Annotated in this window: 53 protein-coding genes, 3 pseudogenes and 1 riboswitch (1 of these 57 running past the window's edge); of the genes and pseudogenes, 13 read left to right on the top strand and 43 right to left on the bottom strand. The window is 52.9% G+C overall.

Annotated elements, in window-relative coordinates; translation table 11 throughout:
* The 13 genes from cobI to cobO all read right to left on the bottom strand — a co-directional run.
* Positions 1–182: the start of a precorrin-2 C(20)-methyltransferase gene (gene cobI, locus EDM54_RS18770; RefSeq protein WP_003388108.1), read on the bottom strand. The gene continues 535 nt to the left of window position 1, outside the view; only the first 182 of its 717 coding nucleotides appear in the window; it begins with the start codon at positions 180–182; the stop codon falls past the left edge of the window.
* On the bottom strand, positions 179–1,408 hold the full coding sequence (gene cbiE / locus EDM54_RS18765; protein ID WP_122958624.1) for a precorrin-6y C5,15-methyltransferase (decarboxylating) subunit CbiE: 1,230 nt from the start codon (positions 1,406–1,408) through the stop codon (positions 179–181). Before cbiE ends, cobI begins: the two co-directional genes overlap by 4 nt.
* Positions 1,371–2,507 carry a cobalt-precorrin-5B (C(1))-methyltransferase gene (locus EDM54_RS18760; protein ID WP_024983473.1) on the bottom strand — a complete coding sequence of 379 codons (1,137 nt, stop codon included), beginning with the start codon at positions 2,505–2,507 and terminating at the stop codon, positions 1,371–1,373. Before EDM54_RS18760 ends, cbiE begins: the two co-directional genes overlap by 38 nt.
* Positions 2,508–2,510: 3 nt before the next feature.
* A complete protein-coding gene (locus tag EDM54_RS18755) occupies positions 2,511–3,161 on the bottom strand; it encodes a precorrin-8X methylmutase (RefSeq protein WP_003388111.1) in 651 nt (216 codons plus the stop codon).
* Positions 3,162–3,309: 148 nt separating this feature from the next.
* Positions 3,310–4,092 (bottom strand): precorrin-6A reductase, encoded by a 783-nt coding sequence (gene cobK / locus EDM54_RS18750; protein WP_003388112.1) that lies wholly within the window; start codon positions 4,090–4,092, stop codon positions 3,310–3,312.
* A 13-nt stretch (positions 4,093–4,105) separates the two neighbouring features.
* The gene (locus EDM54_RS18745; RefSeq protein WP_024983474.1) at positions 4,106–5,134 is read right to left on the bottom strand and encodes a sirohydrochlorin chelatase; all 1,029 of its coding nucleotides are present in this window, start codon (positions 5,132–5,134) and stop codon (positions 4,106–4,108) included.
* Positions 5,135–5,237: 103 nt separating this feature from the next.
* Complete coding sequence (gene cobJ / locus EDM54_RS18740; protein WP_039070785.1) at positions 5,238–6,956, bottom strand: precorrin-3B C(17)-methyltransferase; 1,719 nt, start codon at positions 6,954–6,956, stop codon at positions 5,238–5,240.
* A gap of 46 nt (positions 6,957–7,002) precedes the next feature.
* On the bottom strand, positions 7,003–7,959 hold the full coding sequence (gene cbiB, locus EDM54_RS18735) for an adenosylcobinamide-phosphate synthase CbiB (RefSeq protein ID WP_122958623.1): 957 nt from the start codon (positions 7,957–7,959) through the stop codon (positions 7,003–7,005).
* Complete coding sequence (locus tag EDM54_RS18730) at positions 7,960–8,598, bottom strand: histidine phosphatase family protein (RefSeq protein WP_122958622.1); 639 nt, start codon at positions 8,596–8,598, stop codon at positions 7,960–7,962. It abuts the gene before it with no gap.
* Entirely contained in the window at positions 8,595–9,413 is an 819-nt protein-coding gene (locus EDM54_RS18725) for an adenosylcobinamide-GDP ribazoletransferase (RefSeq protein WP_003388119.1), read from the bottom strand. Before EDM54_RS18725 ends, EDM54_RS18730 begins: the two co-directional genes overlap by 4 nt.
* Entirely contained in the window at positions 9,410–9,949 is a 540-nt protein-coding gene (cobU, locus tag EDM54_RS18720; protein ID WP_024983477.1) for a bifunctional adenosylcobinamide kinase/adenosylcobinamide-phosphate guanylyltransferase, read from the bottom strand. Before cobU ends, EDM54_RS18725 begins: the two co-directional genes overlap by 4 nt.
* Positions 9,946–11,052, bottom strand: coding sequence for a threonine-phosphate decarboxylase CobD (gene cobD / locus EDM54_RS18715; protein WP_122958621.1), 1,107 nt, complete (start codon positions 11,050–11,052; stop codon positions 9,946–9,948). The genes cobU and cobD overlap by 4 nt, the downstream gene beginning before the upstream one ends.
* Positions 11,052–11,600, bottom strand: a complete 549-nt coding sequence (cobO, locus tag EDM54_RS18710) for a cob(I)yrinic acid a,c-diamide adenosyltransferase (RefSeq protein WP_003388124.1) — start codon at positions 11,598–11,600, stop codon at positions 11,052–11,054. The genes cobD and cobO overlap by 1 nt, the downstream gene beginning before the upstream one ends.
* Before the next feature lie 224 nt (positions 11,601–11,824).
* A riboswitch (cobalamin riboswitch) is annotated at positions 11,825–12,042 on the bottom strand.
* A 179-nt stretch (positions 12,043–12,221) separates the two neighbouring features.
* Here cobO and EDM54_RS18705 point away from each other — a divergent pair.
* The 7 genes from EDM54_RS18705 to EDM54_RS18675 all read left to right on the top strand — a co-directional run bounded on the left by EDM54_RS18705 (position 12,222) and on the right by EDM54_RS18675 (position 18,910).
* Complete coding sequence (locus tag EDM54_RS18705; protein WP_122958620.1) at positions 12,222–12,929, top strand: M15 family metallopeptidase; 708 nt, start codon at positions 12,222–12,224, stop codon at positions 12,927–12,929.
* Positions 12,930–12,998: 69 nt separating this feature from the next.
* Entirely contained in the window at positions 12,999–14,612 is a 1,614-nt protein-coding gene (locus EDM54_RS18700; protein ID WP_003388126.1) for an ABC transporter substrate-binding protein, read from the top strand.
* A gap of 27 nt (positions 14,613–14,639) precedes the next feature.
* Positions 14,640–15,644, top strand: coding sequence for an ABC transporter permease (locus EDM54_RS18695; RefSeq protein ID WP_003388127.1), 1,005 nt, complete (start codon positions 14,640–14,642; stop codon positions 15,642–15,644).
* Between the two features lie 11 nt (positions 15,645–15,655).
* Complete coding sequence (locus EDM54_RS18690) at positions 15,656–16,537, top strand: ABC transporter permease subunit (protein ID WP_003388128.1); 882 nt, start codon at positions 15,656–15,658, stop codon at positions 16,535–16,537.
* Positions 16,538–16,549: 12 nt separating this feature from the next.
* Positions 16,550–17,524, top strand: a complete 975-nt coding sequence (locus EDM54_RS18685; RefSeq protein WP_031932185.1) for an ABC transporter ATP-binding protein — start codon at positions 16,550–16,552, stop codon at positions 17,522–17,524.
* Between the two features lie 6 nt (positions 17,525–17,530).
* Positions 17,531–18,325, top strand: coding sequence for an ATP-binding cassette domain-containing protein (locus EDM54_RS18680; protein WP_122958619.1), 795 nt, complete (start codon positions 17,531–17,533; stop codon positions 18,323–18,325).
* Positions 18,326–18,379: 54 nt separating this feature from the next.
* Positions 18,380–18,910 (top strand): cupin domain-containing protein, encoded by a 531-nt coding sequence (locus EDM54_RS18675; protein ID WP_003388131.1) that lies wholly within the window; start codon positions 18,380–18,382, stop codon positions 18,908–18,910.
* A 166-nt stretch (positions 18,911–19,076) separates the two neighbouring features.
* Here EDM54_RS18675 and EDM54_RS18670 read toward each other — a convergent pair whose 3' ends face one another.
* The 3 genes from EDM54_RS18670 to EDM54_RS18660 all read right to left on the bottom strand — a co-directional run bounded on the left by EDM54_RS18670 (position 19,077) and on the right by EDM54_RS18660 (position 22,165).
* Complete coding sequence (locus EDM54_RS18670) at positions 19,077–20,615, bottom strand: MDR family MFS transporter (RefSeq protein WP_003388133.1); 1,539 nt, start codon at positions 20,613–20,615, stop codon at positions 19,077–19,079.
* A gap of 178 nt (positions 20,616–20,793) precedes the next feature.
* Positions 20,794–21,477, bottom strand: a complete 684-nt coding sequence (locus EDM54_RS18665; RefSeq protein ID WP_024983481.1) for a hypothetical protein — start codon at positions 21,475–21,477, stop codon at positions 20,794–20,796.
* 118 nt (positions 21,478–21,595) lie between these two features.
* A complete protein-coding gene (locus tag EDM54_RS18660) occupies positions 21,596–22,165 on the bottom strand; it encodes an FAD-dependent oxidoreductase (RefSeq protein WP_003388135.1) in 570 nt (189 codons plus the stop codon).
* Between the two features lie 205 nt (positions 22,166–22,370).
* On the opposite strand from EDM54_RS18660, the gene EDM54_RS18655 reads away from it, so the two are divergent.
* A complete protein-coding gene (locus EDM54_RS18655; protein WP_003388136.1) occupies positions 22,371–22,976 on the top strand; it encodes a TetR/AcrR family transcriptional regulator in 606 nt (201 codons plus the stop codon).
* A gap of 337 nt (positions 22,977–23,313) precedes the next feature.
* Here the strand turns inward: EDM54_RS18655 and cyoD are convergent, their stop codons facing one another.
* From cyoD to vanG, 8 genes and pseudogenes are all read right to left on the bottom strand, one after another.
* Entirely contained in the window at positions 23,314–23,625 is a 312-nt protein-coding gene (gene cyoD / locus EDM54_RS18650) for a cytochrome o ubiquinol oxidase subunit IV (protein ID WP_003388137.1), read from the bottom strand.
* A gap of 1 nt (position 23,626) precedes the next feature.
* Positions 23,627–24,247: a cytochrome o ubiquinol oxidase subunit III gene (gene cyoC, locus EDM54_RS18645; protein ID WP_003388138.1), complete on the bottom strand. Its 621-nt coding sequence runs from the start codon at positions 24,245–24,247 to the stop codon at positions 23,627–23,629.
* On the bottom strand, positions 24,247–26,217 hold the full coding sequence (locus EDM54_RS18640) for a cbb3-type cytochrome c oxidase subunit I (protein WP_024983482.1): 1,971 nt from the start codon (positions 26,215–26,217) through the stop codon (positions 24,247–24,249). The genes cyoC and EDM54_RS18640 overlap by 1 nt, the downstream gene beginning before the upstream one ends.
* Positions 26,218–26,240: 23 nt before the next feature.
* Positions 26,241–27,197 (bottom strand): cytochrome aa3 quinol oxidase subunit II, encoded by a 957-nt coding sequence (gene qoxA / locus EDM54_RS18635; protein WP_024983483.1) that lies wholly within the window; start codon positions 27,195–27,197, stop codon positions 26,241–26,243.
* Positions 27,198–27,563: 366 nt separating this feature from the next.
* The gene (locus EDM54_RS18630) at positions 27,564–27,773 is read right to left on the bottom strand and encodes a hypothetical protein (protein WP_003388141.1); all 210 of its coding nucleotides are present in this window, start codon (positions 27,771–27,773) and stop codon (positions 27,564–27,566) included.
* 217 nt (positions 27,774–27,990) lie between these two features.
* A pseudogene (gene vanT / locus EDM54_RS18625) lies at positions 27,991–30,134 on the bottom strand (serine racemase VanT catalytic subunit).
* The gene (locus tag EDM54_RS18620) at positions 30,131–30,895 is read right to left on the bottom strand and encodes a M15 family metallopeptidase (protein ID WP_024983484.1); all 765 of its coding nucleotides are present in this window, start codon (positions 30,893–30,895) and stop codon (positions 30,131–30,133) included. Before EDM54_RS18620 ends, vanT begins: the two are co-directional and overlap by 4 nt.
* A complete protein-coding gene (gene vanG / locus EDM54_RS18615; RefSeq protein ID WP_024983485.1) occupies positions 30,892–31,941 on the bottom strand; it encodes a D-alanine--D-serine ligase VanG in 1,050 nt (349 codons plus the stop codon). The genes EDM54_RS18620 and vanG overlap by 4 nt, the downstream gene beginning before the upstream one ends.
* A 353-nt stretch (positions 31,942–32,294) precedes the next feature.
* Between vanG and EDM54_RS18610 the strand changes: the two genes are divergently transcribed.
* Positions 32,295–32,699, top strand: a complete 405-nt coding sequence (locus tag EDM54_RS18610; RefSeq protein WP_170208341.1) for a MerR family transcriptional regulator — start codon at positions 32,295–32,297, stop codon at positions 32,697–32,699.
* A gap of 7 nt (positions 32,700–32,706) precedes the next feature.
* Positions 32,707–33,636, top strand: a complete 930-nt coding sequence (locus tag EDM54_RS18605) for a DMT family transporter (RefSeq protein ID WP_039070792.1) — start codon at positions 32,707–32,709, stop codon at positions 33,634–33,636.
* Between the two features lie 62 nt (positions 33,637–33,698).
* On the opposite strand, the gene EDM54_RS18600 is transcribed toward EDM54_RS18605, so the two are convergent.
* From EDM54_RS18600 to EDM54_RS18585, 3 genes and pseudogenes are all read right to left on the bottom strand, one after another.
* Entirely contained in the window at positions 33,699–34,394 is a 696-nt protein-coding gene (locus tag EDM54_RS18600) for a response regulator transcription factor (RefSeq protein ID WP_003388149.1), read from the bottom strand.
* 416 nt (positions 34,395–34,810) lie between these two features.
* Positions 34,811–35,761: pseudogene (locus EDM54_RS18590) on the bottom strand (threonine ammonia-lyase).
* Between the two features lie 14 nt (positions 35,762–35,775).
* Positions 35,776–36,138, bottom strand: a pseudogene (locus tag EDM54_RS18585) (RidA family protein); the annotation flags it as partial.
* A 262-nt stretch (positions 36,139–36,400) separates the two neighbouring features.
* Here EDM54_RS18585 and EDM54_RS18580 point away from each other — a divergent pair.
* Entirely contained in the window at positions 36,401–37,648 is a 1,248-nt protein-coding gene (locus EDM54_RS18580) for an MFS transporter (RefSeq protein ID WP_255320275.1), read from the top strand.
* 125 nt (positions 37,649–37,773) lie between these two features.
* Here the strand turns inward: EDM54_RS18580 and EDM54_RS18575 are convergent, their stop codons facing one another.
* From EDM54_RS18575 to EDM54_RS18520, 12 genes are all read right to left on the bottom strand, one after another.
* The gene (locus tag EDM54_RS18575) at positions 37,774–38,544 is read right to left on the bottom strand and encodes an IclR family transcriptional regulator (protein WP_024983492.1); all 771 of its coding nucleotides are present in this window, start codon (positions 38,542–38,544) and stop codon (positions 37,774–37,776) included.
* A 195-nt stretch (positions 38,545–38,739) separates the two neighbouring features.
* On the bottom strand, positions 38,740–39,378 hold the full coding sequence (locus EDM54_RS18570; protein ID WP_122958617.1) for an aspartate/glutamate racemase family protein: 639 nt from the start codon (positions 39,376–39,378) through the stop codon (positions 38,740–38,742).
* Positions 39,375–40,328: an aminopeptidase gene (locus tag EDM54_RS18565; RefSeq protein WP_122958616.1), complete on the bottom strand. Its 954-nt coding sequence runs from the start codon at positions 40,326–40,328 to the stop codon at positions 39,375–39,377. The genes EDM54_RS18570 and EDM54_RS18565 overlap by 4 nt, the downstream gene beginning before the upstream one ends.
* A gap of 14 nt (positions 40,329–40,342) precedes the next feature.
* The gene (locus tag EDM54_RS18560; protein ID WP_031932178.1) at positions 40,343–41,020 is read right to left on the bottom strand and encodes an AroM family protein; all 678 of its coding nucleotides are present in this window, start codon (positions 41,018–41,020) and stop codon (positions 40,343–40,345) included.
* Positions 41,017–41,973, bottom strand: a complete 957-nt coding sequence (locus EDM54_RS18555; RefSeq protein WP_122958615.1) for a DUF1177 domain-containing protein — start codon at positions 41,971–41,973, stop codon at positions 41,017–41,019. Before EDM54_RS18555 ends, EDM54_RS18560 begins: the two co-directional genes overlap by 4 nt.
* Positions 41,974–41,989: 16 nt before the next feature.
* Positions 41,990–43,051, bottom strand: a complete 1,062-nt coding sequence (locus EDM54_RS18550) for an S-methyl thiohydantoin desulfurase family protein (protein ID WP_122958614.1) — start codon at positions 43,049–43,051, stop codon at positions 41,990–41,992.
* Positions 43,052–43,071: 20 nt separating this feature from the next.
* Complete coding sequence (locus tag EDM54_RS18545) at positions 43,072–44,670, bottom strand: OPT/YSL family transporter (RefSeq protein WP_122958613.1); 1,599 nt, start codon at positions 44,668–44,670, stop codon at positions 43,072–43,074.
* Positions 44,671–44,914: 244 nt separating this feature from the next.
* Complete coding sequence (locus tag EDM54_RS18540; RefSeq protein ID WP_003388162.1) at positions 44,915–45,337, bottom strand: cupredoxin domain-containing protein; 423 nt, start codon at positions 45,335–45,337, stop codon at positions 44,915–44,917.
* 63 nt (positions 45,338–45,400) lie between these two features.
* A complete protein-coding gene (locus EDM54_RS18535; RefSeq protein ID WP_003388163.1) occupies positions 45,401–45,601 on the bottom strand; it encodes a twin-arginine translocase TatA/TatE family subunit in 201 nt (66 codons plus the stop codon).
* Between the two features lie 16 nt (positions 45,602–45,617).
* A complete protein-coding gene (gene tatC / locus EDM54_RS18530; protein WP_024983499.1) occupies positions 45,618–46,358 on the bottom strand; it encodes a twin-arginine translocase subunit TatC in 741 nt (246 codons plus the stop codon).
* A 39-nt stretch (positions 46,359–46,397) separates the two neighbouring features.
* Positions 46,398–48,119: a GMC family oxidoreductase gene (locus EDM54_RS18525; protein WP_024983500.1), complete on the bottom strand. Its 1,722-nt coding sequence runs from the start codon at positions 48,117–48,119 to the stop codon at positions 46,398–46,400.
* Positions 48,120–48,141: 22 nt separating this feature from the next.
* Positions 48,142–48,888 (bottom strand): gluconate 2-dehydrogenase subunit 3 family protein, encoded by a 747-nt coding sequence (locus EDM54_RS18520; RefSeq protein ID WP_024983501.1) that lies wholly within the window; start codon positions 48,886–48,888, stop codon positions 48,142–48,144.
* A 385-nt stretch (positions 48,889–49,273) separates the two neighbouring features.
* Between EDM54_RS18520 and EDM54_RS18515 the strand changes: the two genes are divergently transcribed.
* Entirely contained in the window at positions 49,274–49,693 is a 420-nt protein-coding gene (locus tag EDM54_RS18515) for a MarR family winged helix-turn-helix transcriptional regulator (RefSeq protein WP_003388168.1), read from the top strand.
* Positions 49,694–49,888: 195 nt separating this feature from the next.
* Here the strand turns inward: EDM54_RS18515 and EDM54_RS18510 are convergent, their stop codons facing one another.
* The 3 genes from EDM54_RS18510 to EDM54_RS18500 all read right to left on the bottom strand — a co-directional run bounded on the left by EDM54_RS18510 (position 49,889) and on the right by EDM54_RS18500 (position 54,209).
* Entirely contained in the window at positions 49,889–52,042 is a 2,154-nt protein-coding gene (locus tag EDM54_RS18510; RefSeq protein ID WP_122958612.1) for a M56 family metallopeptidase, read from the bottom strand.
* 45 nt (positions 52,043–52,087) lie between these two features.
* Positions 52,088–52,471: a BlaI/MecI/CopY family transcriptional regulator gene (locus EDM54_RS18505; protein WP_003388170.1), complete on the bottom strand. Its 384-nt coding sequence runs from the start codon at positions 52,469–52,471 to the stop codon at positions 52,088–52,090.
* A gap of 313 nt (positions 52,472–52,784) precedes the next feature.
* Positions 52,785–54,209 carry a SpoVR family protein gene (locus tag EDM54_RS18500; RefSeq protein WP_003388171.1) on the bottom strand — a complete coding sequence of 475 codons (1,425 nt, stop codon included), beginning with the start codon at positions 54,207–54,209 and terminating at the stop codon, positions 52,785–52,787.
* A gap of 248 nt (positions 54,210–54,457) precedes the next feature.
* Here EDM54_RS18500 and EDM54_RS18495 point away from each other — a divergent pair, with 248 nt between their 5' ends.
* Entirely contained in the window at positions 54,458–55,453 is a 996-nt protein-coding gene (locus tag EDM54_RS18495; protein WP_024983510.1) for a hypothetical protein, read from the top strand.
* 312 nt (positions 55,454–55,765) lie between these two features.
* Here the strand turns inward: EDM54_RS18495 and EDM54_RS18490 are convergent, their stop codons facing one another.
* Positions 55,766–56,959, bottom strand: coding sequence for a hypothetical protein (locus EDM54_RS18490; RefSeq protein WP_024983511.1), 1,194 nt, complete (start codon positions 56,957–56,959; stop codon positions 55,766–55,768).
* Positions 56,960–57,671 lie beyond the last annotated feature (712 nt).

Genomic DNA, 57,671 nt, shown 5'->3' with positions numbered 1-57,671 from the left:
TTGTCCGGCGAAGGCTTGACGTACAGCTCCGCGATTTGGTGCGCGTAGCTTTTGCTGCCCATCCGTTTCTTTGGATAGGCGACGACTGGCGATTGCTGCAAAAGGCGAAATGCCTTGACCGTGATCAATTCCGGGTCTCCCGGACCGACTCCGATGCCGTACAGTGTTCCGATGGTGCTCACTGGCTGTCTCCTCCTTGCTTGTCCTCCTGCTTGGCCCAGGCGGTAATGATATAAATCGGGTTCAATCCCTCAAACCTTGTCATTGACAAAATCGGCTTGCTGCGCGAAAGCTGCGCCAGCGTAACCGATGTCTCAAAGCCTTCCGCAGCGAATGCCTGCGTCGCTTCGTACAACGTCTCGATCGTCGCGGCGTTGACCACGATGCGGCCATTTGGCCTGAGCCGGCTGCAGCAAATGCCGAGCAGCTCGCGAAGCTCGCCGCCGCTCCCTCCGATAAACACCGCATCCGGGTCGGGGAACTGGTCGAGTCCTTCCGGAGCCTTGGCGTGCACAACGGTAAAATCGGTGCGGAACTTGGCCATGTTTTCCCGGCAGTTGGCCAGATCGTCCGCATTTTTCTCGACCGCGTACACTTCCCCTTCGCGGGCGATGCGTGCTGCCTCAATTGCCACCGAACCGGTGCAGGTGCCGATGTCCCACACGATGCTTTTGGCGTGGAGCTGCAGCTGCGCGATGCTCAGAATACGCACTTCCTTTTTCGTGATCAGCCCCTTGTCGGGCTTGCGCTGGGAAAATTGCTCATCGGCGATGCCGAGCGGCCATATCGGGCCCTGTCTGCGTTTGCGCAAAATGACCACGTTCAGATCTGCGAAACCCCCGTCCGCCATCTCCTCCAGCGAGTACCAGCCTGTCCGCTCCCCGGCGCTGCCGAGATTTTCCCCGACGAAGGCGTCGTACTCGTTCATGCCAAACGAGAGCAGGTAGCGGGCAATCGCAGCCGGATTGTTTTCCTGATCGGTCAGGAGGGCCACTTTTTCCTTGCCGTCGATCCGCTGGGCCAGACCCTTGATGCTGCGCCCGTGAACGCTGAGAAACGCGGCATCCTGCCACGCCTCTCCCATCCTGGCAAAAGCAAGCTGGATCGAGCTGAGATGCGGATAAATCTCCACCTGCAATTTTTTCGCGAGCAGGCTGCCGATTCCGTAGAACAGCGGGTCCCCGGAGGCAAGGATGACCGTTTTCCGCTTCTCCTCGCGCAATTGCTCGACCATGGCGGTCAGGCCGCCTTTTAAAACCAGCTTTTCCCCCGGATAATCGGGAAAAAAGGAGAGATGCCGTTCTCCCCCCACGAGCAGCTCGCTTTCCTCTATCCACGTCCGGTACAACGGCAGCAGGCTTTGCGTACCGTCATCTCCGATTCCAATCACCTTCATTGCCTGTGTCATGAACCGTCACCTTCCCCAACAGGGTTCCTTTCATCGTGATCAGCATGGTCTCGATCTCCATGCCCCCGCCAACCTCGCGAAGTCCTGCCCGCGAGCAGCTTTCGCACAGCTTTTCAAAAAAGAGGGGGTATTCTGCCATCATGTCCCCTACCTGGGAAGCGGTATTGGCTCCCCGCGCCTCCTCGACCAACGCTTCCGGTGCACCCGCCTCCCGGACGAGCTGGGCCAGAAAGCCGAAGTCGACGGGAGCGCTTTTGGAATGGACCATCATGACGCCCTGCGCCACCTTGGAGAATTTCCCCATCATGCCCACCAGCGTCACCTTTTCGATGCCCTTGAGCTTGCATTGCTTGAGCGCAAAGCCGACAAAATCGCCCATCTCCACGAATGCTTCCTCGGGCAGCTCCGGATACTGCGTCATGCCAAACTGCTCGCTTTTGCCTCCCGTGGAAAGCACGATGTGGCGGCAGCCCATCTTCTGCGCGACGTTGATCGCCTGGGCGACGCTGGCCTTGTAGGCGGACGTGGAAAACGGCACGACGATGCCGCGCGTACCCAGGATGGAGATGCCCCCGATGATGCCAAGCCGGCCGTTCAAGGTCTTTTTGGCGATTTCCTCGCCAGCCGGTACGGAAATGACGATTTTGATCCCCCGCTCGATCCCGTGCTCATCCAGGACGGCCTGCGCGGTCTCCCTGATCATTTTGCGCGGGACCGGATTGATCGCAGCTTCACCGATGGGGACAGGCAGGCCCGGCTTGGTGACGCGGCCCACGCCGATTCCGCCGTCCAGCACGATCCCCGGTTCGTCCAGCCAGCTCACCGTACTGACGATCAAAGCGCCGTGGGTCGCATCGGGGTCATCCCCGCCGTCCTTGATAATTCCTGCTGTCGCGGAAACGGCATCAAACTCGCAGCTTTCCGTCTGGAAGCTGACGTCCTGTCCGATCGGCAGACGGATCGTCGCCTCGCGCTGTTCTTGCTGCGTGATCAGGGCGGTCAGCGCCGCTTTGGTGGCTGCCGTGGCGCATGAACCGGTTGTATAGCCGTGACGCAATGGTTTTGCTTCCTTTTCCTCCGCAGTCGCTTTCCCCGCCATGAATTATCCCTGCCGTTCCGCCATCAGCGAGAGTGCGTTGAGCGCAGCCACCGTAACAGGGCTCCCGCCTTTCCGCCCGATGTTTGTGATGAAAGGCACATCCAGCTTGGCCAGCTCTTCCTTGGACTCTGCCGCCGACACAAAGCCGACTGGCATCCCGATGATCAGGCCCGGCTTCGCCTCTCCCTCTTTGACCAGACGGATCAGCTCCAGAAGCGCTGTCGGCGCATTGCCGATCGCGAAAATGCCGCCCTCCGCTTCTTTGACCGCTTTGCGGATGGAGATGATTGCGCGCGTGGTGTTCAGGCGCTTCGCTTCCTCCATGACATCCTTGTCGGAGATGTACACCTTCACTTCGCCGCCGAATTTTTCGATCCGGTTCTTGCTGATCCCGACCTGAACCATCTGGACGTCGGCCACGACAATCTTGCCGCTTCGGATCGCCTGAATGCCCGCTTTCACCGCATCCGGGTGGAATACGAGACTGCGCCCCAGGTCAAAGTCCGCCGAGGCGTGGATGACGCGCTGCACGACAGGGTACTGCTCTTCGGTGAAAGGATGCTCTCCGAGCTCTTCGGTGATGATTTGAAAGCTCTTTTCCTCGATTTCTTGCGGTTGTACGGTCAAAGGCTTGAATTCCGTGCGAAAATCCATGGTATGCTCCTCCTTTGTATTGGGGTTTGGCTTTGGCTGCAGCAAGCCGTTAGATTTCGGCCAAGCCGAACGATTCGTCCTTGCTTACTTGCTTGTTTCAATTTATCTCGCCAAGCGTTCCGCTCTATTTTCTCTGAAAAACCGCCCGTTACGCTTCTTGCGGCAGGGGCAGCAGCTGCTTCAACTGACCGATCACTCCGGCGAAGTCGGAAAATTTGGTGCCGTAATCGATCTTGGGCCGGGCGATGACAATCGTCTCGATGCCCATTTCCAGCGCTGCTTCCACCTTTTCGTCAAAGGCGCCGACTTTGCCGCTCTCCTTGGTGATCATCAGCGTCACTTTGTAGTGGTCATAGAGGGCCTTGTTCAGCTCCTTGGAAAAAGGGCCCTGCATGGCGACGATATTTTTTTGCTCGATGCCCAGCTCCTCGCATTTTTGCATGTTGTCGGTGCGCGGAAGCATGCGAGCCACCAGCGTCGTATCCGGCAAGCCCAAGAGCCGGTCGGAAAAGATTTTCAACGTTTTGCTGCCGGTCGTCAGCATGATCACACCGCGCTTTTCTGCCGCTATCTCGGCGGCTTGGACGTAGTCCTCGGCGAAGATGATCTTCTCGTGCCCCGGCGACTGGGCGCTTTCGCGTTCGTACCGGATGTAGGGAACTCCCGCCGCCTCTGCTCCGGCCATCGCGTTTTTCGACGCTTCCTCGGCATAAGGGTGGCTGGCGTCCACTACCGCCTGAAAGCCTTTTTCACGGATCAACGCCTCGATGTCGGCGGATGTCAGACGGCCTACCTGCACCGGCAGCCCCGCTTCCTCGATGCTTTTGGCCGCGTTATCGGTAACGACTGTGGCAAGCAGGTCATATCCGGTTTCCTTGATCAAGAGAGCCAGCTCCCGGGCGTCACTGGTTCCCGCCAATACAAGAATCATCGCTCGTCCCTCCTTATTTCTTTACAGGGTGATGCTCATGGGCGTGATTGTCGCTGTGTCCGTGTTTATGTTCATGATCGTGGTCATGGTCGTGATCGTGGCTGTGGCTGTGGCCGTGACCGTGCCCATGATCGTGATCGTGGCTGTGACCGTGGCTATGTGCGTGACCGTGACTGTGTCCATGGTGATGATGGTGATGATGCCCATGGTCGTCGTCGTGATGGTGGTGATGATGGTCGATATGCTCCATCGCCGCCAGACGGTACTGACAAGTATCGCAATTCAGTTTGACTTCGCCGTGCAGCGCCTCTTCCACCCGGTCTTTCAGCACTTCCTTGAGCAGCGGATGGAAGCCGAAGTACTCCGCCAGCGTAAATTCAGCCTCTGGATAGCGAGCGCGGAACTGTTCAAGCTGGTCGGCCATCCGTTTGATCAGCACGCCGGTAAACAGGAAGTACGGCAGGACGACGACGCGGCGGGCCCCCAGCCTGAGGCAGCGCTCGATCCCTTCCTCGTACAGCGGGAAGGTCACGCCCATGAAAGCGGTCTCCACCCACTTTGCCTTCCAGCGTTCCCAGAACAGTCGGGACATTTTGTAGATGTCGCTGTTCGCGTCCGCATCGCTGCTGCCGCGTCCGATGATCAGAACGGCTGTGTCCCCGTGCTCCTCGCCGGATGCAAAGCCGGCTTCCTGCATGCGGGTGGCCAAAATATTCAGGACCTCTTCGTGAATACCTATTGGGCGTCCGTAAATAAATTGCACATGCGGATATTTCGCTTTTGCTTCGTCGATCGCCGCCGGAATGTGAATCTTGGCGTGCCCGGCCGAGAACAGAATGATCGGGATGACGGCTACCCGAGTGGCTCCCCGCTTTACGCAGGCGTCCAATCCCTGAAGCATATCGGGACGTTCAAATTCGAGAAAGCATGTCTCCAGAATCGGAACGTCGATCTCCGGCATCAGCGACGCCACAAACTGCCTTACCTCTTCATTTCCTTCGGGATCCTTGCTCCCGTGTCCGACAAACAGTACCGCGTCCATCCTGATTCCTCCCCGTTATTTTTTCTGCCTGGCCCGTGGTTTGGGGCCTTGCTGCTTTTGCAAAACCAAAACCCCCGGATATGCTGGCGCTTGAATCTAGCGGCTAGTCGCCGCAAACAGCGTTTTCAATTTTGGGAATGGCTGGCTCTCTCCAGACGTATCCCTCGATTTCGCCGACCCTTTGGAAAAATTTGTGGAACCTTTCATTCGGGAATGCTTCCCGCTTGTATCTGTCAATAATCCGCTCGATCAAGGGAACGATGTCCTCCGGCTCGATGCCTTCCGCTACCGGCAAGCCGGAATGTGCCGTTCTCCCCACGGTTTTGGCGCCGAGGAACAGATCGAACTTGCCCTTGCGGAACACGAGACCGATGTCTTCCTGAACCGCCCCGTAGCAGGCCATCCCGCAGCCGTTTACGCCGATCTTCAGCTCTTTTGGCATTTCCTGTCCGCCCAGCTTGCGGTGGATCTCCTCCGCGTACGGAATCGCGTCCTTCTTCTCGCCGTCGCAGAAGTCGCAAGCCTTCACCTGCAGGACGTCCCCGACCGGAGTCAAGATGAGACCGAGGTTGCGGAGCGGCGCAGTTACCTCCTCCGGGTTGCTCGTCGGAACACGCAAAATGATCTGGTGGTGCGGCGTGTACTCCAGCTCCCCTTTTTCTCCGGCTGCCTGGGCAAGCGCCATCATCTGCGCCGGAGTGAACTTTTTGTTGGCTACGCCCGGACTTACCGCGCACTCGAAAATCATTTCCGGGACAAAGACCGGGCGATGGGACTGGCTGGAGGATACGAGCGAAGCATCCGTTTCGATCCCCCTGGATTCGTTTACTGCCTGCAAAGCCTGAGCCGCCCAGTCAAACGGCGTCAATGTGCCGGTCTCCTCTTTTGGCTGGGGAGTGGCCCGCAAGCTCGCTGTGTCCGCTTTTTCAACCTGTGGTTCGACAAGTGAAGAAGTTGCGTCGGGTGCCGCTTGTTCCACAGCGTTTTGCGAAGCCGCCTCCAGCGACCACGGCTCGTTTTCCACGCGAAGCCGCTGATGGGGCTTCAGCGATTGCTCATCTGTCGCAAGCGTATACTTCCGCTGATAGCCGCGCGGGGTAATCATTTTGCCGTCATAGACAAATGTGGACGAGTTCCCGATGATGACCGTCGTCAGCATCCCGATGTCATGGTTCAGCATCTCTGCCAGTGTCGTGATGACGATATGCTCCCGCTCCCGATAGGCGCTCTTGACGATCCCGACCGGCGTGTCCGGGGAACGGTACTGCAGCAGGATGCGCTGTGCCTCGACGATCTGTCTGGTGCGACGCCCGCTGCGCGGGTTGTACAGCGCGATGACAAAATCGGCCATGCCCGCAGCGTCGATCCGCTTGGCGATCAGCTCCCATGGCGTGAGATGGTCGCTCAGGCTGATCGTGCAGGCATCGTGCATGATGGGCGCGCCGAGCAGAGCGCCGCAGGAGTTGATCGCCGATATTCCCGGAACGATTTCCACCTCCACGCCCTCCGCAGATGTCCAGCCTTTTTCCACGAGCACCTCGTAAACGAGTCCGGCCATACCGTACACGCCCGCATCGCCGCTGGAGATCACGGCCACCTTTTTGCCCGCTTCCGCCTGCCGGACGGCTTCGCGCGCACGCGTCACTTCCTCCGTCATCCCGGTGCTGACGATCTCCTGATCGGTCAACAGCCCTCTGATCAGGTCCACATAAGTGGTATATCCGATGATGATGTCACTCTCTTCGATCGCTTCCCGCGCCCGTTTGGTAATATGCTCAAAGCTGCCCGGCCCGAAGCCGATCACAAACAGCTTGCCGCTCATAGAAAGTCCCCCTTTCATTATTTCGCCTCTATTTGAAAAACGCTGTTCATCCATGCAGAACATAAGCAAAAGCGGCCAGACCGACTGTGCACATGATCGAAGTGACTGTCATCAAGCGCACCGTAGCCGCAATATCGCCTGCACACAGCGGCCGAAGCGGATCACCCAGCTTGGCGCGGTGAGAAGCCACGCCCTGATAGTAATTCAGTCCGCCCAGTTGAACGCCCAGCGCACCGGCGACTGCCGCTTCCGGAAGACCGCTGTTGGGGCTGGGATGAAGTCCGGCGTCCCGCCGCATGATGCGGTAGCAGCGGCGCCAGTCCAGCCGTTGCAGCCAGCTCGCCCCGACCAACAGCAGAGCAGTGAGGCGGGCCGGTATGTAATTCAACACGTCGTCAAAGCGGGCGGAGGCCCAGCCGAGATTCACGTATTTCTCGTTTTTGTAGCCGACCATGGAATCAAGCGTGTTCGCCGCCCGATAGGCCATCGCCAGCGGGGCGCCTCCGATCGCAGCGTAAAAGAGCGGAGACACGATGGCATCGACGATGTTTTCCGCCACCGTCTCCACAGCCCCGCGGCTGATCTCGGCCTCATCCAGATGCCCCGTGTCCCGCCCGACCACCATCGAGAGCGAACGGCGGGCCATTGCCAGATCCCCGGCCAGCAGATAGCGGCCTATTTCCAATCCGGCATCCGCCAAGCCTTTGGTCGCGATCGTCGTAGAGATCAGCCAGATTTCCAGCGCGATAGCCAGCCAGGGATGGATCAGCCCCGCGCCGTACACAAGTCCGGCGACGACCGCATAGCTGCCCCCGACGATCAGGAGGGGAAACAGCAAGCCGGCTGCCCTCAAGCCCTTCTCCTGTTTGACAGACAGCCGGATGACGCGCTCCAGGCGGGCAATACACCACCCCATGATCACTACCGGATGCGGCAGACTGCGCGGGTCTCCAACCAGGCGGTCGAGCACGTAAGCCGCCACGATGAGAAAAGCGGTTGTCATCTATGCTTCACTCTCTTCCCTGATGTCGATTGCGTGCGATGCTGGCTTCCACGTCCCCGATACATGCTCCACGATCATCGCCTGACCGTGCCCGAGTCCTTTCATGTGCCAGTACAATCCGGGGTCACCGTGCAGCCAGGCCGCCTGAAACCAGCGGATGACACCACCGTGCGTCACCAATGCGACCGTGTGATCCGGCTCCGTTAAACCGCATGCATCTCTCATTTCTTTCCACATGCCGCTCAACCAGCGGTTCACTCGTTCGCCCAGCTGCGTCAGCGTTTCTCCGCCCGGCGGCGCGATGCCGAACGGATCGTCGTACCAACGGCTTGCCCGCACGCTTTCTCTGACCATCAGTTCTTCGTAGGTGAGCCGCTCCCATTCGCCAAAAGACAGCTCGCGAAGCTCAGGAACCCGGATCGGACTCATCCCCCAGACCGCTGCCAGCCGATCAGCCGTCTGCACGCAGCGGAGCAAATCGCTGGTAAAAAAATGGGCCGGGCGTTCATGCCCGAGCTGTCTGGCGAGAAGCGCCGCCTGCTCCACCCCCGCGTCATTCAGCGGCACATCCGTATGTCCCAGATAGCGCCCTTCGCGATTTTCCTCTGTCTCCCCGTGCCTGATCCAGATCCATCTCACGTCCACCAGCTCCCTGCCGCAACAAGCAGCATCACTGCTTCACTGCTTTCAATGATCGCGCCGTAGCAATCGCCCGTCAGTCCTCCGAGCCTGCGGCAGATGCCGCGTGCGAACCAGAGGCTGAACAAAAGCGACACCGCGACTGCCGCTATCGCCTGAATGCCGGCGATCCACCAGCCAAGTCCGAGGACAGCTGCGTAGGCCGCCACAATATGCCAGAGCCGCAACCCTGCACCGATCCCTTTTCCGACGCCGTTGTCGGAAGAAACGTTGGGGAAGCAGCGTATCGCGAGCAGCACATGAGCGCGGGCAGCAAATGGAATGAGGACAAGCAGGAGAGAGCCGCTATAAAGTGTCAGCCCTTCCGCTCTTGGGCCACCTGCTAACAGACCCGACAAGCTTGCCTGGTTTGGCGGATTTGTCAGCAGACCCGCCAGTTCCGTTATCCCTGCCGTTTTCAAAAAGAGCAGCAGGATCGCAGCCAGGACAGCCATGGCACCCGAGCGGCTGTCCTTCATAATCTCCAGCATGCGTTCTTGCGTACGGCTGCTGCCGAGGCCATCCGCCAGGTCCATCCACCCGTCCAGATGGAGTCCTCCCGTGATGTACACCCAGGCCGTGCACGTCAAAACGGCGGCGATCAGCGGCGGAAAGGCCCATAATGCAGCCTCGTGCACGATCCACAGCACGCATCCGATCACCAGCCCGACAGCCGGATACCAAGCGACGCTGTCACGCCAAGCCTTTTCCGACGGCTTCAGCCACGGCACGGGAATGCGTGTAAAAAAAGTCAGCGCGTGAAAAAATGCGTTCATCCTTTCATCCTCCAGGGGAGCCCGGCGATCACGGCATAGACGGTGTCAGCCTGGCGCGCGGCTTGCTGATTCACATCGCCCAAAATATCGGCAAACCATCGTCCCAGCCTCGACATCGCTACCCCGCCAAGACCCACTTCACTCGTTACTGCAATCACGGTTTGATTCGTTTGGGCGACAGCATCCAGCCACGCCTTTGCTTCTCCCACAATCTCTTTTGTAATGGATTCGTCCCGCCACGCCTGCTCCGGGATGTCCATCAGGCGACCGCTGACCCAGGTGGAGAGACAATCGAGCAAGACGACACTGTACCCTTTGCTCGCGTCCAGCGATTCGGACAGCCGTCCGCCGAGCTCGCACAATCCCCACGTATCAGGGCGGCGCTCCCGATGCAGCTCGATTCGTCTGGCCATCTCATCGTCCCACGCTTTTCCTGTCGCCACGTACAACACGTCCTGCGCGGCATCACGGGCCAATTCCTCGGCAAAACGGCTCTTTCCCGACCGAACGCCCCCTGTGACCAAAATAAGGCTCACAAGACCGCCCCCCTTTTTTCCATCACATCATGAAAGGCAGACAGCAGCCGTTCATTCTCGGCCCGCGAGCGAACGGCGATGCGAAAATCGCGGGCGGTCAGTCCCGGATACATGGCGCAGTTGCGGATCAGAATGCCCCGTTTGCCCATTTCCTCCTGCAGCGCCGTCGCGTCTATCCATTCCGGGGAGCGAACGAGCAAAAAGTTGGCCTCTCCCGGCCATACCTGCCAGCCCAGCCCCGACTGCAGTCCGTCCAGCAAAAAGCGGCGTTCTGCAGCGATGAGGCGCCTCGTCTCTTCTTCATAATCCGCTTCCTGCAAACACAACTCTCCCGCAAGCAAGGCCAAGCCGTTGACGCTCCAGCTCACCTGTTTGCTCCTCATCCTCTCGATCAGTGCGGGGTGACCGATCGCATAACCGAGCCGAAGCCCCGGGATAGCGAACATTTTGGTCATGGAGCGTATCAACAGGACGCGCGGAAAATGTCCTAGCCGATCCGCAAGTGTAAACTGCTTCTCCCGAGCCGCAAAATCGAGAAAAGCTTCATCGACAATCAAATGGGTACCGGTGTCATTTGTCCATTCGGCCATTTGCAAAAGCTCGTCTGGTTCATACAATAGACCGGTCGGATTGTTCGGAGAACCGATGAACACGAGCTGCGTCTCCCGAAAGAGCCGATACAGCTCCCGCGCGTCTGGCTTGAAGCCGTTTTCTTCCCGTCCCGCGCATTCCACGACGCGAGCGCCGAATTGGCGGGAAAGTTGGGCATATTCGGAAAAGCACGGCGTCACCACACCTGCGCTTTCCGGCTGCAGAGCGAGCACGGCCAGCGCCATCGCTTCCGCCGCTCCATTTGCCGGCAAAAGGGCGTCTTCCGGCAGACGCAGCCGGGCAGCCAATGCCCGCTTGAAAGCTCGATGGCCGGGATCAGGATAGCGGATAACGGCGGTAAGCGACCTCCCCAGCGCTTCCAGGACCCTTGCCGGAGGACCGAGCGGATTTATATTGGCGCTGTAATCAAGGAACGCCTCGGCCGATACGCCAAAGCGCTCTGCAGCCGTCACCAGATCCCCGCCGTGGCCGTAGGTCTCCAGCAGCCCCATCAGTACTCAACTCCGAGTACAGCGGGAATGCCTTCGTCATAGTAGTGCTTGACCGGCTTCATCTCCGTCACAAGATCGGCCATCTCGATGATCGCGGGCTGCGCATTGCGGCCGGTAATGACCAGATGGACGTGGCGCGGCCTGTTTTGGACCGTATCCAGCACGTCAGCCAGCGGGAGCACATCGTCAATCGGAAAACGATCAATTGCCAGGGCATTGTTCAATTCGTCCAGGATCACCACATCGTACTCGCCGCCAAGCACCTTTTCGCGGGCAAAGCTCCACGCCTTTTCAAGGGCGCTGCGGTGCTCCTCCGGTGTTTTGGTCCAGGTAAAGCCGACGCCCATCTGCACCATTTCGATTCCGAGACGGTCGAAAATAATCTTCTCGCCATAGGTGCGTTCCGGAGACTTGATAAACTGGATCATTAAAACCCGTTTTCCTCTGCCGGTTGCACGTACAGCCAAGCCTAACGCCGCTGTCGTCTTGCCTTTTCCGTCTCCTGTATAGACCAGCAGCAGCCCTCGCTTGTTGTCGGCCTTGCTCATCAACAGCCCCTCCTTCGTTCTGCGCAATCCTTTTGAACATACAAAGCCACTCGGGCAAATCTCCGGGTGAAACGCGAAACTGCCGCCTGCTTTTCCAGGGGAGTACACGCCAACCTTCCGAAAAGTATAAAAAAACGCCTTGTTCCCTTTGGAAAACAAAGGGAGACAAAGCGCGGACAGTTCGCTACAACGATCCACCTCTTCCTTTGACCCGAAGGAAATCAGTGCTCAGGCAAGACAGGCAGGTCTCCTGGCTCGAGAATCGCTGCTTTCCTTCTCCTTCCCGTCCCCGACCCGGGGCAGTGGATGGCAAAATGCCTTGAAGGAAAACTCCTCTCTTACAGTGGCGGGACCGCGTTGGATTTTCACCAAACTTCCCTTTTAACTTCGCTTCCCGCGGCGTGCACCGTGCAGGAAGCAAAGACCTGTTTGCGCGATATGGAAATGTTCAGCCAGCCAAAGACTGGCGCTTGCTATCATCATAACAAAAGTGGGCACGGATAGAAAGAACAAGCTGATCATCGAGTTTTATTCAACAAATGAAAATTAAATGCAGTTTACTAAAGTTTTGTTCTTTGCTAGGATGATGGAAAACATATCCACAAACAGGAGGTGGTCCAGATGAAACAGGATCTCCCGATTCCTCCGGAGCGGCCACATCTCTACGTACAGCCTCTCCTTGAAGAATGCGGCGAAGCGATGCTCCCCCTCTCCAGCTTGTCCGAAAAAATTACGGTCTGGCCGATGTACTACAAGCAAGGCTACGACGGAACCACTCCCGAAGCGTACTTGCGAAAAAGCGCCGCTCTCCGCCTGGTCCAAGCAGCCGAACGCTTGCCCGACGGCTATCGCTTCGTCGTATTTGACGGCTGGCGCTCCTACCAGGTGCAAAGCTCTCTCTATGAAAGATTCAAGCAAACACTGCTCAAGCAGGGCTGGGAAGAAGGCGAGGCGCTTCAGGCCGAACTGAGCAAATTTGTCGCCGTCCCCAGCAAGGATGTGCAAAAGCCATCGCCCCATTTGTCCGGTGGAGCAGTAGACCTGACGATCGAAGGCCCCGATGGGTGGCTCGACATGGGAACAGAGTTTGACGATTTCAGCGAACGGGCCTCTACCCGATTCTATGAAAACGCTCTCAGCCCTGATGAACAGGCGAAAACGATCCGCGCCAACAGACGTCTTCTGTATCACCTGATGACCGAGGCCGGTTTCGTCAATTACCCCAAAGAGTGGTGGCATTACGAATACGGCACGCTTTCCTGGGCACGGCAAACTACTGGACAAACCATGTACGGGGGAATCTTGGAAATTGATAGCGAAAATAGTTGAATAACCTCAATTTTTGCAATATATTAAAAATATATTAAATTTATAACAAAATGTTGGGGGTTGATCTCTTTGAAGCGCAGATGGTCATTCGTCCTCACCAGCCTGGTTCTCGCTGTTTCCATGCTCGTTGCCGCTTGCGGCACACCGGCGAACCAGCCTCAAGCTCAGAACAACTCGCCGGAATCGCCGGCAAAAACCGAGCCGACCGCACCGAAGACGTCAGCAGACACACTGTTCGTCGCGATCAACGCGGATCAAGGCACGCTCGATCCCGCCGTCACCTTTGACAACGCCGCATGGAAAATCACTTATCCCACCTACGAACGTCTCGTCGAATACGACGGGGAGTCCACAGAGGTCAAGCCCGGTCTCGCCAAGGAATGGAAAGTGAGCGAAGACGGCCTTACCTGGACCTTTACACTGGAAGAAGGACATAAGTTTGCCGACGGTACTCCGGTCACGGCAGAAGCCGTCAAGTTCACCTTCGACCGCACGCTCGCCATCAAGAAAGGCCCGGCTGACGTATACAGCGTGATCAAAGAAGTCAAAGTCGATTCGCCGACACAGGTTACCTTCGTTCTCTCCAAAAACTTCCCGCCATTCCTCTCGACTCTCGCAGCCAACTACGGCGGCATCGTCAATCCGAAGGTAAAAGAAGAAGAACAAAACGGCGATCTGGGCCAAAACTTCCTCGCAAACAACACGATGGGCAGCGGCCCGTACAAGCTCGAAGAATGGAAAAAAGGCGAATATCTCAAGCTCACCGTCAACCCGCACTCCACAGTGAAACCCGCATTCCAAACCGTATACTTCAAAATCGTTCCGGATGCGACAGCTCAGCGCCTGCAGTTGGAACAGGGCGAGATTGACATCGCCGAAGGCATCCCCAATGAACAATTGAAAGCCGTCAAAGAATTGCCCAACGTAGAAGTCCTGCAAAAACCGAGCCTGTTCGTCGACTACGTGTACGTAAACTCCTCCAAAGGCAACGAAGCGCTCAAAAACCCGAAGGTTCGCCAGGCGTTAAGCTACGCGATCGACTATGACGCCCTGACCGAATCCGTGCAGGAAGGCTACGCTACGCAAATGCGCGGTCCAATTCCAAAAGGTCTGTGGGGGCATGATGAATCTGCCCATCAGTACAAGCGCGATGTGGAAAAAGCCAAAGCGCTCCTGGCGGAAGCAGGCGTCTCCAACCTGACCCTCGATCTGCTGTATTCCGACAACAAACCGTGGTGGGAGACAGAAGCACTCACCCTGCAGGCATTTTTCGCCGACATCGGGGTAAAGCTCAATCTCAAAAAGATCGCCTACGCCACGTCCCGCGAAATGATTGACGCCGGCGAATTCGACCTCGCTCTTGGTGTTTGGAGCCCGGACTTCGGCGACCCGTACATGTTCATGAACTACTGGTTTGACTCCGTCAACTTCGGTCTGGCCGGAAACCGCGCCTTCTATAAAAACGACAAAGTGGACGAGCTGGTGCGCAAAGCCGCATCGATCAACGACAAGGCAGAGCGCGAGAAGCTGTACAAGGAAGCGCAGAAGATCGTCATTGATGAAGCGCCTTACCTTTATCTGTATCAAAAGGACTTCCTCCTGCCGGTCAGCAAAAACGTCAAAGGCTTCGTCTACAACCCGATGCTGGAGGGCATTTACAACCTGGCGGAGATGTCTAAATAACGCCTTGAATAAAGGAGTGCTTTCCTCATGAAACAGATCATCCTGAAACGTCTCGCCATGCTGGTGCTGGTGCTCCTCGGGGTCACATTGATCACCTTTTTCCTCTCTCATGTGATCCCGGGAGATCCGGCGCGGATGATGGTGGGACAGCGCGCCAGTGAGGAAACACTGCAAGAAGTTCGTCGCCAATTGGGCCTGGACCAGCCGGTCTGGGTCCAATATCTTACCTACATGAAAGGGCTTTTTGCAGGTGACTTTGGCACCTCGATTCGCACGCAGCAGCCTGTCGTCCATGATCTGATCGCCTTTTTCCCTGCAACGCTGGAGCTGGCCATCACCGCTTTTATTATCGCGATCGCCATCGGAATACCGCTGGGCGTCCTATCCGCCGTGAAAAAGGACACTGGATGGGACCACTCCAGCCGCTTTTTCTCCATCGCGGGAATCTCTACACCCGTGTTCTGGAGCGGCCTCGTCGGCATCCTGATCTTTTACAAGTTTCTCGGGGCGCTGCCATCCAGCGGCAGGCTGGACCTGACTGTCCCGGCGCCGACCAAAATTACCGGCCTTTACCTGTTTGACAGCCTGCTCACGGGCAATTGGGCCGCATTTAAAAACAGCTTGTGGCATCTGATCCTGCCTGCCTTTACGCTGGCATTTGCTCAGCTGGCAATCGTCACCCGCCAGGTCCGCTCCAGCATGCTGGAGGTACTCGGACAGGATTACATTCGGACCGCGCTGGCCAACGGCATCCACGGCCCTGTCCTTTTGATCCGCTACGCCTTGCGAAATGCGCTGATCCCGACGATTACCGTCGTAGGTCTTTCCTTTGGCTCGCTGCTTGGCGGAGCAGTCGTGACGGAAACGATTTTCAGCTGGCCCGGCATGGGGAAATACGTCGTCGACTCGATTGCGTTTCTCGACTTCCCGGCGATGATGGGCTTCACTTTTGTCATATCTTTCGGGTACGTCGTGATCAACCTGCTGGTTGACCTCACTTACTACGTACTAGACCCGCAAATCAAGGAATAGGAGGGGCCACCATGTCCAGTCTATCGGCAAAAGCGGATACTGCTGCCCAGCCGTCCCGTAAGGTAAACCCCTTTTGGTTCCGGATCCGGCAGAGCCCGCTCACCTTGTTTGGCTTGTTTCTGCTCGTCATGCTGCTGCTCTTGTCCGTGTGCGCGCCGCTCATCTCCCCGCATGACCCGACCAAGATCAATATCCCGGAGCGGTTCTCCCCTCCGTCCGCTGCTCACTGGTTCGGAACAGATGAAGTGGGACGCGATATTTTTACGCGCATTCTGTACGGCGCTCGCCTGTCGCTCGGCGTTGGCGTAGCGGTCGTTCTCTCGGCGGGTCTGGTCGGAACGGTCATCGGGGCGATCTCCGGATACTTCGGCGGCCGCGTCGACCAGATCATCATGCGGATGATGGATATCGTCCTCGCGTTTCCTTCGCTCGTGCTGGCGATGGCGGTGGCCGCTGTTCTCGGCCCCAACCTCCAGAACGCCATGCTGGCCATTGCCATCATCAAGATACCTGTCTACGTCCGGCTGGCCCGTGCGGAAACACTGGCTCTGCGGGAAAAGCTGTATGTCAAAGCGGCTGTCACCTTCGGCATCAAGCCCTGGCGGATCATTACCCGCCACATTATTCCCAATGCCGTCTCCCCCGTGATCATCCAGGTCACGCTGGATATCGGCGATGCCATCCTGCTCGTCGCAACACTCGGCTTCCTCGGCCTGGGCGCTCAGCCTCCTACGCCGGAATGGGGCGCGATGATCAGTATCGGCTGGAAATACCTGCTTGATTATTGGTGGTATCCCACCTTCCCTGGGCTTGCCCTATTCCTCGCCTCGTGCGGGTTTAATCTGATCGGCGATGGCATTCGGGACATCCTCGATCCGAAAGCCAACCGATAGGGAGAGATACCTATGCTTCTTACAATCAAAGACCTGTCTGTCGAATTTTCCTCGATGCAGCAGACCGTCAAAGCGCTGAACCACGTCTCTTTTTCCATCGACCAGGGGGAAATTGTCGGCATCGTGGGAGAATCCGGCTCGGGCAAGTCGGTTACGGCGCTAACCATTCTCGGGCTGCTGGATAACAATGCGACGATCAAAAACGGAGAAATTCTTTATAAAGGAAGAAACGTCCTGCAGCTTCACAAAAAGGAGCAGCAATCCCTTCGGGGCAAGCAGATCGGCATGATCTTCCAGGAGCCGATGACGGCCCTCCACCCGACGATGCGGATCGGGGATCAACTGGCCAAGGTCATTCACCGGCACCGTGAGATCGCCTACAAGGAAGCTTACCGGCAAGCCGTCCTCAGCCTGGCGGAGGTAAAGATCAACGAGCCGGAGCTGGTCGCACGGAAGTACCCGTTTGAACTGAGCGGCGGCATGCGCCAGCGGGTCGTGATCGCGCTGGCGATGTCGGCGCCACCTGACTTGTTGATCGCCGACGAGCCGACTACAGCGCTGGACGTGACCATCCAGCATGAAATTCTCAAGCTGATGAAGGAGCTGGCTGAAAAACGCGGCACGTCCATCATGCTGATCACCCACGATCTCGGTGTCGTTGCCGAGGTATGCCAGCGGGTCGTCGTCATGTATGCGGGTGAAGTGGTTGAAACGGGAACGACCGATGAAGTACTCGCTCATCCCGTTCATCCGTACACACGCGCCCTGATCGGAGCCCTGCCAGACCTCGCTTCCCCTGATCAGCCGCTGCATGCGATCCCGGGGGAGTCTCCCGATCTGCGGAATTTGCCGTCCGGCTGCGTTTTCGCGCCGCGCTGCGACCGTGCCTTGCCGCTCTGCCGCGAGGACCATCCTGTTTTGGAGCCGGTACCGGGCTCGCGAGACGCATCGACAGGTACACATCAAGTCGCTTGCTGGGTGAGGTGATTACATATGGAAGCACTGCTGCAGCTTTCCGGCGTCAGCAAGCAATACGGGAAGGGAAGCCAACTGTTTCACGCTGTCTCTGACGCCGCTTTTTCGATCTATCCCGGTGAGACGTTTGGCCTGATTGGCGAATCCGGTTCCGGCAAAAGCACGCTGGGAAAAATGGTAACAGGACTGGAATACCCGACTTCCGGGTCCCTTCTGTACCAAGGAAGTCCGCTTTGGAACGGGAAAAAATTCAACAGAAGGAAGCCTGGCGAGATGCAGATCGTCTTTCAGGACCCGCAGTCCTCTCTCGATCCGCGGATGAAGGTTCAAGACATCATACTCGAGCCGCTGTGGGCCCTGCCTGCCGATGAACGGAGGCAAAAGGGCAGCACGGAACGATTGCACGCCCTGATCGCACGGGTAGGCCTCAAGCCGGAGCATCTGCCGCGCTATCCCCACGAATTCAGCGGAGGCCAGCGCCAGCGAATCGCCATCGCACGGGCCCTGATTACCGATCCGACGTTCGTTATCTTGGACGAACCCACCTCGGCTCTGGACGTTTCCGTTCAGGCGCATGTCCTCAATTTATTGAAGGAGTTAAAGCGCGAACGGGGCCTCACCTATCTCTTCATCTCGCACAACATGGCGGTCATTCGCTACATGTGCGACCGGATGGCCGTCATGCAGAAGGGAAGAATTGTGGAGACGGGAACCGTTGAAGACATTTTTAAGCATCCGCAGGAAGCCTACACGAAGACCTTGTTGTCGTCCCTTCCAAGCCTGCACAAGGAAAACGCCTCTCTTCACGCATGAATGAAGAACACATGAGCCAACAGACTAGCTTGCATAGCAAAGAAGGTCGATACCATGTTCAACGGAGCGGAACTTAGAGAAATCCGCAAACAAAAACAGCTGACCCTGCAAAATCTTGCCAATCGGACCGGTCTCAGCATGAGCCTGCTTTCCCAAATCGAACGCGGCCTGGTCGATCCCACCGTAGGAACGTTTTGGAAAATCTGCTCCGCTCTCGATGTACCGATCAATCATTTTTTCAAGGCAAAGGATGACGAAGAACCTGTCATCCGACGCGATCAGCACAAGATCATTCAGTTGAAGAACACTCACGTCAAGTATCACGTACTCACGCCCATACAGGCCGGAAAAATCGAATTCCTGCTGATCGAAATCGAGCCCGGGGAGACACTGGAGCAGGAGCAGATTTCCCACTCCGGAGAAGAGTGCGGCTTCATTCTCAAGGGCGAGCTGAAGGTGCTGCTCGCCGATCGCGAGTACCATCTGTACGAAGGCGACAGCATCGGTTTCAACAGCTCGTCGCCCCATCGGTTTATCAACCCTGGAAACTCTGTCTCCCTGGCGATTTGGGCACGGGCTACGTAGGTTTCCTTCGACACCAGAACAACGTCCGTCTGATCAAAAAAGCTCCGGGGCCAGCTTAGCCTCGGAGCTTTTTACCGTCGTTTATCGTCGTTTATCGCTTAATCGGAAGGAATAAATACAAGAGTGATGCGTCTGTCTCCATGCGGAGATCTCGCCTCTCCCCCGACTATGTACGATCCCCGGCAGGCTTGGGCGACTTCGCCTGCCCAACGGGAGCTGCCACCCGCTCATTTCCCATCATCAGGATAAACAGAACGGCCAGAATGGCGGGGACCAGCGCCCAAAGAAAGGTATGGGCGATGGAGCTTGCCAGCGTGTCCGTTATTTTTTCCAAAACGGGAGCCGGAATTTGTGCTCTTGTCTCCGGCGATAGAATAGCTCTCGGATCGGAGAGTGACCCGCCTGGAATCGCACCGCCATTTCCCGCAAGAGCAGTGCTCAAGCCACTCTCAAACAAATTTCGCTGAATGATGCCAAAAATCGTGATCCCCAGCGTCATCCCGAGCGAACGGAAAAAGGAGTTGGTCGACGAGGCAGATCCTCGCTGCCGCATGTCAAAATTGTGAATCGCCGCCATCCCCAGGACGGAAAAAGAGAACCCGACGCCAAAGCCGGTAAGAATCATATAAATCGTTACCATGACGCGCGAGGTTTCCGGCGAGAGCGTTCCGAGCAAAAGAAGCCCCGGAACGAAAAACACGGCTGAGATCAGCATGATGTTGCGGAAGCTCGTCTTGGTCGTGAGCAGCCCTCCGACCTGGCTGCCGGCAACAGAGCCGAGCATCATCGGCGTGAGCAGCAGGCCGGAGTTGGTCGCGCTCCCGCCAAATACGCCTTGAATAAAGATCGGAATGTAGATGGTCGCAATGATAAACGCCGAGCCGTACAGGAGCGCCACGCCGTTGCTCGCGGCAAACAAACGCTTTCTGAACATGGCAAACGAGATGATCGGTTCCGCTGCCTTCCGCTCAACCGCGATAAAGGCGGCAAACAGGATCACAAACACAGCGAACAACGCGATGATCTGAACCGAATCCCATGCGTACTGATTGCCGCCAAGCTCCAGAGCAAACATCAAGCTGACGACGGCACCGACCAGGGTTATCGCACCCCACCAGTCAATGCTTTGCTTGTTGTGCGCCAGCGACTCCTTGTAGTGCAGACTGATAAAAAGCAGGGACAATAGCCCGATCGGCACATTGATGTAAAAGACCCAATGCCAGCCGAAATACTCCGTTATGTATGCTCCAAGCAGCGGACCAAAGACACTGGATGTACCGAAGACAGCTCCGAACAGTCCGGTCATCTTTCCCCGTTTTTCCGGCGGGAAAATATCAAAAATGATGGTGAAGGCAATCGGCATCAGCGCGCCTCCGCCAATCCCCTGGATCGCCCGGTATACACTCAGCTCGATCATGCTGCCCGCTGTCCCGCACAGGATGGAGCCCAGCAAAAAGACGGCAAGGCCAAAAATGTAAAACCGTTTGCGTCCGTACATGTCGGACAGCTTTCCGAAGATCGGCATCCCCGCCATCGTGGCTACCATATAAGCGGAGGTCACCCAGACGAACTTGTCCATTCCCCCCATCTCGGACACTATCGTCCCCATGGCTGTAGCCACAATCGTATTGTCCATCGATGCCATCAGCAGACCGAGCAGGAGCCCGGCTACGACAAATCCCGTTTTGCTTTCTTTGGCAATCACGCCGCACCCCTCCTATTTCCATGCTTGCCCACGAATTATATTGTAATCCAGGCCAACGAGTTGTTATGAAAAGATTGATAAAAAAACAGCGCACATGACATGGCGCTGTAAAAGGAAGACCGCTGGACCGCTCAGGCCCCGAGATGCGGTTAACCCGTCATTCTCATCAGCCTGGCGATCAGCGGGGATTGCTGTAATGCGTAGTTACAGACGGTTGAAAGCCAGCCTGCTGGCTCTGATACATTTTGTATCCGGCTTCCGATATCGGTTCCACCATCGGCTTGATCTCTCCGGTGTACACATTTTTGGAGAACGGCATATTAAAGGTCCGCACCCCATCGCTTTTGCGCATGATAGACCCATCCGAGAGCTCGACCCAATTGCTTCGCTGACTGCCGTAATCGACTACATAAACGCCCTCGTCCGTGTAAAACGGAGCGTTATAGCCAGGAGAAGCTTCCGGCTGTTGCTGCGTCTGTACCTTTGGTGCCGGTGTTTTCTTTGCTGCCTGTTTTTTCGGCTGCGTCTTTTTTCTCGCAGTTGCAGTCTGAGTGGCCTTCTTGGCCGGAGACTTGGAGGCCGCCGACTGGGCCGTTTGCTTCTGTTCCCCCGCCCCTGCAGATTGCAATTGAGGGGAAGCAGCGGTATTTTCTCTAGCTGCGAACTGCTGAAAAGCGACCTCGGTCTTTTTCGGGTCTTGGTTGGAAAAATCCGTCCCTGCCGCTGTCGCCTGCACGCGAGATTCGGCCTTTGGCTCCGCTGCCTTTGTCCCCGCCGATACCGACTTGATCAGCGCAGGCCAAATGTACGCATTGAGGCCAAGCAAGGCCACCATCAATGTAATCCCCAGGACTTTTTTCATTTCGTATTCAGCTCCGTAAGTAACCTGATCTATGTAGCAAATGGTTCTGCCCAAATCAATAATGACTTCAGAACTATTATACAAGAAAAAGGTGCCTGGGGAAGCAAGAAATGGCTGATTAATTTGTCTTCAATATATCGTGGTCGACGTAGCGCTCGCCGTTCAGCTCGCTGATGACATTGATCGCTACCTTGGCTCCGTCGCCTGCGGTGATAATCGTGTGGACGCTGGCTCCCGCGCATGTCCCGGCAGCCCAAAATCCGGGTACGTTGGTCTTCCCTGCCGCATCTGCGTCGATGACTGTTTTGATCCGGGGTTCGGTGCCAGGCTTTGTCGCCACGCCTGCTTTTTCCGCCAGTTCGACCAGTACGCCGGTGGCGAGGATGACATGCTTGGCTTCATATGTCGCGTTTTCTCCTGCGGCAATCACAAAACCATCGCCTGATTTGGAAATATCAGTTACTTGGGCAGCGACCAGCTCAGCGCCGAAGTGCGCCGCTTGCTTTTTCCCCAGCTCTACCATGTCCGGTCCGGTAATTCCCTCTACTCCGTAGTGATTCTCAATCCAAGCCCGTTTGGTCATGCTTTTGTCATTGTCGAGAAGCAAAGTGCTCTTTCCCGCCTTGGCTGCAAAAAGCGCTGCGCTTGCCCCGGCTGGACCTGCTCCAATAATGGCGATATCGTACATAATGTCAACACACCCTTTCTGGACTTCTTTTAATCAACTTAATTATATAATAAGTAACAAAAATAGAAACCATTTTTTACAGTTTGCCCGCGGTTTTTCAATCTTACCATCAGCAGTCTCCATTCTTGACGCCTGCTCCGCAGTAGTGATAAAAATAACTGATAAGTTACTTTTCTCGTCGCTTTTGTTTGGGAGGGAACCAAGGATGGAAACACAAGAACGAAACAGGACCGCAAAAGGCGAGGCCAGCAGACAGCGGCTGCTTGCTGCCGCGACTGCCCAGTTTGCCCGCAAAGGCTACCACCATACCAAAGTCAGCGACATCGTCAAAGCCGCCGGATTGACCCAGGCTGCTTTTTATCTCTATTTTCCGAGCAAGGAAGCCATCTTTACAGAGCTGGTGGACAGCTTTCGGATGAAGCTGGCAACGCTCGCCCAATCAGCCGGAAAAGTGGCGTCGCTCGCTCCGGGAGAAGCAGCCAGGCAAATCAAAGAAAATCTGCGGGACGTCTTTGCCTTTCTGCAATCCGAGCCCGAACTGACCCGGATCGCCTGGTTTGAGTCTCCAGACGCAAAAGAAATGAAGGAAAAAGTAATCGCGCTATTGAGCGCCCACATCCTGAACAATCAGCAAGCCGGCCATATTCGCAAAGAGCTGGTCCCCGAAGTGGCCGCCTGCTGCATCGTCGGCATGATTGACCAGTTGACCGAGCGATGGATCGTGACCGGGGAGAAACAGCCGGAGCAGTTGACGGAAGAAATGTCCGAGCTGCTGCTTTACGGCGTACTTGCTCCCTATCAAAGCAGGTGACGCTTCATCCGACTTCTAGCTTGCACATGTTCATACAGTTGACAATGCATCCCGATAGCTAGTCTATACCCGATCATCCGGTTGACTGCATCCGACAATCTGCAGTCGTTCATCCAGATCACGTAAGATTCATATTCGCAATCCAGTCGGAATATCCAAAGAAAAAGTCCCGGGCTTTTCATCCTTTTCTTCCCCGAATTACTTTAAAAATAAGACGCTTCTCCCCACTACGGCCACTTTCCAATCCTTCTTTTAAAATGAATCGTTCTCCGTATGCAAAAAAGCGCTCCCCTTAATCGGGAAGCGCTTTGCTATGCTCTTGGTTCACTTTCGAACCTTAGTACTTGTTGAACGTCATGATCCAGATAGAACCGGCAACGATCGTAAACACGATCACCAGCCCCAGGATCAGGGTTTGCACATTGTATCGCGGCTTTTCTCCCTCTCTGATATGCATGAAGAAGAATAGCTGCACAATAAATTGCAAGATGGCCATCACCATGATCGTGATCACGAGTGCCGTTTTTTCAAGCATGTGGTTCATAACCAGCACGAGCGGGATAATGGTCAGCACAATCGACAAGATAAAGCCGATCACATACGATTTGAGCGATCCATGATTGTGGTTGTCATGGTTTTCATGATGCATCCTACATCACCCCCAACAGGTAGACGACCGTGAACAGGAAGATCCACACGACGTCCAGGAAGTGCCAGTACAAGCTCAGGTTGGTCACTTTGCGGCGGGTAACCGGCGTAATCCCGCGGCGGGCGAGCTGGATCATGATCGCCACCATCCAGAACAAACCTACCGAGACGTGCAGACCGTGCGTACCGACCAGCGTATAGAACGCGGAGAGGAACGCACTGGTGGAAATGGTCGCACCTTCATGCACCATGTGCACAAATTCGGTAACCTCCAGCGCGATAAAGCCCAAGCCGAGCAGCGCTGTTACAACCAGCCAGCCAATCAGCTTTTTCACGTTTCCTTTGTTCATTGCCAGAACAGCCAAACCGCTGGTGAAGCTGCTGGTCAACAGGATAAAGGTTTCCGCGATGACACCCGGCATTTGAAACAGTTCCTTTGGTGTCGGGCCACCAGCGTAGTTGTGCATCAGCACCGCATAGGTGGCAAACAGCGTACCAAACAAGATACAGTCGGTTACAACGAATATCCAGAAACCAAGTACTTTGAGCTGCTCATGATCTTCATGACCATGATCGTGGTCGTGCCCGTGACTATGGTCGTGATGTTTTGCCACTTGTTGCATTATACAACCCTCCCCAGTGAAGCCTCCGTGCTGCGCACTTCATCCACCGGTACGTAATAATCCGTATCATATTGGAAGGAACGCGCCCACATCGACAGGGCCACGCCAATAAATCCAATCACGGCCATCCATACCCAGCCGAACGTAAAGCCAAATCCGACCAAGAACCAGAAGCAGGACATGATAAACGGAATACCCGAGTTTTTCGGCATATGGATCGGTTCCAGATGCACAGGCTCTTTTTTATAGGTGCCGTTTGCCATCGCTTGTTTTGTATGCCACCAGTCGTCCGCTTCTTTTACCTCAGGAACGACGGCGAAGTTGTAAAACGGTGCCGGGGACGGAATAGACCATTCCAGCGTGCGTCCGTTCCACGGATCGCCTGTTGTGTCGCGTTCACCGCGCTTGATGCTGTAGACGATCTGCCATACTTGGAAGATGAAGCCGATCCCCATCAGGAACGCCCCGACGGTGGAAATCAGGTTGAGGTCAGCCCAACCGCGGTCCCATCCATACGTGTAATAGCGACGGGTCATACCCATGAAACCAAGCGCGTATTGCGGCATGAAGCAAACGTAGAAACCGATATTCCAGAACCAGAAGCCCCATTTTCCGAGCTTCTCGTCAAGCTTGAAGCCGAACAGTTTTGGCCACCAGTAGTAGATACCTGCCAGGTAACCGAACACAACCCCACCGATCAACACTTGGTGGAAGTGAGCAATCAAGAAGTAGCTGTTGTGGTACTGATAGTCCGCTGGAGCGACAGCCAGCATAACCCCGGTTGCTCCCCCTACGAGGAAGCAAGGAATAAACGCGATCGTCCACAGCATCGGCTGTTTGAACGAAATCCGTCCGCGGAACATGGTGAACAGCCAGTTGAACACCTTCACCCCGGTCGGAATCGCGATGACCATCGTCGATATCGCAAAGAACGCGATAACGCTTGCGCTCGTACCCATCGTAAAGAAGTGGTGAGCCCAGGTGAAGAACGATGCGATCGCAATCGTCATCAAGGCTGCCACCATGGATTTGTAGCCAAAGACTGTTTTCTTCGAGAACGTAGCCACGACCTCAGAGAAGATACCGAAGGCCGGCACGACCACGATGTATACTTCCGGGTGACCCCACATCCAGATCAGATTGAGGTACATCATCGGATTACCGCCGCCGTCCATAGTGAAGAAGTGGGCACCTGCAAAGCGGTCGAGGAACAGCAGCGCCAGTGTTACGGTCAAAATCGGGAAAGCAAAGATAATCATGATACAACTGGACAGTACGGACCAGCTAAACAACGGCATTTTCATCAACTTCATGCCAGGAGCGCGCATTTTCAAAATGGTCACGATGAAGTTAATCCCCGTGGCCAAACTACCGATACCGGAGATCTGTATCCCCCATATCCAGAAGTTCTGCCCCGGCCCCGGACTGAAATCATTTTCCGAAAGCGGCGGGTAAGACAGCCAGCCGGCATCCGGGGAGCCCCCGATGACGAACGACAGGTTGAACAGCATCGCACCCAGCATGAACAGCCAGAAGCTGACTGCGTTCAGAAACGGATAGGCAACGTCCCGCGCGCCAAGCTGCAGCGGAACGACCATGTTGAACAAACCGAACATCATCGGCATCGCCATGAACAAAATCATGATCGTACCGTGTGTCGTAAAGATGGCATTATAGTGATCGGAGTGCAAAAACTCCACATTCGGGAATGCCAGCTGCAGACGCATCAGGATGGCGTCAACCCCGCCCCGGAACAGCATCAGCAGAGAGGCGATCAGGTACATGATCCCGATTCGCTTATGGTCGACCGTGGTCAGCCATTCGCGCCACAGCCAGCCCCATTTTTTATACTTGGTCAGAACGAAGACGATCGCGACCACGGTGAGTGCGATGGAAACGTCCGCGCCGTAGATCAGTGGATCACCTGTTACAAAGAACGTGGATGCAAACTCCTTTATGTTTTCCCACACTTGGTATTCCTCCTCCCTCTCAACTAGTGGTTGTGATGATGGGTTTCTGTCGAAGAAGCCTCATCTGTCTTGTTGCCCGATTCCTGCCCGGTTGCAGGCATCGGTTTTTTCATGACATAGTCCATGTCATGTCCATGGCTGTGTTTCATGACGATTTCTTCAAACAACCCTTCAGGGAATGCAGAATACGTCTTTTTATCCGTCAAGCCAGGCTTTCTCAACTCTTCGTAATCTTCCTTCGTCATAACAGGTGTCGTGTTCTTCACCTGCTGCACCCATTTGTCAAACTCTTCCTGCGGTTTGGCCTCTACCTTGAATTCCATATGAGCGAACCCTTCTCCAGTAAAGTTGGCTCCTCTGCCATAGAACTCGCCAGGCTTATCCGCTTGCAGGTACAGCTCGGTCGCCATCCCGGACATCGCATAAATCTGGCCGCCAAGCTCCGGTACCCAGAAGGAGTTCATAGGACCGTCCGCCGACAATTGAAATTGAACAGGTACGCCAGCAGGAATTTCCAGATAGTTCACTGTTGCGATGTTTTGTTCAGGATAAGTAAACATCCATTTCCAGTTCAAAGAAGTAACCTGAATGGTCATCGGCTTCACAGCCTGATTCGGCGATTCTTTCAACGCGTAAGTATCCCGCACCGTGAAATATCCCAGGATCGCAATAATGATGACCGGAATACCCCACCAAATAACCTCAAGGGTTGTACTGTGTGCCCAATCCGGCTTGTATGGCGCTTTATTGTCCTTGGTATCCCGATATCGATAGACGATAAAAGCAGTAAGCGCAAGAACCGGAATGATGATGATCGCGCACAATATCACGGAAATCATAATGAGATTGTACTGCGTCTCTGCGACAGGCCCTTTCGGATTCAGGACAACGTAATCGCTTCCGCATCCCGACAACAGGACGCTGGCGATAATCGCCATTAACCAGAAGCCCATCTGACGAAACGTCTTCGCTCTGTTCATTTCTTCTACCCCTTCCTCGTTCGCCACAGAAAAGGAAACGATCGTCCCCAATTTGTTCACATGAATTAAACTTTTCTTCGCCTTCACATACTAACAGACAGAACGATTTTCCGCAGTGGGTTTTTGACACCGTTCAACATTCTGTCTTTATTTTGTTACAAAGTGTTCAAGAAGGGTTCACGAGTTGATCATAATATTGTTATCGATCTCCTGCATTGGATTTGATCTGCCAAAAATGGTCATGTTTTCAGTGAAACTAAAAAAAAGCGGATGCTGCCGCTGTGGCAAGCATCCGCTTTATCGGTTGGATCGTTTTGATTCGAGTTCTTTCCTTATTATAGACCTGGCCCGTCTGGTCATACTGGTTTAACTGTTCGGTTCCAGATGAAGCAGTCGAAATACAACGCTGAGCAGGAAAATATTCGACGCTGCAATCAAAAACCCGATCGCTGCCATCAGACCGAAGTTTTCCGCCCTGAAATCGCTTACATGCGTAACGAACAAAAGTGCACCGATGAAGAAAGTGATCCAAGCGAACCATTTGAGTGTGTTTGCTGCTTTCATCCCGTTATTCATAACACATGACCCCTGTCTTTGTGTTTTCGAAATATTGTTACTTACATTGTAACACACTTTTCACTTGTTGTTCACTTTTTGTTCAAATTATTTTCAAAATCTTACTCTTGAGGAGTTTGATTGGGAAGCCGGCCGTCAATTATGAACAAAAATCAACAACCCGGCCTCCGCGCAAATGTGACAGACGGGGTCTTTTCCTGCCACGATCCGTTTTCCGTCAATCCGACACATAGACGCGCTCAAGCCGATTTCCCAGCCTGCTGCACAATTCATTCGTAATCGTTCCTGCCTGCTTTGCGACCTGCTCCGCTGTTATCCGCTCCGTGCCGTCCTCGCCGATCAGCGTCACGATGTCATTTTGCCGGACATCCGGTATCCCGCTGCAATCGATCATGAGCTGGTCCATGCAAATTCTGCCGATGACAGGAGCCTTTTTCCCTTTCACCAGCACATAACCGCCGCCGCACGACAAGCATCTGGGAAAGCCGTCCGCATATCCGATGGAAACGACTGCGATTGTCATGTCGTAAGGAGCGGTAAAGCGGCACCCATACCCGACGGTCTCGCCCGCCCCGATCTCTTTTGTGAGCGCTACCCTCGCCTTCAAGGAGAGGACCGGGCGCAGGTCCACGGACAACTTCGTTTGATCCTCTGCCGTACTCAGCACGCCGTACAAGGCAATGCCGATCCGGGCGTAGTCGCACTGCAGCTCGGGAAAGTTCAACACGCCGTAGCTGCTCTGGATGTGTACGTTTGGCAGGTCGTATCCCCAATCCCTTAGCTGGGCCAGCACGCCGTAAAAATTGTCGATCTGAAAGCGGGAGAAATTCATTCCCGCCGGGCTGGAATCATCGGCCATGCCAAGATGCGTAAAGATGCCCTCCACGCTCAAGTTTTTGCAAGCAAACATGCCGGCTATCCCGCGTACGTTTTGATAGTCCTCCCCGAGCCGGTGCATCCCTGTGTCAATCTTTACGTGAACCTTTATTTTGCGTCCATACTGATCCAAAAGCTTGCCGTATTCGCAATCGACGACCGTCTGCGTCAAATCGTACCGGACCAGATCCGCAAATTCCTCCGGTGAAGTATAACCGAGGATGAGAATCTCTCCTGTTATTCCCTGTCTTCGCAGATGTACGCCCTCCCGGATGGCAGCCACGGCAAAGGCAGAAATCCCGATTCGATTCAGTTCCTTTGCGACAACCGCATCTCCGTGCCCGTATGCATTTGCTTTCACGACCGCCATCACTTCGCACTTCGGCGGCAAAAGCTTCTTTAAAACCTTTGCATTGTGGCGAAGATGGTTCAAGTTGATCTCCGCCCACGCCCTGCTTTTCATACGATCTTCCTTTCTCTCTTCCGCTGCAGCAGCTTGGTGAGCAAGATAGCCCCCGCAAATGACAGAGCGGCTACCGCCACATAGTGGACGATACTATTTTCAATCAAAAGCGGCTGCATTTTTGCAATCTTGGCAAATCCGCGCACGACAATAATCGCCAGCGGGTGAATGATGTAGACAATCATCGAAATGGTCCGCAGGCTTCGGCTGCTTTTTCCCCTCCATAGAAGCAAGGATTGAAACAGGAAAAACATGCAGGGGAGCAGCATCACGTACATGCTGTCATGGCGCTGGAGAGAAAAATGGTGCAAGAGCAAGCCTTCCGCGAGCAAAAGCAAGAGCGAAACGGCAAGTCCGCCCATGCTTTCTCTCAAGCCAAATCCGCTTGTCTGCCGCGCGATCAGCCCGCCGAGCAAGAGAAAAACCGGGGCAAAAAACAAGCCGTTTCGCGTGTAATCCGAGAAGCTGAACAGCACGTCGTAAAACTGCGCAAAAAGCGGGACCTGCGATGTCAGGCCGTAGTAGCTGTCCCCGCCGAGCCCGATCATGTAAAGCAGCCCGGCAATCAACGCCACCACGCCGGTCTTGCAGCTTCGCAGCAGAAGATATACGAGCCCTGCTCCCAGAATCGTCGCCGGCAAGTACCACAAATGATAAAACGTGCCATCGAAGAAAATATCCTTCAGCAGGTTGGGCAAAAGCGGCGTGGTTTCAAAGTAGCCGGCATACACGTTTACGGGGAGAAAAAGCAGGATCGCCATGCCATACAGCTTGCACGACTTGACAAAAAATTTGGCCAGGCTGCCCCCGTCTCCACGCTTCTCGTCCATGTATCGCGGCAGCAAAAAAAATCCCGTTGCCATAAAGAAAAACGGGACGGCTACCCGCCCCAAAATTCTCGTCAAGATAAAGTCCCCTGTCTCGCTGACGGAGACGAGCGGGTACGTGTGGATGGCCACAACCAGAAAGGCTGCGATGATGCGAAAGGTATCAATGCCCGCATAGCCCGCGTCCTGTTTCATCCGTTCTTCCTCCAAACCGTTGCCACGAATCCATCCACGTTATTTCCCGACACCTCGCAGCGGGCGCCGCTCGGAATGTCAATCCGCACTGTCGGGGAAGACAGGGCATGTACGTAAAAAATTTCTGCTGTTTGTCCATCTGCTTCAAACAACAAGTGCTCTCCCCCATAGGGGAAGCTTTTCACAAACTCCGTATACTCTTCCAGGGTAAACTGATGCTTCCGGATCAGCTCCGCATGCGGATAACCGACATACCGGAAGTGCCAGGGCTCGTGGGCGATGCCTGTAATGGCCTCTTTTCCTTGCGGGTAGCGTTCAATAAACCCGTACCTCGCTGCTTTTAGCCGGAACTCCTGACAGATGCCGGTATAGGGAAAGTCCGGCCTGATAAAGTCGATCTCTTCCTTCTGCTCGCCCACGTCAATCGCCAGCCCTGTCTGGTGCTCGCTGTGGTTCGGATAAGCTACGTACTTTCGCGTAAATTCATCGCCGTTTTCCCGCATCGACTCGGTGTAGATGGTTTCCTGTTCTTTTTTTGTGCGATAGCCGCTGACAGGGACGATCCGCTCTCCGCCGTCGAGCGAGTGAATCAGCGCTGCGTACATCGCCGCCGCCCTTCGTTCCAGCAAAATGTCCGGGTGCCTGTGATCTGCGGGGATGAGCATGTCTTCCGCAGGCTCTTCAAAAACCGGGTGCATTCTGTTGATCAAGATCAGGCTGCCTTTATGCATATTGGCTTGTTCCAAAATCAATGTGTTCATTCCTCGATCGCCATCCTTATCAGCTTGTCTACGATTTCCTCAAACGACATGCCAATGCCCTTGAGCATATTCGGATAACGGCTGTGGGCGGTAAAGCCCGGGATGGTATTCACTTCATTAAAAACAAGCTCTCCCCCCGGCGTTACAAACATGTCGACTCTGGCAAAGCCGCGGCAGTCCAGCGCCTTGTAGATCGCAGCCGCTGTATGCTTTATCCGTTCGGCTGTCTGCTCGTCGACTCTGGCCGGCATGTGGATTTTGGAGGTTTTGAGCGTATATTTTTCGGTGTAGTCAAAGAACCCTTGCGACAGTTCGATTTCGTCCACTTCGCCGATAATCAGTTCCTCATTTCCCATCACGGCGCAGCCTACTTCGAATCCGTCGATGCCCTCCTCGATGACGACTTTTGGATCGTACTCCAGAGCGTTCACCGCCGCTTTGAAAAGGCCGTCTTCTCGCTCGACTTTGGTGATGCCAAACGATGACCCTGCCCTCGCAGGTTTGACAAACAACGGATAAGAAAGCTCCCGGACCAACTGTTGCAATTCTCCCTCGCTGATTTTGCCGTTTACGACGATGGAACGGGGCACCTTGATTCCCGCCTGCATGGCGATTTTGTGAGCCATGTCTTTATCCATGCACAGCGCCGAGCTGAGCGTGCCGCATCCTACGACAGGGATTCCGGCCAGTTCAAGCAAGCCTTGAATCGTGCCGTCTTCGCCGTTTTTTCCATGCAGGACGGGAAATGCGGCATCGATCCTGGTCGCTTTTATTCCGTCCCGATGAAACTCGATCACACCCCGAACATGCCTGCTTGGAGAAATAACGGCATGCACGCAGCCCGGGTCTGTGCTCCAAGTATCATCCATAATCTGTTCAAGGCTTCCGTTATACCGAAGCCATTCTCCCTGCCTCGTGATTCCTATCAAAACCGTTTCGTACCGGGATTGATTGACGTGTTTTATGACTGCATAGGCGGATTGCAGAGAAACTTCATACTCTGTGGAACATCCGCCAAACAGGATGGCTATTTTTTTCTTTTCCATCGGTTCCCGCTCCCTCCTCCAACAATGCCTGTGCCCCGGCTTGCGGGAAGCAGGCAATTGTATTGTAGCGAAACGAGACAGGCCGTCCTTTAACTTTGCCTAAGGGAATCCTTACGAAATCATTACGGAATCATGACGTTTCCAGAACAGGTGAGCTGGAATAGAGGCCTGAAAAAACGACCAACCCTGCTTCGGATTCCCGGAACCAAAGAGCAGGGTTTTCCTTTGATCGGATAATGAATCGATCTATGATACCAGACAGCGGCAAACAATCGTTTTTGAACTGCATTTCTTTGCTTGACTTAGAGTTACCTCTAAGAGGTAGGCTAGTTCTACATCTACAGAGAGGGATGATGATCTTGTTCACCATTCGGGAAGCTGCTGAAAAGTGCGGCATCAGCTCGTATACATTGCGGTATTACGAAAAAATCGGGTTGCTCCCCCCGCCCAAACGAGACAGCGCGGGGAGACGCTGCTACACGGAAACGGATCTCCGCTTCATGTGGTTCCTGAAGAGCGTAAAGGAAACCGGCATGTCTCTGGAAGAAATCCATGAGTTTGTAAAAGACGGCTGTATCATGGAAAAGATTCACCTGGATGTGCCGATAAAGGAGCTTACCCCATCCTTAAACAGGCGCATCGAGATTTTAACGAAGCATCTGGAGAATATGGAAGCGAAGAAGAAGGAGCTCGAAGAAGTGATCGCGGCAACAAAGTCGAAGCTCGACTCCTACCATTCCATGCTGAGTGAGGGGTGAACATCAAATGAAGCCTATGAAAATATACGCGATGCTGCTCGGGTTTTCTATTTTTACAGGAGCCACCTTCAACCTCGCCAAATACACAGTCGAATACTTGGCGCCTTCCTCCGCGGCGGCGTGGCGTTTTGGTTTGGCTGCCGTGGTCATGCTGGTCATTTTGCTTTTGACGGAAGGGGTAAACAAAAGCCTGCTCAAGAAAAATGCAATCGCCTATGCAGTCCTTGGAATTGTCGGGATCTTTGGATTCAACGCTCTGTTTTTTATCGGCATGAAATATACGTCACCTGTCAACGCGGCCTTGATCATGGGATTGAATCCTTTGCTCACGACCATTTTCGCCCGGATGATCTTGAAGGATAAAATTGTGAAAAGACAGGCAGTCGGCATCGCTTTTGCCTTTATCGGCGTGTTTCTCGTCATTACCCAGGGCTCGCTGGAGGCGATCGCCACCTTGTCGGTTTCAGTCGGAGATCTGCTTATTTTTGCAGGCAACCTTTGCTGGACGCTATATGCCGTGCTTGGACGCCGCTTTATAAAGGACGCCACTCCGCTGTCTACGACAACATACACGATGGCGGCCGGCGCGATTGGGTTAATCGTCGCTTCTTTGTTTACGTCCAACCCTGTTCCTCTTCCGGATGTTCCGGTCGGCGCTTGGGGCGCGGTTGCCTTTATGGCTGTCTTTACAAGCGTTTTGGGCTATCTGTGGTGGAATCAAGGGGTAAAAGAAATCGGGGCTGGGAAAACTTCTCTGTTTTTTAATCTTGTTCCTGTCGTTACGATGATCATTTCATTTGCCGCAGGAACCCCGATAACGTTCTTTCAAATGATCGGGGCTGCTCTCGTCATCGTCGGCGTTTTGGCTTCTTCGGGAATCTTCCAGCTTCCCAAAGCCCATGCAGAAAAGCAAAAGCGTATGCTTGCAGCAAAATGAATTGATCTTAGGCTGAATACTGCCGTATTTCTCATACAGAGATGCGGCTGTTGTCTGTCCGTTTACGGATCCATTTTGTAGCCAACGCCCCGTACCGTTTTGATATACGTCGGACTTTCTGCCGAGTCATTCAGCTTTTCACGCAAATTCCTGATATGAACCATGACGGTGTTGGTATTATGACTGTAGTATTTTTCTCCCCAAACCTCCTGGAACAATTTCTCGGAGCTGACCACCTGTCCTCTGTTCTCACTCAAGAGCCAGAGGATCGAAAATTCGGTAGGCGTGAGTGGCAAAAGGTTTCCGTTCAAGAAGCATTCGTGGGAGTTTCTATTTAATAGAAGACCCGCAAAAGCGATTTTGTCATCCTCCTGCTGTGGATCACGATTGTATGTTGTGTATCTTCTAAGCTGTGCTTTTACGCGAGCGACAAGCTCCAGCGGACGGCACGGCTTTGTGAGATAGTCATCCGCTCCGAGCGCCAAGGCGGTGATTCGGTCGATTTCCTCGTCTCGCGCTGACAGCATGATGATCGGAAAATAGGATGTTTCCCGAATGTGTCGGCAGAGCGCGAATCCGTCCATCCCCGGCAGCGTGACGTCCATAATGGCAAGGTCAGGCCGAACAGAATCGAGACAGCGAAGAGCCTCTTCGGCCGTATCGCATTTGTGAATGCTGTAATTCTCGTTTTTCAGGAAAAGCTCGATATACTCCGCGTATTCCCGTTCAGCATCGACGATTAAAATAGTAGAATTCATGACTTCTCCCTCTTTTAGCAAAGCGATAAGAACTCTATGTATTCTACTGAAGAAACACCGGGAATTTTGCGTAGAAATTCTTAAGATTCCCTTACAAAAAACGCACACATGAAAAAACCCGCCTCCGAGATTCGCCGGAAACGGGCATCGGTCTAGCCTTGTGATCCGGGTGCTTGCCCCGCAACGGCACGACGACGTGCTCAATACACGCCCATCCCAACCGCTCATCGCTCAGTTCGTCAAAGATTGTCCGCTTGATTATAGCCTGTGTGAATATAAAAATCCCTCCAGTGAAGCTAAGATAGCAAAAAAACGAAAAATCCACCTCTATTATTTGGAAAAGAGGCGGATTTTTTGGAGGATCCAAAAGCCACATGCCTGTCAAAATTTTCAATGCTTCCTCGTATTTGGCTCTTTTACGCTTTCAAAAATAAGTAAAGCCCATCGACGTCGACATTGCCGCCGGAAATGACCGTCACGACTTTTTTGCCGGAGAATGGCAGCTTGCCGAACATAGCTGCTGCCACAGTCGTAGCGCTGGACGGCTCGATCATCTGCTTCATGCGCTCCAGCACAAACCGCAACGCCTGCCGGATTTCCTCCTCGCTGACGAGGACCAGATCATCGAGGTGCTTCATCAGGACTGGAAAGGTAAGGTCACCCGGCTGCGTCGTCCTGAGGCCGTCCGCAATTGTTTTCGGGCCCGGGACGGACACGATGCTTCGCTGCTTCAGCGAAAGCTATGTATCGTTTGCCAATGCCGGCTCCACACCGATCACCCGGACTTTTGGCCTGGATTCCTTTACTGCAGTCAAAATGCCGGAAATCAGTCCGCCTCCGCCGATGGGTACGATGATCGCATCCACGTCGCTGAGCTGTTCCAGTATTTCCAGCCCAATGGTTCCCTGTCCGGCCATGATGGAAGGATCGTCATACGGGGGGATGTAGACGCCGTTCTCGCTCGCTGCGAGCTCCTTTGCCCGCGGGAGCCTTTCTGCCGATGTGTACCCGTATTTCTCCACCGCCCCCCGGTAGGACCGGATCGCGTCGATCTTGCACTGGGCAGCATCCTCAGGTACCACAATCGTCGCCGGAATCCCCAGCCTTTGCGCGATATACGCCACCGCCTGCCCGTGATTGCCCGAGGATGCCGCCGTCACATAGGCGGCTCCTGCTGATACAGCCTGCTTTACCTTATTGGTCGCTCCGCGAATTTTGAACGAGCCTGTCTTTTGCAAGTGCTCCGCTTTCAAGTAGATGTCATTGCCGCAGCGCAGGGAGAGCTGTTCGGAGTTCAAGAGCGGTGTGACTCGCACGACGTCAGCGATTTGTTGACGCGCTTCCTTCACTTGCTCCAGTCGAATCATCGGCACTTCTCCTTTCATTTATTTGCGTTGACTGCAAACACAAATTCGATTTCCACCGGTGTATTCCCGGGCAGCTCAGCGACACCGACTGCAGAGCGCGCATGCCGTCCTTTTTCTCCAAAAATGGCTTGCAGCAGCTCTGAAGCGGCATCCAATACTTTGGGCTGCTGCGAAAAGCCGGGAGCGGACTGAACAAACCCGGTCACTTTCAATACCTGCTCCACTTTATCCAGACTGCCGAGCTCGGCTTCCAGACAGCTCAATCCTTTTAATACACAGATTTCCGCCAGTTCGCGGGCTTGCTCAATCGTGACCTCTGCCCCAACCTTTCCTGTATAAGGGAGCTCCCCGTTTACCCGCGGCACCTGGCCGCTAACGTAGGCAAAAGCTTCCTGAAACTGCCCATTTCATTTTCCCCTCGCAAAATCTTTGCACGATCTTCATCAATCCTTAACGGTATAGCTGCTACAATTCTTCCATGGGAGGCGGATTTTTGCATCAAAAGCAGCAAACTGTAAATTTTGCACATTTTACAGTTTGACCCAGTTGCCTTTCCATGCCCCGATTTTATATAATGGGTCTTATTTTCTGCGAGCAGGAAGGATGCTGATTCCTGTCCCGTGGCGTTTTTGAAAGAAATTGAGCAACAGAGAGAGAGGAGAGAACCATCGAATGAAAGAACAGAGCATCCAAAAAGCGCCACTCGTCATCTTGATGGTCAACATGTTCATTGCTATGCTTGGAATTGGCTTAATCATTCCGGTTTTGCCAAAATTCATGCTGGAATTCGGGGCCAGCGGTACGGCCTTGGGCTATCTGGTCGCCGCATTTGGCTTGACCCAATTCATCTGTTCACCGATCGCCGGGGAGTTTTCCGACAAGTACGGCCGAAAGCGGATGATCGTCATTGGGCTGGCCGCGTTTGCACTGTCCCAGCTCATCTTTGCCCTCGCTGATCAGATGTGGCTGTTGTACCTGTCAAGGTTGATCGGGGGAATGGGCGCTGCGTTCATGATCCCTTCCATGATGGCTTACGTCGCCGATATTACGAGTGTGGAAGCAAGAGGAAAAGGGATGGGGCTCCTCGGAGCATCCATGTCGCTCGGGTTTGTGATCGGGCCGGGGATCGGCGGGTTTTTGGCCGAGTACGGCTTGCGTGTTCCGTTTTATGTGTCTGCCGCTGTCGCCTGTTTTGCGACCTTGGCTTCCTTCGTGTTTTTGCGTGAAACCTTGTCAATGGAAGACCAGTTGGCAGCCCGCAGCTCAGAGAAAAAGCGGGAGAACATTTTCAAGCAGTTTGCCTATTCGTTTAAAGCTCCTTATCTGGTGCTCCTGGTGCTGGTCTTTACCCTTACGTTTGGCCTGGCCAACTTTGAGGCGATTTTCGGGCTGTTCGTCGATCAGAAATACGGGTATACGCCAAAGGATATTTCCATTTTGATTACAGTCGGGGCTTTGATCGGCGTTGTCATTCAATCGCTTCTGATCGACAAGCTGCTCCGCCGCTTCGGCGAAAAACGGCTGATCAATCTCAGCTTTTTTGTTTCCGCAGTGACTATGGTGCTGATGCTGCTGTCTGGAAACTTCTGGTACGTGATGCTGGTGTGCCTCATCTTCTTTACTTTCACATCGATCCTCCGTCCCGCGATCAATACGCTGCTCTCCAAAATGGCAGGCAAGGAGCAGGGCTTCGTCGCAGGGATGAACAACGCCTACATGAGCCTGGGGAATATCGTCGGTCCTTCTCTGGCCGGTATCCTGTTCGATGTGCACATCAATCTTCCGTACCTGTTCGGAGCCTTCATGCTGCTGTTCAGCCTGTTTTTGTCCGTCTCATGGAATCGCCGCACTAAAGACAAACACATAACCCCTGCTATCCAGGAATAATCAGCAGGGAACGCAAAAGGGACGCGTGCCTTCTATTCGCCGAGAAGCGGATAAAGAGCATGCGTCCCTTTCCTTTTACAATTGCAGGTGATTTCTTTCCTTGAAGCAATTGCGGGTAACTCGCCTTATTGAAACAATTGATGAACTTCTATTTGACTCAGGTAATCCTGAATTTCTTTCCCTCTTTTTTCGAGCATATGGAGCGCTTCCTGTACCTTTTCTTCGGGCATGCGGTAGCTGGGACCCGCGATGGACAGGGAGGCGACGATTTCCCGATCTTTGTTGAACAGCGGGATGCTGATGCCAAATGTGTCCTCGAAATACTCTCCCCTGGAATAACACCATCCCTGCTTTTTGATGTTGTCCAAATCATCGATCAGTTTGTTCGGATCGACGATTGTATTGTCTGTATAGGGAGACAAGCCTTGTTCGATCACTTCCGCCCGCTTTTCTTCCGGGAGATAGGCCATCAGCACCTTGCTGGAAGCTCCGACATACAAAGGGGCTCGATTCCCCACTGTCAGCTCGTATTTTACCTTTTGCGGGCTCTCCACGATCTCGATGTCAACCGCTTCGATTCCCTCCAATATCGTCAAAATAACCGACTCGCCGGTATCTTCGCACAGCCGGTGCATGATCGGCCGAATCGCGTCAATGAGCTTCAGCCGTTTCTGGACAAGCTGTCCGTACTCCCAAAATTTGATGCCCAGGACATATTTTTTTGTCACCTGATTTTGCGCCAAAAAACCGTGCTTTTCATAGGTGGCCAGAACCCGATGAACAATCGAATGGCTCACATTCAGCTCTTTCGCCAGCTCGCGGACACCCCAGGCAGGGGTTTCATCGGTGAAAAATTTTAAAATTTCCAAAGCGTTATCTAGTGTTTTCAAGCTCATACCGGTATCACAGCCTCACTTCCCTTATACAATGTCGATTATAGTATAAGAGTCCTGATATTGCCATTCGCTTCCATATATATTTCCAGAAACGGAAGATTCGTGCTGAGTGCTGCCCGCTCGCTGACCTTGAGCGACTATAGGCCAGACATCTCTTGTGACCATATCATCTGATGCTGTGACCGCCCAAAATTGTCAACTGTTTTTGACGATATACCAGGCGAGAAGCCCTTCTGCCTCCACTGGATCGATGACGGTCACGCCAAACTCCCTGCGAATGATCGGTGCCAGGCCGATGGTTGAATACCCGGTGCACGCAAACGCGATCGTCTTTGCCCCGTTTTTCACCATCGTCCGTACAGCGTTCAGCGCTGCTTCCCGACCGTGGGGCGCCATGACCTCTGCGGAATTGGTCACCCCTGGCGGAGATATATGCCAAGCGAGCTGCCTGCCTAAAATCCGCTTCATGACCCGGGGCGGTTCGGCAGCGATATCGAGCAAACCGACTGGCTCGCCGTATCCTTTGGCAAGGAGTGCCGCCGCACTGCCCGCCCCGATCACGGGCACCCTCACCTGCTGACGCAGCGCATCGATTCCCGGATCATCCGCACAGCTGATCACCAAAACCCGGCAGCCTGATGCGGCCAGCCTTTGACCCAGTGCGACGATTTTCGGGACTGCTTGCCGCTCCGTCACCTCGTCGCAAATGCCGTACGGCTGATCGGGAATGCATGCGGATACGGTTTGGACACCGTACTTGCTCTCGATCAGCTTGCCGTGCTCATTCAGAATGTCCGCATCGTCAGTCGTGATTACCCGGATGATACCGATCATGGCTGGATGGTCACCCTCCCTTTGGAAAGGATTTTCGCTTCGTCGATGAACACGTCCGGCTCGTGGACGACCAGATCGATATGGACACCTGCTGAAATCGTGCCGCCAAACGTCCGGTTGCTGCCGAAGGCTACGTGAATCGTGCCGTATACCTTTTCATCCTCGAGCACATTTCCGGTGATGCGCGCCTTGTCATTGGTGCCGATGCCGAACTCCCCGAGCAGCCTGCCGTCTCCCTCTCCCAGCATGTCCAGTAGCTGATCGGCATCAGGGCCTTCCAAATCGATGATCCGTCCCTTGTCAACGGATACGAGCAGAGGACCGCTCACCTTGCCGATACCGGCAATCGAGCCGTCTACGACGATTTTTCCCGATGCCGTTCCCTCGACAGGTGCGATGTACGATTCCCCGGAAGGCAGATTGCCCGACTCGCCGGGATTGCGGTACACGCCCGTACTGGAAATCCCGTCTCTGCCCGCGATGGAAAAGCTGAGCGAGTGACCGTCCTTCTCGATCCGTACGGTGTGGCCAGTTGTCAGGACCCGTGTCACCTGCTCCGTCAGCACCTGTACCTGACCGTAGTCCGCCGTGATCGCTCCTACAAGAAACATGTCGGCTGTAATCCCCGGCATCGTCGCGATACGGGCGCCGCTCGCGGCTGCACGTTTTCTCGCTTCGGTATGGGTGAGGGAATACTCCGTCACACAAACGACGACGTCCGCTCCCCGCATCGCCTCCGCAATCGGTGCCGGCGGCTCTTCCCCGTCCTTTTCCCGCTCCTTCATCACCATCAGGAGCGATTCTGCTCCGATCGCAAGACCTGCCTTCTGAATCGCCTCCGCGAGCTCCTTTTTCTCCAGGTCAGCGACGACCAGGAGCGTATCCTCCTGCTTGAGCGCCAGACTTGTCACCAGTATGCTTTTGCTGACTTCGACCAATTGCGTGTCCATATCCCGATACCCTCCTAGTACAGTTCCGATACGATTTTGGCAAGCAAGGCGTTTGACAGGATGACAGGCAGGTTCGCATAGGCCTCTACGACCGCCTTGGACGCTTCTACATAGCCCATGCAGTCCATCAGGATCGCGTCCACATTTTGATCAGCCAGCTCTTTTGCGGCGCGGATCAGTTCCGTCTCCCCCTCCGCATATGGAGAAGCCGCTGCGTAGACGGCATCCACAAGGCTCCCCCATTCGTCTTCGAGCGCATCCTGCTGTTCCAGCAGAGGAACGATCACACCGAGTCTCTTGTTTTTCAGCATCGCGGACAAGGTCGAGCGCAGGATGACATCGGGCTCGATCAACAAGGCGTTGTTTGCGGCAAGCCCCTCGAATGTCCCGGTGCACAGGACGACAATCGGATTGCACCCGGCTTCCTCCAGCTCATGCAGTTTTCGCTGGAGTACAGGCGCGATCTTTTCCCGGGACATTACCACAGACTCTCCGGTCACGAGCTTGCTGGTCAAGACGTAGTCACCCTTTTCCGGTGAAAAGGCCGCTTCCGCCTCCGCTTTGGTCATGCTGTCGAGTACGCCTGCTTGCATGATTTCCGCCCGGCCTCCGACGTATTTTTGGAAAATGGGGCCGACATCCATCCGCGGCGCTTGTCCGATCGTGACGAGCCCCAGCTTTTTCATCGTCATGACGATTCTCCCGGCGTCTCTTGGCTGCCCATCGTCTGGAATACCGCCAGCGAGCCGTACAGGCTGACGAGGCGGTCGTACTCCGTCTGATCATAGAAGCTGCAAGTGCCAGCCGTAAACTCCTTGGCTACCTCGATGGCGAACCGGGCGGTGGCTGCGATGTCTACTTCGTGGCTGGCCCCTGTGCCGCAGCCGGATACGGCAGATTGTGCCGTGATGGCGACTCCGACCACGGGAGCCTTTGTCGCGACAGCCGGCTGCATGATGCTGTTGAAATGATACACGCCGTTTCCGTACGGCGTTATGTCCTGGAGCGTGATCGGGAAGGTGGCCGGAAGCTGTCCCGACGTCATTTCCATGATCCGCAGCAAATCCTCGCTGACGCGCAAAATGTACCCTTCCTTCACTGTCGGGGAGAGCGCAAAGCCTTTGATATTGATCAGCCTGTTTCCTTTGGACGTGTCGATGGACAATATCGCGTCCATCTCCGGACATACCTGGTAGCGGTTCATCGTCGGATCATCGACAGGGGAGTCCATGAAATCAACGGGATCATGCGGCTGGGTAGGCGCATCCGGACAGATGTGCGTCGTCACCAGCACATCTCCTTTCTGCCTGTCGCCGTTTCTCGCCATCTCCGCCAGCTTCAAGCCGCTGGCGACCGCTGCCACCGCGCCATCCGCATCCGATACCATGCCGATCCGGCTCGGACGGGCCCCGATCCCGCCGAGCTGCCCGATGATGCCGAGTGTCGGAGCCGAGCCTCCCCGGGATTTTCCCTCTGTCCCGGGAATCAGGATTTTCACGAAATCCGTTTTGCCTTTGTCTCCTTGCACCGTATCTACTGCAACCTGAACATCGCTGTAAGGAGAGAACAGTTCCTTGATCTTCTCCCCGGAAGCGTATAGACTGTCCATCACCTCATAGACAATGAGTGTCTGTTTCAATGCCATGCCTTACCATCTCCTTTCAGGAAAACACGTACGAAATGACCTGTTTTCCAATCGCTTCTTCCACAGGTTCAAACAGTTTGCGGTTTCGCATCGTCGAGCTGAGCAGCAGCTGCTCCTTTGGCACCGCGATGACCGCCGCTTTTTGACCATTTGCCATTTTGGCAGATTCCAGCGGGCGTCCGCTTTCTGCATCAAAGGCCATGATCAGATCGGGGAACGTGGCCAGCCGCTCGCCATTTGACTCAAGTGTCATGTACTCGTTCCAAAAGGTAAGCTCCAGACTGCCAATGTCGGCCCGGCCCACATCAAATCCGCCTGTCGTATTCAACGAAAAATTCGAAACAGTCCCGACCTCGATGATTCTGCCCTGCAGGAGCTCGGTCACTGCTTCAATCGCCTTTTCTCCCGTGTGGGCCAGCATCGTCTCGCCGATGCGGATCGCCTGCTGGATCGCTCCCGGACAGCCGTTTTGCTTCACATAGGACACCTGTACGGGATTGCGGGCTACGGCGACCATGCCTCCCGCATCTACAGATGCCCGGCGCACCATTTGCGCCATGTTCTCCAGGGAACCGGACGCGCACAGCTCGATGTACCGGCTGCCCAATCCGCCTGCTGCCGTCTGCGTAGAGACGTAGCCTTCCAGCTCCGTCATATTCATCGAGCCCATGCTCCCTGTCGGATGCGCTCTGCCGTTGCACGGCGCGTCCAAAACGGGCAGTCCGGTAACAGCCGACTGAAACCAGCCATTGACTGTGGTGCTCGCTCCGTTTTCGTTCGTGATCAGCCCGGAGATCGGACGGCCCAGCTTGTCCAGCAGCAGCTGCAGGGCCCGGATATAGTGCATCGGCTTGACGTACTGCTCGGCTGCGGCAGGTGCCCCCACCGCAGAAACCGTCACCACCCACTCGTCATCTAGCAGTTCATCTATCGTAATCAGCTTCGGCTCGCCTACCTCCAGGGCCAGTCTGCCGAGCTGGATGCCTTCTTCGATCGGGCCTCCGCCTCCGCCTCCGAGGACAGCGCCGCCCCAGACAGCAGCCTCCATTTTGCGTTCATCCAGCGTAATCGTTTCCATCTGCCTTCTCCTTCCTTCCTCTATTTTTTCATCGAAAAGACGGAGCTGAAGAAGCTGTACAAAGCATCGCCCGCGATAAATCCGGCTGCCATGATATTCATCGAGGAATCCGCCTCTTGGCCTTTCCATTTCAGGATAACGACGCGAATCAAGAGACCTGCGAGAACCGCCCAGCCCGCCTCGGGATACGTAAGCAGCAAACCCGTCGCAAACAAAATCCCCATCTGCCGCTTGGGCCCGCCGAGGAATTGCAGGATCGCGCCCGGAATCGCCCAGAGGAACAGCTCACCTGCCACATCGCCAGAGACCCCGGCGTTAATCGTCGCTACGTATACGGTATCGACAGGCGGAACGAGGTTTTGCGAAAACAGGCTGTGAAAGCTGAAAAGGACGACGAGGACAGCTACGCCGAAAGCGATCATCCCGGCTGTCATTTGCTGTCTTCTGCCCTCTTTCTCAAACTCGGGATCAGCGCCGTTGCCGCGCAAAATATAACCGGCCTTCAGGTCGTAGCCCATGTCTGCAAAAGCGGGACCCGTAGCTGCACTAAAGCCGACGAGCAGTGCCAGCGCGACAGGCGGAAATCCGATCAGCATGCCGAGGATCAAGGTGATCAGCGCCACCGCAAAAGCCGGAAACCAGCCGGAGTGCATCGCGGAAATGCCGACGATCAATTCGTGCAAATAAGCGGCGAAAGCAGCGAAAATAATGAACAATAGGAACATTCCGAACGACATATGCGTCAACAATCCGCCAATGATTGCCAAAATGACCGAAATCGCCATGTACAGCAAAAGCCCTGTCAAAAGCGTGCGCGAGGTTTCCTTTTCCCCTTTGGTCACCTGCAGCGCTTGCTCCGCCTCTGCGCCTGAACCTTGCTGCGGAGACTTTTTCCTGAAGATGACGAAGCTTACCTGGATCAGGGCGACAATTCCCGCTCCGATCATGAATCCATGCGGTATATACGAATCCTTCAAATCCATTCCAAGCAATGTCCCGGAATAGCCCTTGAGCAAAAGACCGATCCCGAACATCGCCAGTGCCCAGATGTTTCCGATGAAGGCGACACCGAATGCAGACATCGGCACTCCCAGGATGGAGCCGACTACACCGCCGGCAATCCCCACACCGAGCAATCCGGCACGTTTGCCGCCTTTGTCGCCGGCAATGATCGACTCCGCTGTGGCGCGTCCGTCCGGCCAGGTGCCCGAAGCGGGAAAGACCTTCGTATCAAACAGCCTGTACAACAGAAAGGCGTCAACGAACATCGCCAGCGCCGCACCGATCAGCATCGGCATGATCAGCTCCGGCTTCCCGAATACATATGGAATCCCGATCGGAATGAGCAGGCTGTTCGCAGCCCCGAATGTCGCCGACGAGATGGCGGTCTGAACGATATTTTGCCGATGGACAGAGCGCATCTTGCGAAGAAAGGTAAGCGGTACCCTCGCGATCAGCATGGCCAAGAGCGCCCCGATAATGGCTGTATTGGCTGTAATGCCCAAAGTCACGATCAACTGCATCCCGATCGCCGCCCCGAGAATCGCCGTGACGATCGTCAGGATCAGCGTGACAGGCTCTAACGCTCTGGGATGCTTCTTTTGTTCCCCATTGTTCATGTTGCCCTTCGCCCCTTTTGTCTCCATATTCGGACCATAGGTCCTTATTTTAATAGCATATGTGCAATTATACAAATCCGCCTTTTTTTATTCAATAATCAATTTTCGTTATTTTGGACTTTTGCAAATATTTTTGCGTCTGTTTGCGAACAGGCTGCGACAGAAAAACGACAAAAAACCCAAGCTGATCCGACTTCTCGGACGTCCGCTTGGGTTTTTCACGAAACTATGTTGAAAGATGGGCTTATTCTTCGACGATCAATTTTCCTGTCATCGTATCATGGCCGGCACCGCACATAACAGAGCAGTTGAATGTAAACTCGCCCGCTTTGTCAGCAGTAAACTCGGCGCTTCCGTCACCTTTGAGGTCTACGTTGAAATCAGGAATGGCTACACCGTGCATGCCTTCTGTATTGGTCAGCGTCAGCTTGATTTTATCGCCTTTTTTCACATGAATTTCTTTTTGGTCAAATTCGAAGTTTGTCGCGGAAAGCTTGATCTCTTTTACGCCGTCTGCGGATTGAGCCGCACCTGCGTCAGCAGTAGCTGTGCTTGCTGCGTTATTGCTTGCAGCGCTGCCTTGGTCGGATTGGCTGTTTCCGCAGCCTGCCAGCGCAAGAGCTACAGCAGAAGCGAGGATCAGAGAAGTGAGTGCTTTTTTGTTCATTGTAATTACCTCCATTGCATCTGATAGATTGATTTATGTTGATATGGCCTGAGCGGCCATGTGTTACTTGGATTCAGGCTGCTGCTGGTTTTCGGTCTTGCCTTCGGTGGTGATGTCATCGACCACGCCTTTGGTCGACGAGCGGAATTCGCGCAGGGTATCCCCAAGCGCCCGTCCTAATTGCGGCAGCTTGGATGGCCCGAATACAACCAGGGCAATGACCAGAATAATGATTAATCCAGGGATGCCAATACTGTTGAACATCGATCATACCTCCTTTTTATGACTTTGACCCAGATACGAGCAAACCGCTTGATCTGCGATGATACCACCCTGAGATGAGGACGCTTAGCTCGAATAACAAAATGAGCGGAATCGTGACCGACAAATGCGAGACAAAATCAGGCGGAGAAATCATCGAGCCTACGATGGCAAGTCCCAGATAGACATATTTGCGAACGGCTTTCAGTTGGGCGGGAGTAATCAGCCCGATCCTCGTCAGGAACAGCACGACTGCCGGCATTTCAAACGCGACCGACAACGGAAAAATGACGTTGAACATAAAGGCGAAGTAGCGGTCAATCCCGTACGTTTCCACCGCTCCGATGCTTTTGTTCACCGACGAGAGGAACGACACCATCATTGGAAACGCGACGAAATAGCTGAACGCCATCCCGCACAAAAACAGAAAGCACGACAGCGGCACAAACCAGATCGTCTTCCGCGCCTCGTCATCGGACAAGCCTGGCCTGACGAACGCCCAGGCCTGGTAGAGCCCGAGCGGAAGCGTCAGCAGGATCGCCACCAGAAAGCCGCATTTCATATAGATAAACATGCCGTCCGTGAACGAAAATACGTTCCAGACTACATCGGCAGCCACCGGTTGCGCTTTGATAAACAGCAAAATGTCAGGGGACATGTACAAGCCGATGCACAGTGACAGAAAGAAGCCGACAATGACCACAATCAATCTCTTTCGCAGCTCAGCCAGATGACCAACAAATTCTTGTTTGTTTTCCATACACACCCCCAAATGAAAGGCAACGGGCAGCATTTCAGACTAGACGAGGGAGCCGCCTTGCTTGATGTACTTCAAAATGCCTTCGGCTGCTCTGTAGGATAGGGCCCCTACCGTAGCTGTCGGGTTGTATCCGCCGTTGTGAGCGAATGCGGAAGCCCCTACGACAAACACGTTCTCCGCATCCCACATCTGCAGGTAGGAGTTTACCGCGGAAGTCGACGGATCAGCCCCCATGATGACACCGCCCGTATTGTGCGTGGACTGATATGGGGTGATGTTGTACGATTTCATTTCTTTGGAGACTTCCATTTTGGTCGGATTCATTTCTTTCATGATCTCTCCGGCCCGCTCAGCCAGATACTTGTTCAATTCCCGGTCCTGATCCTCCCAGTCAAAGGTGATCCGCAAAAGCGGAGTTCCGTACGCATCCTTATAGGTAGGATCGAGGTCGAGGTAGTGGTGCTGCCACGGGAGGCTTGCCCCTTGGGAAGCCAGCGTAAGCGTCGAGTTCGCATACTTGAGCGACTGTTGTTTAAAATCCTTGCCCCAGGAAGGCGTGCCCTTTGGAACCGGATTGGTGGCAATCGGCCTTGCGCCAGTCTGGGTAAAGCGAATACCGGCCCCGTGCAGGAAGTTCAAGTTGCTGTGGTCAAAGTTGTCGCCGTTGAAATCGCTGATCTCCGCGCCGAGCGCACCCGCCCCCATGAACGTGTTGAACTCTTTGTCGTCGAAGAAGCCGACCGCTTTCCCGCTGTTTACCTGGTATGCGTAGTTCTTTCCGATCACGCCTTTTCCGGATGCCGGATCGTACGGTTTGCCCAGCTTGGATGTGAGCAGCAGACGGACGTTGTTCAGCACGTAGCTGGTCATGACCACGAGATCGGCAGGCTGCTCGATTTCTTCACCGGTAATGGTGTTGACGTAAACCACGCCGGTTGCCTTTTTCCCGTCATGCAGGATTTTGGTCACATTGGAATGCGTGCGCAAATCCAGGTTTCCTGTTTTCTCGGCGACTGGAATGACGGTTACGACCGGGTCGGCTTTGGCGCCGTACTCGCAGCCGAAGCGCTCGCAGAACGCACAGTACTGGCAAGCGGCACGCTCGATGCCGTCCGGATTTTTGTACATCTCGGACAGGTTGGCCGAAGGAATGATGTACGGGTGATAATTCAGCTTTTTCGCAGCGTCCATGAACATCTTCATGCCAGGCGTGACCTTCATCGGAGGAGTCGGGAACGGGTTGGAGCGTTTTCCGACCATCGGGTTTTGCTCGGCTTCACCCGAGATCCCCGCCATTTTTTCATACTTGTCGAAATAGGGCTCCAGCTCGTCGTAGGTAATGCCCCAGTCCTGAATCGTCATTCCTTTTGGAATCTTTTTCTCGCCGTAGCGTTCGATCGTTTTGGAGCGAATCTCGAAATCGTAAGGCAGAAAGCGTCCGTACTGCCCATTCCAGTGAGATCCTGCACCGCCGAGACCGTCGCCCAAAAGGAAAGATCCGTACGTGCGCATCGGGAGCGCGCGCATTTTTTCGTTATTGCGGAAGGTGACGGTCTCCTTGGAGAGGTCCTGCATCATCTCATAGCGCAGCGCGTAACGGAGCTCGTCATGAGCCATGTAGTAATCGCTGGTGCTTCTGCCTTTTCCGCGTTCCAATCCAACAACCTTCACGCCGGCTTTCGTCAGTTCCGAAGCGATAATGCCGCCTGCCCAGCCCATACCGACGATCACAACGGGAACCTTTGGTAGCTTCTTGCTCATTTATGTCATCCCTTCCTGGTTATCAGTGGCCCATGTGGTCATGAAGACTTTTAGGCTCAATCTTCATAAATTCGTCCTTCTCGATATCTTTGGCGAAACTCATCTGGTTGCCAGGATAATTGCGCATTTTCCAGCCCTGCATGTCCTTGTTGCCGCCGTACATCGGATCGGCGTAAACGCCCTCGATCGTCATGCTGCGCAGAAGGCTAAAAAACCCTGTGGTCGAAGTTCCCGCAAGCTGATACTCCTTGCCTGCCTCAAAAACCTTCAAGGTCTCGTCTTGCTCTGCTTCGGTCAAATCAGTGAAGCGTTTGTTGTATTTCTTTTTGCTGTAGTCAGCCAGCCCTTGCAGCCCCAATGTGAAAATCTCCGCGCGTTTCAGGGAGGTTTGCATTCCTTGGGTCGGTTCTCCCGGGTAGAACGGACCGGTCATGTAATCTTTCGCATTGATTCCCCATGGACTGGCCAACTGGTGGTCGATGTAGAAGGCTACGCCCAGCTCTTTTGCCCCGGGGCCGTGCTCGTCCTGCGGAAAAATGCGCTCGCAAGCCGCTTCCGTCAATTGGAATTGCTCCTGATTGAAAAACATCAGCGCCTGGTTGTAGTTGACCGATTTCTCGACAACCTTCTCTACTTCCGCTTTCTTGCTTCCGAACAACGAACCACCCAGTACGCCTCCAACCACCAGCCCCCCGAGGGCGATCCCGGAATTCTTGAGGAATTCGCGCCGCGAGCTACTTTTGGGCTGTTTTGAGTTTGTATCTGCCACAGTAGTTCCTCCTTGATGTGTAAAATTAACTAGATAATTATTACCTAGTTCATGATAGTTTCAAAGAAAAATATCTGTCAAACGTTTAGGTGTTATTGTAATTTTCCAATAAAACAAACTTGGAAATCCCTACGCTGTCCAAAATGAAATTTCCATACAATTTTCACAAAAGATACATTTACTTAAAGCCGTTCTGCAAGTAGGATGAATAGTAGTTGCATTTACTTAGGTAAACATTTGAAAACGGATTCATCGCGCCGCTGAGCAGTCCGTTTTTTGGAAATCATAAACAGATGGAAGCAAAAAAATTGTTACCAACCTCTTGGTGTTCCGTCTATGAAAGAAAAGGATCATCTGCCAAAAAGCACCTTTAGGAGGATAGCCATTGAACTACATATATGGACACAAAATAAACCAGGCGGCTAGGAAATTTACCAAAAAATTGAATGAAAAGCTGTCTACCCAAGGGTTGTACAGCTCACAGTGGGGAATTATCTGGTGTTTGCATCAGCGAGGCTCCTTGACCCAGGTCGATATCAGCAATTATTTAAACGTGGAAGCCCCCACAATTACCAGATCACTGACCCGGCTGGAGGAGCTGGGATGGGTGATTCGCGAGGAAGGCGAGGATAAACGGGCACGCAAAGTTTCCCTGACTCCGCAGGCGAAAGAGATGCTCGCCACCTGGCAGAAAACCTCTGACGATCTGGAAATTATCGCCCTGCAAAATATCAAGGAAGAGGATTTGATCGTCTTTGACCGCGTCTTGCAGCAAATGATGAAAAATCTCGATTCGCTCTCTTGATCGTTTCAACATCGGTTACACGCTATCTGGCCAAAAAGCGCCGCTCCGATCCGGAGGGCGCTTCTTTGCGTTTTTCGGCGCTGACTGGGCAGCTCCTTATCGACAAATCTTCCAAAAACGTTTTTACGCTATAGAGAAACAACATATCGGTTAAAAAGGGAATTGCACAAAAGATCTGCACAATTCCCTTTAGACTTATTTCCATTGGCTGGCATCTACCGGTTTTGCTTTGATCAACTCAGCGACAATTTCTTGTTGCTGCGGAAGATCTTCCTGGAAGGTTACCTGGTAGCCGAGATCGTTCTCTACCCAAAAATAACTGACATTGTCAACTTCATCCGGCGAGCTCAACCTTCCATCTATTTTATATTTTTCTGTGCGGAATACTTTTTTCCCCTCTATTTGCAAAGGAGTCGTCTTCAAGCCAATTTTTTCGCCATTAATAATTTCGTGAAAATAGGTGCCCGTCTTCTGAATCTCTTCATACGTGCTCGTGTCTTTTTCCTGATCAAAATAGAAGCTGTTTTTCCATTTTCCAGGTTTGTTGGTTCTTGCAAACTCCACGAAGAAGCCCATTGATGTGCGGTCCGTATCTCGATAGTACGCCCAAGCTCCAGATGCTTCAAAGATTTCAAGAAATTGCATGGGAAGCTTCGGAGTAAATCCGAGCAACTCCTGCGCATAGCGCAAGTCTTCTGTGTCATAGACGTTTGTTTTGAACTGACCCTTCTGATTTTCATATTGCTTCAACATGTCTTGGTCAGGGAATTTCATCGAGGAAATCACTTTCAACATTTCTTCATCAGAAACATCAAACTCTCTGAGCTTATATTGAAGGCCTTGGTCCTCCCAAAAATAGGCGGTCAGCGAGTCCGATACCCGTGTCAGCTTTAGAATGTCCATTCCATTCAGCTTCAGCGTTTCTTTCTTGATATCCAGGGATTGCTGATTTTCCAACAAGGCATCATCATGCTCGGCTCCACTAGGAAGAATCACCATATCATATAAGTAGTGGCTCTTTCCTTCATATTTGTTAAAACCAATATCCACTTTGGACAGCTTTTGATCATCCAGATACAAGGTAACATAGGCCAAGCTTAACTCCGGCAAGTCCGGCACCTTGAACGGTGTGGGCGATACCTTTACCGCCTTTTCCAAGCTGCCGTAGCTCCGATGAGAAGAATCGAACAGAAGGCGCTCTTTTCCCGTTTCCGCAATGGTTGCCGGGCTGCTTGCCGGAGCAGGTGCAGGCGCGGCGGCGTTGGTTAATGTCGCTACACCGAGACCGGCTACACAGACAACCGCCAGAGCCGACAATTTATACGTTCCCTTTTTATATGCTTTGATCATGGTAATTCTCCTTGTCATTTCGCTTTTGTTGGTCGTACCCCAAAAATACAGCAGTTGGGGCTGAGCGGATTTGGACGCAAACCGCTTCAAACATTCAATCATCGTCAAGCCATAAGGAGTCGCTGCTTGTTCTCCGAGAACCTCCAGAACGCAGGCATCGCAGGCGATCTCCCTGGCCGCTTTCATTCTTTTTACACAGATCCACACGAGCGGATTCATCCAGTGAATCGCCAGGACAAAGCTGCTGAGCGTATTCCACCACATGTCTTTTCTTTTGCAGTGGGCCAGCTCGTGTGACAAAATATGTAGTAGCTGGGAGGGGGCCAACTCTTTCACGACCGCTTCCGGGACGAAGATCCACGGATGAATCAATCCGGCGATAAACGGGCTTTTTGCATAGTCCCCTGTGTACAGCGGGATTGGCTTCTTTATACCGAATTTCCTTTGACATTCATCCATGACAGACAAGATCTGCGGGTCTGTTACAGGCGTGAGCGTTTTGCGTCGATTTCTCAACCGGAACAGGCAGGCAAACAAATAGCCTATGAACACAATGGCCCCGGCAAACCAGATCGCCGATACGACTTGTACTCCCAGCGGATAGCCAACCTGCGAGAATTGACGTGCTTGCGTTTCATCCTGCAGCGCGATCGCTACAGGCTGCACATGATTTTTTTCAAGAGCCGTGCTATGATTGTTTTGTGGTATTTTATTCTCTTCGCTGTTTCGAGAAATGTCATGGGACAGGCTGCTGCCTTCCACATGAATCATCGAAACGGCATTTTTTATCGTTGCGGCAACATTAAATATGCTTGCCGGGCTGCTTGGCAAATCAGGCAAAAGCAGTCTGACCAACACGAGCAGCCACAGCGCATGCTGAAGGCGGGGACTCAGACGATGCCGAAACAATTTTTGAATGGCCATCACCAGCAGGACCACTGCGCTCGCCGCTAGTGTGGAATCGAAAAACCATAAAAAAACGTCGCATAGGATCTCCATGTGTTTGTACCTCAACGATGGCCTCCGGCATTTCGCCTTCTGTCGCTATCGTTTTTCTCCCTTTTTTTCCTCAAGTATCTTCTGCAACTGCTCAATCTCCTTCTCGGACCAATCGCCCTCTTCCAAAAAGTTGGTCACCATCAGCTTTGCCGCTCCGCCAAACACTCTGTTTACAAACGATTTGCTTTCCGCTTTGACGCATTCTTTTTCGGTAACCGCCGGGTAGTACAGATAGCTTCTACCCGCCTTCTCGAATCCGATCGCCTTTTTTTTCACTAGCCTGTTCAGAAAGGTGCGAACCGTCTGATCGCTCCATTCGATTTCGGCCGGCAGTTGAGCTGCGATTTGCTCCGCGGTGAGCGGACTTTGCTTCCAAATCACCTTCATGATTTCCCACTCGGATTCGGATATTCTCGGAATGTTGGTCATATGCTTCACCTCCTATCGATTGGAAACTATTATTTACAAATGTAAATATAACAGCCGACTTCAAGTTTTACAAGCGTAAATTCATTTTGTTCAGGTCAGCAGCATCATGAAACAAGCTTGCGCAACAAAAAGCGGAGATGGCGTTCGAGGTGCTTCTCTTTAAACGAAAAAGCAGTAGCTGCGGCTTGAGCAGAACAATGGGATGGCAGTGCGGCTGATGTCCATTCTGTCTGGAACAAAAAAAGGGGCTGATCGCCCCGTCTGCACTTTTTGCTTTCCCGTGAAAAAATGTTCTTGTGATCTTCCCGTACTCTTACAAAAACCGCCGATGCACCTTTTTCCCGTCATACGTAAACTGTACAGGCCGATCCTCGATCACCGTTTCAAGATGGACATTTTTCCCCCACATGCGATAAATGTAAGGAATCGTCTTCTCCACGTATTTGACATCCAGCTCCAGTCCTTCAAAATGGTGCTTCAGGTACAGCTCGCCAGCCCGCAGGTAGTCGCCGTCGTGGACCATGACATACGGGAAGCCGCCATTGACGCGGGTAACGGCGAGACCATCCCGGACATCCTCCCATGCCTTGTCGGTCACGACCCACTCGTTCCCCTGCTTGCCAAACATGTACAGATCGAGCTTGCCGACCAAATCCTTGGTCAAGTAGTTGCGGATAAAGCTGATGTCAGACTCCAGCTCGCGGACTTCAAAAATTTTGGCGCGTCCCTGCCCCGGCTTCCGTCCGAAACGCTCCTGCTCCTCCTTGGTCGGATTGTCCCAGCGGCGTTCAATGTCTTCGAAAATTTTCAACCCCAAATGATACGGATTAATGCTCGTCGGCGAAGGCTGAATGACAGAGGAATGCAGCTTGGCAAATTCAATCGTCTCCGCTTCGGTCAGGTCCATTTCGCGCAAAATCCGCATGTGCCAGTAGGAGGCCCAGCCTTCGTTCATAATCTTCGTCTCCAACTGCGGCCAGAAATAGAGCATCTCATCCCGGACGATCGTCAGGACATCACGCTGCCAATCGTCGAGAATCTGGCTATGCTCCATAAGAAAGAGCAGCAGGTCTTTCTCCGGTTCTGGCGGAAATTTGCGCGCCGGCTTCTCCGGCTCCGTCTTCTCTTCTGCACGGTCCAGCCGCCACAAATCGTCGTATGGGGTGCTGCGCTCCGCTTTGGCTGCCGGTTTATTCCCCGCCTCCTCTACCTCCCGCTTCCATCTCAGCTTGGGACGCAAGAGGCTCGGGTCGATGTGCTCCTGAACGGCCAGGCAAGCATCGAGCAAGGATTCGACCGCTTCCTTGCCGTGCTCGATTTCGTATTGGCGGATGCGCTCCGAGCTCGCTGCCATGCTCTCGACCATGTCCCGGTTGGTGTTGGAGAAGCGGGCGTTGTTTTTGAAAAAGTCGCAATGCGCCAGGACGTGGGCGACGATCAGCTTGTTTTGGATCAGGGTGTTGCCGTCAAGAAGAAAGGCGTAGCACGGATTGGAGTTGATCACCAGCTCGTAAATTTTGCTCAGGTTGAGGTCGTACTGCAGCTTCATTTTGTAAAAGGACTTTCCAAAGCTCCAGTGCGAGAAACGGGTCGGCATCCCGTACGCGCCGAACGTGTAAATGATGTCCGCCGGGCAAATTTCGTACCGCATCGGGTAAAAATCAAGGCCGAAGCCTTTGGCAATCTCCGTAATTTCGTCTATGGCACGCTCAAGTTCTTTGCGCTCTTCATTGGTCATTGTTGTCCCCCCAAGTCTTTCCGTCCTTATCTTATGTATATGGGGAGTGCTTGGGATTAGATGAGGGTTGCTGAGCAATTTTTGTGTGGGTAATTCGTTCGTTGTTTTACGAAAAGAATAGGCTTCGAAATTATTATTTAGAGTTGTAGTTGCTTTTTCGTTGTCATTTTTTCCTTGCTAGTTGAAGCGACAGGAAAGACCGGTCCTAACAGTCGTTTTTAAACCTTTAAAACTAGGGGGAAAATTAAATGGCGATGCGAAATTTGCTAGTATATATCGGCAGGCAGTATGATCCCATTCGTGCAAGAGACCTTGATAAACTCGAGGGTACCGGCTTGAATGCGATTACTTTAGAAGTGGGATTAGGAAGTGACAAGTTTAGGTACGATGATACCAGACATAATAACAGTATCGTTGATTTCTGCATTAACGGAGTAGAATCATTTTTCCGGGAATATGCAAAATCCGATTTTCAGCCTTGGGTGTGGGTCGGTCTACCTCATTATGAGGCCACACATGGGACGATCAACTATGAAAGGCATCTGTACAAGTACTACAGAAATTATATTGATGGTGTACGAGAAAGTCTTGAATCAATTGGTCGTTGGGAAGACGTTAGGGGTTTTTATTACTCGATGGAAACTGTACATCCAGTTTATGAAAAAATTAGTGAAACTTCACCAACGTCCAATTCTAGCGTCAGATTAATGAATGACATATCGTACTATATTCGCGATTTAGATGACCATTATGGAAATGAGTTTATGTGGTGCCCTTACTATGGATTTAATGAAAACAAACTAAAGATTATTCATAATCTGGGTGTTGTCGCTAATAGAACCAATATTTTCGACTACATCTTGATCCAGCCTTCCTACTACTTCCAACCATCAGAAAAGGAAAACGTGAATGCTGTTCTAGATTCAGTTACAAATGAATATTTGGATCAAGATGGCGAAATTGTTGATCTGGATGGTGATCCTGTAGCTGGTGGAAGAAAAGCTAATGCTACCGCAGATATTGGAGTCGTAATGGAGATTAACGATAAATATTTTTCTAACAGCGCATACGCTGAACGTTACGATTATTGTGAACGACGTTTCAGTAGACTCCTCCACCCTGACTCGCGTACACCTATTACTTTTTATGCAGGTCAACTTTCAAGTGTTCTCTCTGAAAAATCAAACGGCGATAGTCTAATAAAAAAAATAAAAGATTTCTATGATAAAAGAAAAGATTGGTAAAACGTTGTTGGATAATAATCTCTAATCCACTATTTAAGATACCGCCTCCAAATATTTGGCGAAAACGAAGACATTCGTGGCTTATATATGGTATCTAATAATATCTCGAAAACATCTCATAAAACCAAGTAGCTTAAATCTAACAAGGTTTCATCCCCTTAGCGGAATATCTTCCCTTGACACAATATAGTCACAGACGCTAATTAAAGCGGCTTGCGACTAATGTTCGGGAGAGAACCATCCTTCGGGGATGAAACCTTTTATTAAATCTACGTAGGTACAAAGTACAGTTATTATTTTATACACAGTCTTTTATTTTTTAGGGATACTGAACAACGTTCCGGTTGGATCTTGGACGTTCTCAAAAAAATAAATGCTAGTAGATTGGGGTTCTTTTTTAGGAATAGCATAATATTCTTCGTCCCAATATGTCCAAAATATCTCTTCCTTCATCGGAAGGCCTGTTTTTCGATCAACGTAAGCGAATATCGTGGTAGTGCCTTTTGGTTCAGTATCTACTTGCTTGTACACTTGTGTCATCTTCCTGTTATAATTTACAGTTCCTACAAATTCCCATTCCCTCCCGCCTTGATTTTGAAACAAAGATAGTCCTGCAGGAATAAAATTCCCTGGCTTCCTCTCCGTATTTACAGTAACTTCTCCTCCTTCCTTTCTCTTATGAAAAAACTTCGTTCCTTGTTTATTTACGATCCATTGCTGACTTACACCCTCTTTGAATGAAAAGTCATAATTAAAAAATTCATACCGCTCATCGCCATTTTGTGGATGTTGCCAGCTTTTTGAAAAGGAAATAATATTTGAACTTTTTGTTATCTGTGTCACATGTTTGATAATTTGTTTATGCTTTTGGGGATCCGGAATCGTGAATAAGGCACCTGCTGGATCGTCTACCTTTTCAAAAAAGAACGCCTCCGCAATCAGCGGTTTTTTTAAGTCTCTACCCTTGTAATACTCTTTAACAACAGGCAAGCCGGTCGTTTGTTTCAAATAAACAATTTCCGTATAAGAGGCCACTGGGTCCCGTACTTCTCTTATCATTTTTTCCACCCGTTCCCCGTCGATTTGTACAGTACCAGCCGAAGTCCAATCCGTTGTCCGATAGGCATCTGTCGTGGATTGGAACAAAGTTTTGCCCGGAGATATTGTTGTATAATACGGTCCCGTTCCGGTATCCTCAGTAACTTTATCCTGTTTTTTACTAATCCTATAAATCTGTTTCCCTTGCTCTTTTACGATTGTCCGTCCCATCCCAATTTCTTCACTGTCAGCAAAGGAATATTCGAATTCGTCATGGCGCTCATTCTTACTTTGTGTATGATACCAACTTTCTCTAACGAGTATTTTCTCAGGACTTTTTACCAATGTTACCATATGCTCAATAACAGGTTCAGGATGTTCTGAAGCAAAGCTGCACGAACTGTCAGTCACACTCCACATGAGTAAGACGAGAATGCTCAGACACCCTACAATTCGCTTGAAGCTCATGTTCCTCCTCCTTTTTCCTCTATAGGTAATTACCTCCTTAATTATTAAACGCAAAATGAATCAATAAGTTGCTTTTTTACAATTATTTTTTTCTACAAATTCCCATCCTACTAACTAATACTTAGATTTCATCCCATCGTCCTCCTGAAAAAGTATCACTTCCACCTCCTTTATAATGAAATATACAGAATAACCCCTGGTAATATCCGCCATCCGTCCACGATCAGCAAACTAAACGACCCTTTCAAAATACATTCCTAGGAACATGCTGGGTATGTTCATACATACGTTCAATCATGATAATTCGCCTCCCTTTTTTACCTCATGTTAGACACTTATCAATAATTTATTTGTCGAATTACGTTATGTAAGCATTCGTGATTTTTACAAATTTCGACATCTAATATAAATTAATAAAAAATAACCTATGTTTTCCTAGGAATAAGGTTGCAATTTAAACAATTGGATTTCCTTGTTAATAGATAGTCTTAGACTAGGGCTATATTCCTCCCCCTTGGCCATTTCCACATTTCCATCAGCTTATTTTAAAAGGTAAGAAGGTGAGACTGTTGAGAGATGAAATCATAAAAAAAGAATGTCGAAATTTTTTAAAACGTGTCGCTTGGCGCTTGCAATATTCTGCTAAAAGAAATGTATACCGCCACACTCGCATGATAGATGAAATATATGGTGTGAACGGCACTGTTAAAAT

The sequence above is a fragment of the Brevibacillus borstelensis genome (assembly GCF_003710865.1).
Lineage (GTDB): Bacteria > Bacillota > Bacilli > Brevibacillales > Brevibacillaceae > Brevibacillus > Brevibacillus borstelensis.
The sequence above is the reverse complement of the archived record's forward strand: the minus strand, read 5'-3'. Positions and strand labels throughout refer to the sequence as shown.

Coding starts and splice junctions, on each gene's coding strand:
- cbiE (WP_122958624.1), bottom strand. CDS start 1,408: ATGACACAGGCAATGAAGGTGATTGGAATCGGAGATGACGGTACGCAA.
- EDM54_RS18760 (WP_024983473.1), bottom strand. CDS start 2,507: ATGGCGGGGAAAGCGACTGCGGAGGAAAAGGAAGCAAAACCATTGCGT.
- EDM54_RS18755 (WP_003388111.1), bottom strand. CDS start 3,161: ATGGATTTTCGCACGGAATTCAAGCCTTTGACCGTACAACCGCAAGAA.
- cobK (WP_003388112.1), bottom strand. CDS start 4,092: ATGATTCTTGTATTGGCGGGAACCAGTGACGCCCGGGAGCTGGCTCTC.
- EDM54_RS18745 (WP_024983474.1), bottom strand. CDS start 5,134: ATGGACGCGGTACTGTTTGTCGGACACGGGAGCAAGGATCCCGAAGGA.
- cobJ (WP_039070785.1), bottom strand. CDS start 6,956: ATGAGCGGCAAGCTGTTTGTGATCGGCTTCGGGCCGGGCAGCTTTGAG.
- cbiB (WP_122958623.1), bottom strand. CDS start 7,959: ATGACAACCGCTTTTCTCATCGTGGCGGCTTACGTGCTCGACCGCCTG.
- EDM54_RS18725 (WP_003388119.1), bottom strand. CDS start 9,413: ATGAACGCATTTTTTCACGCGCTGACTTTTTTTACACGCATTCCCGTG.
- cobD (WP_122958621.1), bottom strand. CDS start 11,052: ATGGGGCTGCTGGAGACCTACGGCCACGGCGGGGATCTGGTGACGGCT.
- cobO (WP_003388124.1), bottom strand. CDS start 11,600: ATGAGCAAGGCCGACAACAAGCGAGGGCTGCTGCTGGTCTATACAGGA.
- EDM54_RS18705 (WP_122958620.1), top strand. CDS start 12,222: ATGAAACAGGATCTCCCGATTCCTCCGGAGCGGCCACATCTCTACGTA.
- EDM54_RS18695 (WP_003388127.1), top strand. CDS start 14,640: ATGAAACAGATCATCCTGAAACGTCTCGCCATGCTGGTGCTGGTGCTC.
- EDM54_RS18690 (WP_003388128.1), top strand. CDS start 15,656: ATGTCCAGTCTATCGGCAAAAGCGGATACTGCTGCCCAGCCGTCCCGT.
- EDM54_RS18685 (WP_031932185.1), top strand. CDS start 16,550: ATGCTTCTTACAATCAAAGACCTGTCTGTCGAATTTTCCTCGATGCAG.
- EDM54_RS18680 (WP_122958619.1), top strand. CDS start 17,531: ATGGAAGCACTGCTGCAGCTTTCCGGCGTCAGCAAGCAATACGGGAAG.
- EDM54_RS18675 (WP_003388131.1), top strand. CDS start 18,380: ATGTTCAACGGAGCGGAACTTAGAGAAATCCGCAAACAAAAACAGCTG.
- EDM54_RS18665 (WP_024983481.1), bottom strand. CDS start 21,477: ATGAAAAAAGTCCTGGGGATTACATTGATGGTGGCCTTGCTTGGCCTC.
- EDM54_RS18660 (WP_003388135.1), bottom strand. CDS start 22,165: ATGTACGATATCGCCATTATTGGAGCAGGTCCAGCCGGGGCAAGCGCA.
- EDM54_RS18655 (WP_003388136.1), top strand. CDS start 22,371: ATGGAAACACAAGAACGAAACAGGACCGCAAAAGGCGAGGCCAGCAGA.
- cyoD (WP_003388137.1), bottom strand. CDS start 23,625: ATGCATCATGAAAACCATGACAACCACAATCATGGATCGCTCAAATCG.
- cyoC (WP_003388138.1), bottom strand. CDS start 24,247: ATGCAACAAGTGGCAAAACATCACGACCATAGTCACGGGCACGACCAC.
- qoxA (WP_024983483.1), bottom strand. CDS start 27,197: ATGAACAGAGCGAAGACGTTTCGTCAGATGGGCTTCTGGTTAATGGCG.
- EDM54_RS18630 (WP_003388141.1), bottom strand. CDS start 27,773: ATGAATAACGGGATGAAAGCAGCAAACACACTCAAATGGTTCGCTTGG.
- EDM54_RS18620 (WP_024983484.1), bottom strand. CDS start 30,895: ATGAACACATTGATTTTGGAACAAGCCAATATGCATAAAGGCAGCCTG.
- vanG (WP_024983485.1), bottom strand. CDS start 31,941: ATGGAAAAGAAAAAAATAGCCATCCTGTTTGGCGGATGTTCCACAGAG.
- EDM54_RS18610 (WP_170208341.1), top strand. CDS start 32,295: ATGATCTTGTTCACCATTCGGGAAGCTGCTGAAAAGTGCGGCATCAGC.
- EDM54_RS18605 (WP_039070792.1), top strand. CDS start 32,707: ATGAAGCCTATGAAAATATACGCGATGCTGCTCGGGTTTTCTATTTTT.
- EDM54_RS18600 (WP_003388149.1), bottom strand. CDS start 34,394: ATGAATTCTACTATTTTAATCGTCGATGCTGAACGGGAATACGCGGAG.
- EDM54_RS18575 (WP_024983492.1), bottom strand. CDS start 38,544: ATGAGCTTGAAAACACTAGATAACGCTTTGGAAATTTTAAAATTTTTC.
- EDM54_RS18570 (WP_122958617.1), bottom strand. CDS start 39,378: ATGATCGGTATCATCCGGGTAATCACGACTGACGATGCGGACATTCTG.
- EDM54_RS18565 (WP_122958616.1), bottom strand. CDS start 40,328: ATGGACACGCAATTGGTCGAAGTCAGCAAAAGCATACTGGTGACAAGT.
- EDM54_RS18560 (WP_031932178.1), bottom strand. CDS start 41,020: ATGACGATGAAAAAGCTGGGGCTCGTCACGATCGGACAAGCGCCGCGG.
- EDM54_RS18555 (WP_122958615.1), bottom strand. CDS start 41,973: ATGGCATTGAAACAGACACTCATTGTCTATGAGGTGATGGACAGTCTA.
- EDM54_RS18550 (WP_122958614.1), bottom strand. CDS start 43,051: ATGGAAACGATTACGCTGGATGAACGCAAAATGGAGGCTGCTGTCTGG.
- EDM54_RS18545 (WP_122958613.1), bottom strand. CDS start 44,670: ATGAACAATGGGGAACAAAAGAAGCATCCCAGAGCGTTAGAGCCTGTC.
- EDM54_RS18540 (WP_003388162.1), bottom strand. CDS start 45,337: ATGAACAAAAAAGCACTCACTTCTCTGATCCTCGCTTCTGCTGTAGCT.
- EDM54_RS18535 (WP_003388163.1), bottom strand. CDS start 45,601: ATGTTCAACAGTATTGGCATCCCTGGATTAATCATTATTCTGGTCATT.
- tatC (WP_024983499.1), bottom strand. CDS start 46,358: ATGGAAAACAAACAAGAATTTGTTGGTCATCTGGCTGAGCTGCGAAAG.
- EDM54_RS18525 (WP_024983500.1), bottom strand. CDS start 48,119: ATGAGCAAGAAGCTACCAAAGGTTCCCGTTGTGATCGTCGGTATGGGC.
- EDM54_RS18510 (WP_122958612.1), bottom strand. CDS start 52,042: ATGGAGATCCTATGCGACGTTTTTTTATGGTTTTTCGATTCCACACTA.
- EDM54_RS18505 (WP_003388170.1), bottom strand. CDS start 52,471: ATGACCAACATTCCGAGAATATCCGAATCCGAGTGGGAAATCATGAAG.
- EDM54_RS18500 (WP_003388171.1), bottom strand. CDS start 54,209: ATGACCAATGAAGAGCGCAAAGAACTTGAGCGTGCCATAGACGAAATT.
- EDM54_RS18495 (WP_024983510.1), top strand. CDS start 54,458: ATGGCGATGCGAAATTTGCTAGTATATATCGGCAGGCAGTATGATCCC.
- EDM54_RS18490 (WP_024983511.1), bottom strand. CDS start 56,959: ATGAGCTTCAAGCGAATTGTAGGGTGTCTGAGCATTCTCGTCTTACTC.